Below are 57,671 nucleotides of genomic sequence, written 5' to 3'. Positions count from 1 at the left end.
CTGGATTCATTTCCCCAAGACCTTTATATCTTTGAATTAAAGCACCTTGCCCAATTTTCATTTTAACGTCATCTAATTCATCATCTGAATAAGCATATTCAAACACTTCCTTATTTTTAACCTTTTTATACACCTTATATAAAGGAGGTTGTGCTAAATAAAGATGTCCATTTGCAATAAGTGGTCTCATATATCTATAAATATATGTCATCCATAATGTTCTTATATGATATCCATCTACATCAGCATCACTCATAATAATTATTTTGTTATATCTTAAATCATCTTCTTCATAATTATCTAAAGTACCTGTACCAAGTGCAGCATTAAATATTTTAAGTTCTTCTGATGCAAGTACATTCTCAAGCTTTTGCTTTTCAGTATTCATTATTTTACCCTTTGATGGCATAATACTTTGAAATCTTCTATCTCTTGCTTGTTTTACAGATCCTCCTGCTGAATCTCCCTCTACAACAATAAATTCATTATATATTTTCTCTTTTCCTGTACATACAGCTACTTTTCCTGCAAGTGGTGCTGTTCCTTTACCAATCTTTTTCTTTTCAGCTTCATTTATTTTCTTAATTTTTTCTCTTCTTTGCGCTGCTGCAAGTGCATTATTTATAATTTTTGTTCCAAGTTCCTTATTATCTTCAATCCACTCACAAAGCTTTGTATATGCAAGTTCATTCATCATAGTATAAGCTTCATTATTTCCAAGCTTTGTTTTTGTTTGTCCTTCAAATACTGGATTAGAAATTTTAATTCTAACTACAGCAGTCATTCCTTCTCTTAAGTCATCCCCTTCAAATTCCTTATCCTTTTCTTTTACAAGTCCAAGTTTTCTTGCCCATTCTTTAAATGCTCTTGTCATTCCTGTTTTAAACCCTGTTTCATGAGTTCCTGCTTCTGTAGTTGGAATATTATTTACATAACTTGCTATATTATCTGTTGAGGAATCTGTAAATTGCATACAAACTTCTCCCTCCATAGCTATTCCTCCAATTTCTCTACTACCTTCAAAAAGTATTGGATCTTTGTGAAGAGGTGTTTTACTTTCATTTAAATATTCTATAAAATCTAAAAGTCCTCTTTCTGAATAATATTCCTTCTTAACTACTTCTGATTTTCTATTATCTATAAGCTCAAGTCTCATCCCCTTATTTTGGAATGCAAGTTCTTGAAGTCTTTCGTCTATTATGTCAAACTTAAAATCATTTACTTGAAAAACATCCTTATCAGGAAGAAATGTAATTTTAGTTCCTGTATCTTTACATTTCCCAACAACCTCAAGTTTTGTTACTGGTGTTCCTGGCATATCTTTTTTTAATTCTTTATCATATGCATATTCAAATCTCTGTTTGTAAATTTTTCCATTTTGATGTACTTCAACTTCAACCCATTTTGATAAGGCGTTTACAACTGCTGCTCCTACTCCATGTAATCCTCCTGAAGTTTTATAGTTCTTATTATCAAATTTCCCCCCTGTATGTAATTCTGTATACACCATCTCTACACCACTCTTATTTTTTATAGGATGTATTCCTGTAGGTATTCCACGTCCATTATCCATAACCGTTACACTTTTATCTTTATTTAATATAACAGTAGCCTTATCTCCATATCCATTAGATACTTCATCTATTGCATTATCCAATATCTCCCAAACACAATGATGTAAACCCTTAGTCCCAGTAGACCCAATATACATCCCTGGTCTAACTCTTACTGGTTCTAATTTTTCTAATGATGTTAAAGATGTTACATCATATGAGTTCTTATTATTCATCCTTTTCTCTCCTTTACTTACTTTCTTCTACATCCTCTTCTATAACTTCTTCTTTCGGATTATATATAGGCTCTAATTTCTTATAAATTTCTATAAGTTTTTCTAATGTTTTATCTCTATCACTATTTTCTATTGATTCTATAAATGTTTTTTCTTTAAAACCATTTAAGTACATTGGATCATAATAATTCTCCATAAGATTTATACACGCCTCTTTATAATTTCCTGATTTTATCATATCTTTATATGCTTCAACTTTTTTCACACTTAAATATTTTTTTATTTTATCCATTGCTTCTAAAAGTTCATTTACACTATTTTTATCTTGAATATACTCTTTAGTTAATAAATCACATCTGTTTTCTATAGAATCCTCTATCCATACTTTATTACTATTCATAATTTTTCCCCAAATATTATCTGGTATTATTATTCGTCCTATTCTTTTACTTTCACCTTCTGTAAAAACCAAATTAGATTTTCTTTTTTGAAGTGCATGGAAAACTTCTGCTTCAAAAGTTTTCTGCGTATTACATTCTCCTATAGATACAGACCCTAAAAGAGAACCTCTATGATTAGCTGCACCTTCTAAATCTAAAATATCTATTCCTCTTCTATCTAACTCTTTTAAATATTCAGTTTTTCCAACTCCAGTTTTTCCATATAAGACTATAAAGTTTACATCTTTTATTACTTCATTAAAATGATCATTTATATATCTTCTATATCCTTTATAGCCACCTTTTAATTTATAAACTTTTAATCCTAAAGAATATAAAAGAGAATGTATACTACTACTTCTCATTCCACCTCTTGCACAAAATATAACAACTCTTTTTCTTTCAACTGAATATAAATTTTGAAATTTTTCAAAAATCTCCGGCAGTCTTTTACTTATAAATTCAATTCCTTTAGTTCTTGCTTCCTCTACACTATTTCTCACATATAGAGTTCCAACTTCTTCTCTTTCACTATCTAATAATACCGGAATATTTATTGCACCTTTTATTGTTGCCTCTTCAAATTCTTTTGGACTTCTAACATCCACAAAAATTAAATTTTCATCATTCATTATTTCTTCGTAATCTACTATATTAAACAATTTAAACCACTTCCTAATTATAATATTAATATATTATCATATATTGCACTTTTAAAAAACATATAAAAATATTTAAGGTCCGCCCTTTAGGCAGACCTTAAATATCATTACAAGTCACAAATTTCAACATTTCGTACGTGTTTAGTATGACTCCATTCTTTTTTATTCTTATCAAGGATACCTTGAATTGTAATCGGAATCCAAGATATTGTATATAGTCCATATAATATAAATCTATAAAATAACTTGAAATCCTTCTTTCCTAAAATCAATAATGTTCCTAGTAAGAAAATTACATTGTATACTATTCCTGCAATTATCCAACCATGTACTGAAGGAATAAATTTTGCAGCTATCGGAACTAGAAAAACATTTAGAGAATATAAGAATATCACTATAAAAAATCCATTTGATACTTTTTTCTCTAATCTCATTACTAATGGAGTAAGTATAAATTGCGCTATTATGAACACTTTCCAACCTACATCACTAAACATACTTGCTATTGTAAAAACTCCTGATGTATGTAACATTCCTTGGATAACAGTTAATACTGCTGATATACCTAATAATAATGTAACAAAAGGTTGCATTACATATAAGGCACAGTCAAATATATACCACTTTCTTTCCTTTATAGCCTTTTTTGTTAGCTTAAAGAAATATCTTGAAGCTACATCTGAAAAACCTTGCATCCATCTTTTTCTTTGAGCCCAAGATTGTTTTAATGTTAGTGGTTTTTCATCAAATATTTTAGCATCATGTGCCCATCCAACTTTTTCACCATTTGATACAAGCTTACATGTAAATTCTAAATCTTCAGTTAAGCAAGTAGCACCCCATCCAAGCTCTTTTAAGATACTCGTGTCTATAGCAAATCCTGTTCCTCCAAGTTGATTTGAAAAACCAACGTTTCTTCTTGCTAATTGGAACATTCTGTTTTGTGACCAAAATGCTATTGAATATGCTGCACTTATCCATGAATCGTTTGGATTTTTACTATCAATATATCCTTGTACAACTTTATAACCCTCTGACATCTTTGAGTTCATTTCTTTTAAGAAGTCTTCATGTACCAAGTTATCTGCATCAAAAATACAAATAGAATCATATTGTTCTTCCATTTCAAAAAGCTTTGCAAACATCCACTCTAAAGCATATCCTTTTCCTCTTTTGTCCTTGTTAACTCTTTCATATACCTTTGCACCATGTTCTCTAGCAATTTCAGCTGTCTTATCTGTACAATTATCTGCAATTACAAATACTTCATACATATCTTTAGGATAATTAAGCTTCTTCATACTATCAACAATACCTGATATTACAACATCTTCGTTATGAGCTGCAACTATCATCGCAAACTTTCTTCTTGGTGTATAGTCTTTTACATCTTTCTTTCTAGCTAAACCTATAATACCTAATATTAAATAATACATAGTTATAAGAAATACTAGTACTTGAAATATAGCTGTTACACCATAAATAACGTTTCCCATTAAATTCACTCCTAAATGACAAATGGAAATTATTTCCCCATTCATTTCTCTATTTTATTTATAAATGTACGTCCTTTTAAATATAATTCAATATAGGTTAAAAATCAAGTATCTAATTCTTATTTTTATCTTATTTTTATCTAAAACTACCTCTTTTTCTCACTCACTCTAAATTCTTCCCTACCAATCTCAAATTTCTAAAATTTTATGTTAATTTATTTAATATAAAGCGTTCTCTCAATTTTTATTATATCATAGAAGAGTCTAGCAAAAATATAATTCCTACTAGACTCCATCTTCTATACTATTCCTTGCGCCATCATAGCTTCAGCAACTTTCATAAATCCTGCAATATTTGCTCCTGCCACGATATTTCCTTCTACTCCATAAGCTTTAGCCGCTTCACTTGAATTTTTATAAATATTAATCATTATATCTTGTAACTTTTCATCAACTTCTTCAAAAGTCCATGAAAGTCTCATACTATTTTGTGACATTTCTAAAGCTGAACATGCAACTCCTCCTGCATTTGCAGCTTTTGCTGGTCCAAACATCACTTTATTATCTAAAAATACACTAATAGCATCTAAAGTAGATGGCATATTTGCTCCTTCTGAAACACAAATTGTTCCATTTTTAATTAATTTCTCTGCATCATCTTTATTTATTTCACCTTGTGTTGCACATGGAAGAGCTATATCACATTTCACATCCCAGATATTTCTGTATCCTTCTACATACGTAGCTGTTGGTACTTTCTCTAAATATTCCTTAATTCTTCCTCTTTTAACTTCTTTAATCTCTTTAACAACTTCTAAGTTTATTCCATTTTCATCATAAATATATCCATTAGAGTCACTTAATGCAACAACTTTAGCTCCAAGTTCCGTTGCTTTTTTTGTTGCATAAATTGCAACATTTCCAGAACCTGATATTACAACTGTTTTTCCTAAGAAGCTTGTTCCATTATCTTTAAGCATTTCTTCTGTAAAATATACTAATCCATATCCTGTAGCTTCTGTTCTAACTAAGCTTCCACCGTAAGTCAATCCTTTTCCTGTTAAAACTCCTGGTGTATTCAAATTTCTTAGTTTTTTATAATATCCATACATATATCCAATCTCTCTACCACCAACACCAATATCGCCTGCCGGTACGTCTAAATCATTTCCTATATGCTTACATAACTCTGCCATAAAGCTTTGACAAAATCTCATAACTTCATTATCTGATTTCCCTTTAGGATTAAAGTCAGATCCACCTTTTCCCCCACCTATTGGAAGTCCTGTTAATGAGTTTTTAAATATTTGCTCAAAGCCTAAAAACTTAACAATACTTGCATTTACTGTAGGATGGAATCTTAGTCCGCCTTTATATGGTCCTATAGCACTGTTAAACTGTATTCTAAATCCTCTATTTACAATTACCTTTCCACTATCATCAACCCAAGGTACTCTAAACATTATTTGTCTTTCAGGCTCTACTATTCTCTCTAAAAGTCCCGCTTCAACAAACTTAGGATTCTTATCAAATACAGGAGCCAATGAGTTTACAACTTCAGTTACTGCATCAATAAACTCTACTTCTCCTCTATTTCTTTCCTTTACTTTTTCTAATACGCTTTGTACATACTCTTTACCGTTCATGGCAATTCCCCCTTTTTATTTCTTTGTCTTTGATTTATTTATATAATACACCTTTTTTAAATTTTTTTCCATAAAAATAATTTGTTCATATAAATTTTATCACTTCAATATTTTTCAGAGTATTTTATTAAATTAATATTATTTTTATTAATTCAATACTATTTTGAATTATATCCTTATTACTTTGGAATAATATACTCTATATATTTTTATTGAACTTAGGAGGATTTTTATGAACTTTGGATATGCTTGTATTCCACTTGGAACTAAATATAAAACTACTAGAAAGTTTCTTCTTAAAAATTATTCAGAAGATATTCTTAAAACTTGTATTGAAAATAATTTATCTGATTTATTAAATATTTTGAAATATAACGTAAATAATGATATTCATATGTTTAGAGTAAGCTCTGATATTATTCCCTTTGCAAGCCACACAATTAATACTTTCCCATGGATGGATATATTTAAAGAAAAACTTTTATCTATAGGAAACTTTGCTAAAGAAAATAATATAAGACTTTCTATGCATCCAGGACAATATACAGTATTAAATACACCCGATAAAACTATTTTAGAAAAATCTATTTCTGATTTAACTTATCATTGTAACTTTTTAGATTCTTTAGGCATTGATAAAAAAAATAAACTTATTTTACATATTGGTGGTGTTTATGGTGAGAAAGATTTTGCCATAGAGCGATTTATTTCTGCTTGTAAAAATTTAGATACAAAAATTATTGATAGATTAATCATTGAAAATGATGAGAAAAATTATTCTTTATATGATGTTATAAATATTTCTCATAAAACGAATCTCCCAGTGGTATTAGATAATTTACACTTTTTTTGTAAAGAACAAACAGAACCTTCACTTAATGATTTTAAATTAGCCTTCAACACCTGGGATTCTTCCCATGGCATTCCTAAGGTCCATTATAGTCAGCAAGCTTTAAATAAAAAAATAGGTTCCCATTCTAACACTATAAGTATTCCTATTTTAAATGATTACCTTAACCTAACCTCTTCTTATAATTTTGATATTATGCTGGAAGTTAAGGATAAAGATTTTTCGGCTTTTAAATCTACTAACTTACTTTTAAATAATAGAGATTTAGATAATTTAAACAAAGAATTTAATCGCTATAAATATTTTTTATTAGAATATTCAAAGGAAGCTTTTGAAAAAGGACATGATATTCTTTTTAACAAATCTTTTTTAGATTTTTATAACTTCTTAGATATCTTAAAAACTACTCATAAAAATAATTCAATGAATTCTTATAAATTATTCATTGAAGAATATCTAAATTTATCTTCTTCTGAAGAAAACTACCTAAAAAAATTATTTCTAAATGAAGATATAGCTAAAATAAAAGCATATCTTCTAAAACTTTCTCTTCGCTCGTCATCTAAGAATATATTGCAAAATTATTTTCTCTTTTTTTAATTAAAAAAGGATGCAAATTCTGCATCCTTAAACATTCTGTACAAATTCTTCAATTAATTTTATTTTTTTCCCCTTTGAATATAATACTATTGGAATTAATACAACCACTCCGCCAAGTGTTCCTAAAATTATATCCCACATAGTATCATCTAGACCATTTTGTGCTGTCAAATTAAATAATGAATCTGTTGTAAACTCCCATACTTCCCAAAGTCCTGCAACTGCTACTAAAAACATTATTGTAAATATTATTAACTTAGTACAATTAATATCTTTCTTTTCTTTTATATCAAACATATACATATAAAAAGCTAATGCTATAAATCCAAGTATTATACCTGATGTTAAATGTAAAAACTTATCATAATGATTTATACCATAAAAGTTCCATACATTTGCTAAATACATTGATAAAAATATAAATCCTAAAGTTATCTTATAAATTATACTTGATTTCTTTAAGAAACTTTTTGGATATATAATACTAATTAAAAATAGTGTTACTCCTATTAATAAAAGCCTTCCTATTTTTTCTCCTCCTCTAGCATATAAATCATATACTGCTGTAAGTACTAAAAGAATATAAAATCCATATGTAAGTTTCTTATTTAATTTATTCATTAATACTCCCCCTCTCTTATTAGCTATTCTTATTATATAACTTCTCTTATCTTTTTCCATCTTAAAATTTTCTTATTTTTTAGTAATTGATATATAAAACAAGCTTAATAAAGAAAATCTCCCTATTAAGCTTATTGTTTACTTTTAATTCTATATTTCTTTTTCTAACATATCTAATAATTCATTAAATCTCTCAATTGTTTTTTCTATTGGTTTTGGTGTAGTCATATCAACACCTGATTTTTTTAATATCTCAATTGGATAATCAGATCCGCCACTTTTTAAGAAATTTTTATATTTTAAGACTGCATCTTTTTCTTTATTTAATATTGAACTTGAAAATGCCGATGCTGCAGCATATCCTGTTGCATATTGATATACATAAAAATCTGAATAGAAATGAGGAATTCTTGCCCACTCTATATCAATCTCTTCATCAACTATCATATCTTCCCCAAAATAATTAACATTTAACTCATGCCATTTTTTAGAGTACTCTTCTGTTGTAAGAGGATTCCCTTCATCTATCATTTTATGTGTATAATATTCAAACTCTGCAAACATAAGTTGTCTAAATACAGTTGTTCTTATTTGTTCAAGTTCTTGGTTTATAAGATATAATCTCTTATTTTTGTCTTTTTCATTATTTATTAAATAATTTATTAGAAGTGATTCATTTGTTGTTGATGCAATTTCTGCACAGAAAATAGTATATCCTGCATAAGTATATGGTTGATTTTTATTTGAATAATATGAATGAATTGAGTGTCCCATTTCATGTGCTAATGTTGATACATCATTTAAATCATAATTATAATTTAATAACACATATGGCATAGTATCATATGACCCCCATGAATAAGCTCCACCACGTTTTCCTTTGTTCTCATATTTATCTATCCAACCATTATTTATTCCTTCTTTAAATATATTTATATATTCTTCTCCTAATACATCTAAAGCTTTTAGAATTGTATCTACTCCATCATTAAACTCTATATGCTCTTTTTCTATTTCTATTACAGGCACATATAAGTCATACATATGCATCTCTTCTAATCCTAAAAGTCTCTTTTTAAGTCTTACATATCTATGAAGTGATGAAAGATTTTTATTTATCGTTTCAATAGCTTCCTCATATACTTTAACTGGAATATTATTAGGCTTTAATGCAGCTTCTATTGAGCTTTTATAATTTCTTTTTCTAGCTACAAAATTATAATTTTTAAGTGCTGATGTAAGAGTTGTACCTAATGTATTTTGAAGTGCCTTATATTCTTTAAATAAAGCTTTAAATGCATTTTTTCTAACTTCTCTATCTTTTGATTTTATAAAGGCTGAATAATTTCCTTCAGTTAATCTAACTTCTTCACCTTTTTCATTCTTTATAACATCAAAAGTCATATCAGCATTAGTTAGTATTCCATGAATATTATCAGGTGCATTTAAACAATCTGAAACACCTGCTAACATTTCTTCAAGTTCTTTAGATAAAGTATGCTCTTTTCCTTTTAAAATATCTTTAAACATAAATTCATATACTTTTAAATCTTCATTTCTTTCTATCATTTTAAAAATAGCCTCTTCACCTATCTCTAAAATTTCTGGTACAAAAAATGCTCCATAGCTTGAAAGCTCTGCCATATAACTATCTATCTTATTTTTTATTCCTTGATTTTTATTATTTGAAGTATCTTCATCACTTTTCATATGAGCATAAACGTATAATTTTTCAGCTTTTCTTGAAATTTCTTCATCAAGCTTTAAATATTCTAAAAGTTTACTCTCATTATTTAACTTTCCTTCAAACGATTTTAAATCTCCTGCCTTTTTTTGAACTTCATCAAATTCCTTTGTAAACTCTTCTAAGTTTTTATAAACCTTATCTAATTTCCATTTATCACATTCTAAAATTTCTTCTCTTTTTTTTAGTTCCATCTTTATCGCTCCTTTATCTTTAAATACTATTATAATTAAAAAAGCTGTAAAACAGCTTTTTTAAGTTCTTATTCTTCAGTATATTCTCTTTCTTTATCTCTTATATCTTCAAACACTTTTACCATAGCATCATTTATTAATTCTATAACTTCACTTACCTTTTCATTCATTACTGAATATTCTTCATCATATGGAAAAGTTATTATAAAGGTTGGATTAAACTCTTCTAAATCTTCCTCAATTTCAAATCCTTTATTCTTAAAACTATCTACATCAAATAAATCGTAAATTGCTGAGAACTCCCATTCTTCTACATCTTTATTTGTATCAAACTTTAAAAAAACTTTATTATCATCAACATAAAATCTTTTAACAAAAAGTGCTCCATCATTTACACTAAAACTTCCTAGCTCTTTTGTTATAAATCCTGTTTCTTTATCTTTTTCCATTAAAACTAAACTTGAAAAATCCATATATATTATTTCTCCTTTTCCTTATCTAATATATTTATTATCTTCATTATAATGGTAAACCTATAAAAATATCAACTCTACCTATTATTTTACTCTATTTTATATTAAATATTCTTTACTTATTGGTAAAATATGGTAATATTATTGTATATTTTACTTTAAGGGAGGAATACTTTTATTATGGTATATGATTTAAATGTAATTTCAAAAAAAAGCTCTATTACTAGAAAGGAAAAATTGCTTAACCAAAAATATAAAAGAAGACGTATTGCCTTTATATTTTTAACTTTATTTTTAATCTCTTTAGTATTTATATGCTTTAAATTTATAAATACTAAAGAAAAACTCTCTTCATCAAATACAGCTGTAGAGCATTATTTATTAAGTGGATTTAAACCTGAATTTTCTAGAATAGATAATTTAGAATTAATTTTTTCTCATACTGACAAATCTATTTATAAAGTTTCTGGAGTAGATTCAAATAATAAATTTAACTATCTAGAAATTTGTCTAAAAAAAAATAAGAACACGTGGAACGTTGAATACTTAAAAAATTTAAAATAAATTTTTATTTCTTGCAAATAATTCGCATTTATGTTTATAATGGTTTGGAAATGTTTTTTAGGAGTTGATTTTTTGATTAATATAAATAATCTTTCATTTTCATATACAGGAAAAGAACCTTTTATCATAAATAATGTTTCTTTATCTATAGAAAAAGGTTCTTATGTTTCTATTATTGGTGAAAATGGAAGTTGTAAAAGTACTTTATTAAAATTAATGCTTTCGCTTCTTCATCCGATTAAAGGAAGTATAAGTATAAATACAAATAAAATTGGATATGTCCCTCAAAAGCTTGATAACTTTAATTCTGAGTTTCCTATCTCAGTTTCTGAAATTTTGAAAAACCATTGTAAGATTCTTAAAATTAAAGATTTTTCTATAATTAACAAAGTTCTTCGTATAGTTGATTTACTTAAATTTAAAGATACTTTAATTGGTAGTCTATCTGGTGGACAACAACAACGTGTTTTTATAGCTAGATCTTTAATTGGAAATCCAGACCTTATAGTTTTAGATGAACCTTCAACTGGAGTTGATAGCAAAAATGTAGAAATTATTTACTCTATATTAAGAGATTTAAATAAAAAGGATTCTAAAACTATTTTATCAGTTGAACATAATATAGATATAGCATTAAAAAATTCAACACATATAGTGCAGGTTATAGAAGGTATTCCAACTCTTTATTCTAAAGAGGATTTTATTTTAAAACTAAACAATGACATCAACCCATTAGAAAGAGAGGCCTAATATTATGTTTGAATTAGAATTTATGAAAAATGCCTTTATTGCAGGATCTATCATTTCTATTTTATGTCCATTTATAGGTTTATTTTTAGTGCTAAGACGTCATTCTATGATTGGTGATACCTTATCTCATTCTTCTTTTGCTGGCGTTGCAATTGGGCTTGTTATTGGTGTCAATCCACTAATAACCACATTTTTATTCACTACACTTTGTGCTATTATTATAGAATTTTTGAGAGGTTATTATAAAAAATATGCTGAGCTTGTTATGTCTATTGTCCTAACTTTAAGTTTAGGTATTGCAATAATTTTAATTAGCAGTGGAAAAGCATCTACAAGTGTAAATTCATTCTTATTTGGTAGTATCTTAACTGTTACTAAAAATGATATCTTACTTATTTTAGGAACTGGAATTATTTCTTTAATTATAATGTTCTTCATTTTCAATAAACTTCTTTATATAACTTTTGATGAAGAGGGTGCTAAAGTTTCTAAGATAAATGTAAAGCTTATAAATTATCTTTTTACTATTGTTATAAGTGCTACAATTTCTATGTCAATTAGAATTATGGGGATACTTGTTATATCTTCAATTATTGTTGTTCCTGTTGCAACTGCAATACAACTTAGACAGAACTTTAAAAAGACTCTTATATTCTCTATAATCTTTGGATTTATTGATATAATGGTTGGTCTTATTACCTCATATTATATAGATAGTGCTCCTGGTGGTTCTATTGCCTTAGTTTCAGTTATAACACTTATTATAGTTTTAATTTTGAAAAAATTTCTAAAAAAATAGGAATGGAAAAAATCCATTCCTATTTTTTGCAGTTATCACAAACTCCTTTCATTTTCAAACTATGTTCTGTTAATGTAAACCCAGTTTTCTCTTTTACTATTTCTTCTATTTGTTTTAGTGGACATGGAACTTCTACCTCTTTATGACAAACATCACACTCTAATATATGTTTATGTGTTTTTCTATGTAATTTATAAACCCACACTCCTGTCTCTAAAATAAATCTATCTAATATATTTTTTTCTAAAAATATATCTAATGTTCTATATACCGTACTTAGATTTACATTTTGACCTCTTCCTTTTAAAATATTGAAAATCTCTTCTGCACTAATACTTTTTTCTTTATCTAAAGAAAAAATTTCTAATATTTCACTTCTTCCTTTAGTTATCTTTAAGTTATTAACTTTCAAAATATTATTAATATCCATAAGCTTCTCCACTTCTTCACTCTACTTTACTTAATTAAAATATTACCACTTTTCTGTAATTTTTTAAATAGCTTCTTTAATTAATACAATAAAATATAATTATTTTTTTATTTACTTAATATTTAATAAGATACACTCTTTATTTTATTTTTTACATTTTTTTCTCTTTTACTCTTTTCATTCCATTAATAATAGTGTATATTATTAAATAGAGTACATCATATATCAAATAGAGTACTTTATATTATTAATTATGTTCACTAAAGGAGATTATTATGTCAAATTGTATTATCGCTCAATCTGGAGGTCCAACTTCAGTTATAAATTCAAGTGTTGTAGGTTTAATAAAAGCAAATGAGGAACTTAAGCTTTTCAATAACGTTTATGGTGGCTTAAATGGTATTGAAGGAATTTTAAATAAGAATATTGTAAATCTTTCAGATCTTTCAGATGAAGATTTAAAATTATTTCAATATACACCATCATCGGGGCTTGGTTCTTGTAGATATAAATTAAAAAATATAGAAGATTGTTCTAATGAATATGAAAAATTAATCTTAATTTTAAGAGAATTAGATATAACAACATTTTTCTATGTAGGTGGAAATGATTCAATGGATACTGTATCTAAACTATCTAAGTATAGTATGGAACATAACCTTAATATCAATTTTATTGGAATCCCTAAAACTATAGACAATGATTTAATGCATACAGATCATACACCTGGTTTTGGGAGTGCAGCTAAATTTATATGTACAACAGCTTTAGAATGCTATTTAGACTCTTCTGTATATACTAATAATGGTATATTTATACTTGAAACTATGGGGCGCGATACAGGATGGCTTGCAGCATCAGCTACACTTGCTAGAATAGACAACAAGCCTATTGCTGACTTTATATATGTACCAGAAGTTACTTTCGATAAATTAAATTTCCTTCAAGATGTTAGACGTAAATTTAAGGAAAATAATAAAGTATTTATTGTTGTTTCTGAAGGAATTAAGGATTCTACTGGAAGATTTATATCTGAATTAAATGTTTCCTCTGACGATTCTTTTGGACATGCTCAACTTGGCGGTGCATCTGAAATTTTAAGACATATAATTTTAGACTCTGGTATTACAAAAAGAGTAAAGGCTTTACAACTTGGTATACTTCAACGTTGTGCTATGCACTCTGCTGCAAAAATTGATATAGAAGAAGCTTATTTAGCTGGTTATGAAGCTTTAAAATATGCTAAAGATAATCTTAATGGAGTTATGGTTTCAATAGAAAGAACCTCTAATATTCCTTATAAGACAAAATTCTCTCCAGTTAATGCGTCAAAAATCGCCAATAACGTTAAATATCTTCCAAGTTCGTGGGTAACTTCTGATGGAAATAATTTAACTGAAGAAGCTTATCATTACTTTAAGCCTCTAATAGGAAATTCACCAGATTTAATCTTTGAAAATCATCTGCCTAAATTCAAGGCATTTACAGTATAAAAAAAGCGAAGTATTTTCTTCGCTTTTATTTTTTCTTAGATATCTCTTCTAATCCTTCTAGTAAAATATCTACTTCTTCTTTTGTGTTATATGGTCCTAAACTTATTCTAAGCATTCCAGGCATTTTTTCATTCTCATCATATAAAAACTTACAAACCTCTTCTTCACTTAAACTCATAAGTCTCCTACAATAAGGATGTGCACAAAACCATCCATGTCTTGCTGCTATTGCTCTTGTACTCGATAAAAACTTTGCAAGGTCCATATGATATATACCATCTAAATTAAAAACACATATTCCAAGTTTATCTCTTGTATTTATAGTATCACCATATATTTTTATATTTTTAAAATTACTTAAAGAGTGATTTAAATATTTAAATAATTCTTTTTCATGACTTAAAAGCCTATCATATCCAATTCTATCAATTTCCTTTAATGCTGCTACTAAAGAAACTACACCAAAATAATTAGGTGTTCCTGCTTCATTTCTTTCTGGTGTATCTAAATATTTAATCTCCCAATCCTTAACAAGCTCTACTATTCCACCACCTTGTTTATCAGGACAACTTCTATTAAAATCATCTTTTGGTCCTATAACTACTCCACTTCCAAAAGGTGCATAAATTTTATGCCCTGAAAAAACTAAATAATCTATATAATCATCTTCTTCAAAACCCTTCATATCTATTTTCATATGAGGAACTAACTGTGCCCCATCTACTACTATTTTTCCGCCAGCCCTATGAACAAGCTTTGCAATCTTATGAATATCATTTACATATCCAGTCACATTTGATGCACCTGTTACAGTTAAAAATTTAAATTTCCCATTATATTTTTCTAATTTTTTATTTAAAGAATTATAATCCAGTCTTCCTAAGTTATCTACCTCTATATAATCTACTAATGCATTTTTTCTCCATGGTAAATCATTAGAGTGATGTTCCATTCTTGTACTTAAAACTATCCCGCTCTCACATAATAGTGTATTTGCTATTCTATTTATTCCATCTGTAGTATTATTCACAAAAATAGCTGTATAATCATTTTTATTTGGTACATTAAAGAATGTTAATATATAGTCCCTGCATTTCTCATAGTTCTCCGTTGAAATAGCTTGTTTTTGTCCTGTTCCTCTTCCTATGGAACCATAACTTTCTATTAATTCTGTAACTACATTCATTACATTTTTTAAAGGAGGTGTTGTCGCAGCATTATCAAAATTTATAGCAGTCTTATATTCTAAATTTGGTAAAAGTATTTTACTTTCTATTCCTAGAAATTCTTCTCTTAATGTATTTCCCTTTTTATCCATCTGTATCCCCTCCACTAATATAATATTCACCCATATACTTTTTGTTCTAAAAACTCCATTTTTAGAATATTATAAAAGTAACAATAGTATACTCTTTTCATATATCTATACTATAGTATGTTTTGGAGGTAAATTATGTATCCAGATTTAAAATTTATGAATTCATCTAATGATAATATAGTATTTTTTCCTTTAGAAAATATTAGTATTAATAATGGTTTCTTTACTCCTGAAGAATTTATTGAAGAATTTAGAACTTCAGCAACTTCTGTTAATCCATTAAAATTTGATTTTAGAGAAACTTTAATAAATTCTAATATAGACAATAAAGAAGAAGAACTTAAAGAATTAATTAGCTATTATGAGTCCGACTCTAATGTTTTACGATCTAATCTTAAGTCATATAACGACAATTCTAATCACAGTTTTGAAAGTTCTACTAATATACCTTTATCTAGTGATATTTTACGTGAATTAGATTTAAATATTGATGAAGAAATCTTAGAACTTGATAAAGAATTTGAAGAAAACTATACTTTAGAATCACGATATCCAAACAAATGTAACCCTAATATAATATTTAATAATATTATCCAATATAAGCCTAGAATTATGAGTATATTTAATGCTTATAAAGTTCCTATGCCTGTTGCTAAACAGCTTATGATGCAAATTATAAATAGTACGATAAAGCAATGTAATACTAATCAATCTAATACTATTTTCCCAAAACCAGGACAAAATATTCCAATATTTTATAAGCCAAAAGAAATGAGTGATTTGAATGATGTTTGATAGATTAAACACACTACCTAAGCTTAATACATTAATCCGTATTCTACATGCTTCTCCTGATATGGGAGAAATCAATATTTTTGCAAATGGTAAGCTTCTAATTAGTCATCTTAAATTTAGTATGGCAACTAATTACTTAACACTTCAACCTGGATCTTATAATATAGAAATTTTTAAAGTTTCCAATAATAATAAACCAATTTTTTCATATAAACTTGAAGCCATTCCAACTATGATGAAAACTCTTTGTATAACTTCTCAAAATGGCTCAATTCATTTAGCAGATTTAAAGGATAATTTTAAATCCATTAGTTCTGATACAAGCAACTTAAGATTTATAAATTTATCCCCTAATTCTCACTTACTTAATTTAAGCCTTTGGCAAAATAAAACTCTCTTTAAAAATGTAGAGTTTTTAGAAAACACATCTTATTCCCCTTTAACGCCAAAGACTTATACTTTCTTTTTATCTAGTACATCTTTTAATGGACTAAAAAAAAGAATTCCTAAAATTTCTCTTTATAAAAATGAGAGTTATACACTTTATATTATTGGACTATTAAACGGAAAACCAAGTCTTGGATATATTCTTCTTAAAGATAGATAGCTTTTTAAATTTAGAATTTAAAATTAAAAATTTCGAACTTCAAAAAATAGTAGCTTCAATTATCTTGAATGCTACTATTTTTTAAATTTATATTTAATATATCTATAGTCCTCTTCTATAAGCTTAATCGTCATGCCTAACAATTCCTCTTATACTCTTAAAAAGTATGGGTTTTATTTCATCTATATCACATGGTTTTTTTAAAATTATTGCATTATAAGCTACACTTCCTACAAGTTCTACAATCATATAAATTATAAGTTTACCTTCCTCTTCTGTGTATCCTCTAGTCTTCAGCTTCTCTATAAATATCTCTAAAATTTTCCTTATTCCATCTTCTTCCTCACCATCTTCTACTTCTTTGTATAATCCATCTCCAAAATTCTTTTTTATAACTTTTAGCATTATTTGATTTTCTTTAAAATATTCTATTACATAGTTTGTGAAAAAAAGAATAGCTTCCTCAAATTTTTCTATCTTTTGTTCTCTTGTTTTTTCTAAGGCTTCTTTTGCAAGTCCATGACTTTTCTTTAAAACAATTTTATTTAATAAATCATATTTATCTTTAAAATAAAGATAAAAAGTTCCTTTTGCAACTCCTGCTTTTTTTGCTATTTGGTCAACTGTTGTATTTTCAAATCCAATTTCTATAAAGAGCTCATAAGCTGCATTATGAATATTTTTTTCTTTTTCTCTTTTATTTTTACTAACTAAACTTCCCATAAACTCTCCTCTTCTTTTCTATCATTACCTTTTATTTTAACATTACTTTTTTAAATTTCAAAGATTAATTATGTAAAATTGATATAGCTTAGCTTACATAGTATAATATATATATTATTGTATAAAGGAAGGTAGCTATACATGATAGTTTTAAGTTGTAAAAATATAAAAAAAAGTTATGGAATAGATGAAGTTTTAAAAGATGTTAACTTTAGCATTAATGAAGGAGATAAAGTTGGACTTATAGGACCTAATGGTGAAGGTAAGTCAACTCTTTTTAAAATCTTAGCTAAAGAACTTTCTTATGATGATGGTGAAATATTTTTAGATAAGAAAAAGACACTTGGTTATCTTTCACAGCATTTAGATTTAAGCTCTGCTACTACTGTCTATAAAGAAGCTGAATCAGTGTTTAGTGAACTTTTAAATATAGAAGCACGTCTTAAAGATTTAGAAACTAAAATGAACGAACCTTATGATGCTAGTCAAAAAGCATATCATGATGATTTAATAAAAAAGTATACAACTCTTCAAGATTTATATTCTCATAAAGGTGGATATACTTATAAAGGTGAAATCCATCGTATCTTAAAAGGTCTTGGATTTTTAGATGGAGATTTTGATACTCCCGCTTCCTCTTTAAGTGGTGGTCAGAAGACACGTCTTTCTTTATGTAAGCTTTTATTACAATCTCCTGATGTAATTCTTTTAGATGAACCTACTAACCATTTAGATTTAGAAGCTATTGAATGGCTTGAAGAATTTTTAAAATCTTATAAAGGAACACTCCTTGTAATTTCACATGATAGATTCTTCTTAGATACTGTCACTAATAGAACATTTCAAGTTATAAATGGGCATGTTAATTGCTATAATGCACCATATACTAAATCATTAGAATTACAGAAAAAAGATTATGAAAATAAGCTAAAAGCTTTTAATCTTCAACAAGCTGAAATCAAAAGACAAGAAGCAATAATTGAAAAGTTTAGATCTTTTAATAGAGAAAAAAGTGTTAGAAAAGCTGAAAGTCGTGAAAAAGCTCTTGAGAAAATACAGCGTTTAGATGCCCCTGATAAAGATAGAGGTCCATCTAAAATAAATTTTGAATCATCTACAAGTAGTGGTTATGATGTACTTCATATTGAAAATCTTTCAAAATCCTTTGATGATTTAAAATTATTTCAAAATGTATCTTTTGATTTAAAACGTGGAGAAAAACTTGCTTTAATTGGAGCTAATGGTCGTGGAAAAACCACTCTTTTAAAAATGATTATGGGACAGATTAAGCAAGATAAAGGTCTTATAAAACTTGGTGCTAATGTTGAAATTGGATACTATGACCAAGAGCAATCAGATTTAGATCTTAATAAAACTATTTTAGATGAAATTTGGGATTCATTTCCTCATTTAACAACAACTAAAATAAGAACTCTTCTTGGTTCATTTCTTTTTACTGGAGATGATGTTTTTAAGGAAATAAAAACTTTAAGTGGTGGTGAGCGTTGTAGAATTAATCTTCTAAAACTTATGCTATCTAAAGCTAACTTCTTGCTTTTAGATGAGCCTACTAACCATTTAGATATTATTTCTCGTGAAGCTTTAGAAAATGCTATTTTAGAGTATGATGGAAGTATGCTTATAATCTCCCATGATAGATATTTCTTAAATAAGATAATAACTAAGATTATTGAACTTGAAGAAGATGGAGTAAAAGAATATTTAGGTGATTACAGCTACTATATTCAAAAGAAGGAAAAACCAACAAGATTCCAAACTGTAGAAACTCCTGAAAATGAAACTACTAAAACAAAAGCAAAGGCTGAAGAAAAGAAAGTAAAGCTTGCTCAAAAAGAAATTAGAGTAAAAAAACTTCGTTTTAGAGAAATTGAAGGAGAAATTTCAGATACAGAAAAGCTTTTAGAAAAGCTTAATAATGACCTTTGTTTAGAAGAAGTTTATTCAAACCCTGAAAAAGCTCTTAAAGTGAATGAAGATATAAAAACTACCTCACAAAAAATTGAATCTCTTTATGAAGAATGGGAAGAATTAAGTGAACTTTTAAGTGAACTTTAAAAAAATGCAAAGCCTAAAATAAAAGGCTTTGCATTTTTTTATTTACTTCCTGTTGAACCAAATCCACCTCTATCTTCATTTCCAAAGCTTTCTACTTCTTCAAATTGAATTGTTGGCATTACTTCCATTATTCTAAACTGTGCTACTTTATCACCCTTATTTATTTTTGTTATCTTTTCTCCCGCTTCTAACTCTTTTCCTTGAAGAAGATATACTGGCATATGCCACTGGTCATTATCTCCTATATATGTATCATCTACTATACCAATACCATTTGTTTGAATTATTCCCCATGTTTTAAAAGTCGAACTTCTTGGTGCTAAATGTCCTTCCCAGTTCTTAGGTAATTCTAATGCAAATCCTAGGGGAATCATATATCTTTCGCCCTCTTTTAAAATCATATCTTTATTAGCATATACATCAATCCAATTTCCTTTTGATATTTTCTCTAATTTTTTTGCATTTTCAAAATATTTAATTCTTAATTTCATATAATCATCCTTCTTTCTTTAAATAAATCTACCATTTTATAGTATTATAAAATGGTAGATTTCATTTATAAATATCTTTTAAAACTTTGTATATTTATTTTTTTCTATTTATTATGCTAATAGTACTCTCTTTATTATAATTTGAAATATTCACTTCATTCCATGGTTTATATACAGGTTTTTCATAGACTTCTTTATTTACTATTTCAATAACTCTATAATTTCCTTGCGCTAAGTTATCAAAAACAACTTTTCCATCAGGCCCTGTTATCTTTGACACTTCAAGTTGTGGTGATACTCCATTTATCCTATATAAATTTACTTTTGTATTCCCCATTCTTTCTATATTATTTGTTTCTAAAAATACATCTACTATTATTTTACCTAAATTATTTTTTAATGTCCATGTTTCATTATTCACAAATTCCCCTCCTAAGTCAACCTCTTACTCATAGGATATGTCTTACTCCTGATTTTTGGGAATATTTTAAAATAAAATTGATAAAATATTTCCTAACGTATTTATATAGCTATAATCTTTAAAATCAAATTCTTTTTTCTTTATTGGTACCGATAAATACAAACATCCTGTAACTTTTTCTTTATTAACTAATGGAACAATACATATAGAATTCAATTTAACTATAGAATTTAGTTCTTTCCTTGCTTCTTCTAAATCTATATCATATATTCCCTTCTCTAGCTTAACTACTTCTTCTATGAGCTTTTTATTGAATGGGAGTTTAACTTTCCATCCTTCTTTTTCCTCTGTGATACCCATTTCATACTTTATAATTCCTTTATCTACTTTAAATACTAAACAATTCCTACTATTTGTATTTTTTAGTATCCTTCTTAATATTTTATATAATTTAAACTCTTTTCTCATATCACTTTTAATTACATCTATCATTTCTACTAAAGATGAAATTCTCTCATAATCAATTGATGAAGTTCCTGTAATTATTCCGGCAAGCTTATCAGTACTTTCTGTTCTACCATCAAATTTTTCACTCCAAATTTTCACTACATTTTTTGTTTCTCTTTTTGCAGCATACAATGCTTGATCTGCTTTTTGTATTAATTCTTCCTTTTTTTTAGAATGTTTTGGATAAGTAGACACTCCAAGACTTACTGTTACATCACGTCTACCTCTTAATATATTTTCTTCTTGAATTTTTTTTCTAATATTTTCGGCTTTTCTAAAACTAGCATCTTCATCATCGCTTGGACAAATTATTACAAATTCTTCTCCACCATATCTTGAAAAAATATCTTTTTTCTCAATAGTATCTTTAACTATCTCTGCTATTTTTTCAAGAACTATATCTCCAGTTTGATGACCAAACTTATCATTTATTCCTTTAAAGTTATCAATATCAAAAATAATAAGAGAAAATATTTTTTCTTCATAGTTAAAATCTCTTATAATATTATCCATTGTTTTTTCAAAATATCCTCTATTAAAAGCACCTGTTAATTTATCTCTTGTAGATGTTATAGTAATTTTATATTGATCTAATAAAAATAATAAGGTTGTTTCAAACTCTTTTATACTTTCATAAGCTTCTTCATTTATATTATTTATAAGCTTATCTGACATAAGTATAAGTTCTCCTTCAATATTTTTATAGAAAGCTCCTTCTCCATATTTTCTTTTTAATTTTTTATAGAGACATGATTTTATATTATTTGGTATAATTTCATCATAAATTTCATTACTACTTATATCTTCATTACTTATTATAAAAAATTCAACATTAATCTTTCTATCTAATATTCTTTTACTCGCATCTTTTTTATCTATTCTATAAGTATATATAACTTCTCTTTTATCATCATTTTTTAATGTCAATATAGCTGATGTTGCAATAGTTGTCCTTATTATATATTTCATCATACTTTCTATATTATGAATTACATCTTCTTTAAAATTTTTCAATACTATCTCTATATTTTCAAAATTATTTAAATATATTTTTTCATATTTTCCCATAATAACTTTTTTAAACTTCTTATTCTTTATCATCTTACTTACTTTCATTTGCTCTAAAAAGTTTTCTATTTCTAAATCTGTTTTTATAAATGTATTTATTTCTAATCCCATTTTAAGTTTTTCATTTGCACAATATAAAAAATGTTCTAAGAACATATAAAAGCTATTACTTCCTAAAATTTTTCTTCTATCTTCAAGTCTTTCTTTTTTTATATAATTTGAAAGAAGTATTAATCCTTCATAATAATTTTCAAACGCCAAATTATATACTCTATTTTTCTCGTAGTTTTCAGCTATTAAATAATATATATCTATTTTTTCCATACCTTCTTTTGTATTCGTTAATAGTCTTATACTTCTACTTATTAAATAATTTGTAGAGTTTCCTTTAAATCTATTTATTAATTTTAAATAGATTTTCTCTTCAATAGTTGCAAGATTTATTTCCTTCTCTAATTTACTAAATATTTCCTCAGAAAGGTTTTTATATCCCAATTTATCTAATATAATTACAACTTCAAACATTTTATTATTATAATTTTTCTCATTTGAATTTTTTAAAAATCTTTCAATAGTATTTACTTGTTCTATTACCTCTTTTTTAGTTTTTAATGCACTTAATAATAATATATTTAATTCAAAACTAAAATGAATACTATTTCTCAATATAATGTACTCTTTAAAATCTATCTTATTTATTTGTTCTTTAAAATTCTCATAATCACCTAGTGCATAATAATATAATGCATAAATTATAGTATTATCCCTCTTTTTATTTAAATCTATCAGTATATTTTTATATTTAATTATCTCACTTATATCTCTTTCTATTACAGATATATATATTAAATATTCATATAAAATCTCTCGATATCTTTTTAAATTTTTATTCCCTTTTATTAACTCAATTCCATTTAATAAATATTTTTTTGCCTTTTCTCTTTTATTAATATATAAATTTAAATTAGAAAGTTCCACTAATGTATAATATTTTACTGTGTCCATCTTATTTTTTATACTATCTTTTAATATTTTTCTTAATATCCTATCTCCAATTTCTAAATTCTTATCTCTCTCTATTAAAAGTTTCGCCCTATTTACTAATGTCTCATAATACTTTTTCCCATCAATACTTTTTTTAAAAACTTTCTCGCAATATGAAACATACTTTTCTGCCATCTCATAATTTCTATCATCAATAGCATAATTAAATAACAATAAATATATATCACCTATAGTCCCTATATAATTATATTTTTTACAAATTATATATGCTTTATTAGAAAACTCTATTGCCTCTTCCTTATTTCCAATATATTTTAAATAAATAGCTTTTATTAAGAAGTATTTTACATATCCAAGTTTATAGTCTATATTCAATAAATTAAGTTTTGCTATATTCATGTGTTTAAAGGCTTCTTCATAGTTCTCTTGCTCTATATTTATTTTAGCTATATTTAAAGAACTTTCTATTATATATGAATAATTACTTAGTTTTACTGATTTTTCTTTTGCCATTTTATAAAACTTAATGGCTTCTATATATACCTCCATCCTCTCATATATATTTCCAACTTCATATGCTATATATAACTTTTCTCCCTCACTTAAATACTCAAAAATTCTTTTATAAAGATTTATTGCTTCTTCAAACCTACCCTCTTCAACTAATTTTTGACTATATTTTTTAGAATAACTTATCATTTTATCATATTCTTCAGCCATTTCTAAATGATAAATTAACTCCCCATAATTCTCATTTAGAATTTTATGATTCTTTTCTAATAACTGAATAAATTTTAAATGTCCTGCTATTTTTTGTTTTTTATTCACTCTTTTATAAATAATTTTTTTATAAAAATATTCTTTAAAATCAATATTTATTCCCTTATCATCATAACTTTCTGCTATAACATTTTGACTTTTTAAATTATTATAAGCTTCTTTCTCTTTTTCTGTTATAATTATATTTTCTAAAAATACCGCTTCTTTGATAGAGTAATTATATATTGCTAGCTTTTTTAAAACTGAACTTTCAAAAAAATCTAATCCTTCAATTTTTTCTATATATTTCTCTTCTAAATATGAAATTGAATTAAAATGTAAATCTATCTTTCTATATTTCCATCTTCCATTTTTAGCTATGCTTAAACTCCTATATTTATACATATCAAAAATCTTCTTCATTATTAATTCTGGATTACCTATTGTATCTTTATAAACCACTTCTACTATTTCATTTATTTCATTTTTTGCTTTTAATATTTTTTCAACCATTTTTCTTGTATAATATTTATTTAACATACTTATTTTATATTCTGTTACACTTTTATTGAATATTATATTATTATAGTATTCTTTAAATTCATCAGTTTCAATACTTCTATCTACTGTAATTAAAATCATAATATTCGATACATCCTTGCTACATTCTAAAAATTGCTTTAAAAATAATTTTGTTATATAATTTCTTTTTTCTAAATCATCTATTATCAAGACCAATGGTCTTATCCTAGTATGTTCTTCAAATAATTTAATACCTGTATTTATTATTTTATAGCATTCTTTAAAATCATCCATTGATGATTGATTGTATCCCTTACTTAATCTTTTAGAAAATTCATCCATAAATTTTATAAATTCTTTTCTAAAACTTCTAGTATAATTAAATTCTTTAGCACATCTATTTGATTCAATTATTACCTCTTTATCTTTTTTAGAAATTGAAAATATTGATGTATTATACTTATACTCCAATCTTTTTTTTATCTCTTCTAATATCTTCGTTTTACCAACACCTACACTACCATCAAAAACTATAACTTTATAATTTGTATTTCCAATAATAATATTTTTGTATTGATCTAGTACATTAGAAATCTCAAGTTCCCTTCCTACTATATCAATTTTAGACTCTATCCTATCAACTGACTCTTTTATAAATTTTTTATATCTAGCAAAAAATTTATTATTAAAACAATCAATTAACTCCCCAATATCTGATTTACTATTTTTAATTTCTTTTTGTAAATCTACTAATATTCTTAATTTAAAATCTTTCCTTATATTAAATATTTCCTTTAATACTTTATAAAGTTCTTCTATATTTGTTTCTTTACTAGAGTCAATTTCTCTATTACTAATTTCTGTAGTCATATTATACTTATTAAATCCATTTTCTAGCTTTCCAATCTTATCTAAAATAATACTAGGCAATTTCACTCTATAGTCTCCATCAGTAAAGCAAACATTTATTTTATCTAAGCTTAAATCTGAATAAATAAATCCATTTAAATTTAATGTATTTAATTTACACATTAAATCAAATAAAATTTCAAATACATTTTCTTCACTAACCTCTAAAATATACTCTAATAATTTTTTTTCAACCTTATAGCTTTCACTTATAAATCCATATTGCATCTTTTCTAAATTTATACCATCTATCTCTTTTACTGTAAGTAAACTCTCTAAATTATATATTCCTTCAAAATTAAAGTTCTTTAGACTTTGAAAATTATTACATAAATATGTCTTTATCTCTTCTGTTATGGTATCATTATTAAAAATTAAAACTCTACATTTTTTCTTGAATATCATATCAAAAACTTCATATTCTAAAATACCATTATAAGTTTTTAACTTTTTACATACCTCATATCGTTTATTTATAACCCTCATATTCTCACCTTGCATACTTTTAAATTAATATCTTTCCCTCTTTTTCTCTTTTAATCACTTCTACAACTTCATTAAATTCTAGTGGCTTTGAAAAATAATATCCTTGAATTATATCACATCTATTATTTTTTAGAAATTCGAATTGTTTTCTTTCTTCTACCCCTTCTGCAACAACTAAAAAATTAAACCTATGGGATAATTCAATTATAGTTTCTATAATGTATTCACTCTTTTTATCTTTATCTATATAATCAATAAAACTCTTATCTATTTTTAATATATCAATTGGAAGAACTCTTAAATAATTTAAAGATGAATATCCTGTCCCAAAATCATCTAATGCTATTGTTACACCAATATTTTTTAATTGCTTTAAAATACTTATATTTCTTTCAGTACTCTCCATAATAATACTTTCTGTAATTTCAATTTCAATATTTTTAGAATTCACTTTTCTTTTTTCTATCTCTCTCTTTATAAAGTTTACTATTTCTGGATCTTTTAATTGAACTTCTGATAAATTTATTGCTACTTTAAAATCTCTATCCATATGATTTGTAAGCTCTTCACACATTTTTATAGCATCCTTTATTATATATTTACCAATTTGAATTATCTGACCTGTACTTTCAGCCACTCTTATAAATTCCATTGGTGATACAAACCCTAAATGTTCACTTTTCCATCTTACTAAATATTCAAATCCTATTATCTTCTCTTCTTCTGATAAATATTTTGGCTGAAGAACACCATATAATTCTCCATTTATCATAGCTTTTCTTAAACCTTCTTTTATATCTAATTCCCTATTTATCTTCTTTAAAATTTCATCATTAAAAAACTCATATCTATTTTTTCCACATTCTTTAGCTGTATACATCGCTAAATCTGCACTTTTCATTAAACTCTCTAAATCAACTCCATCTTTTCCAAATATAGAAACGCCAATACTAACACTACAATAAATATCTCTTTCATCTATCCTAAAACTTGTATTACATTTTCTTATAATAGATTTTAAAGTATCCTCTAAACTTTCAAATGATTCTATATTATCAACTACTATTACAAATTCATCTCCACCAAATCTTGCAATAAAGCAATCATCTGTTATAAATCCTTCTAATTTTCTACTAATATTCTCCAGTAATTTATCTCCAATTTCATGCCCATAAGTATCATTTATATACTTAAAATTATCTAAATCTATAAATATAATTGCTAAATTTCTATAATGTATCTTAACATCTTCTATAATTTTCTCTACCTTTTCCTTAAACATTCTTTTATTAGGAATTCCTGTTATTTCATCATAATAATTTATAAAATTTATTCTCTTTAAAATTTCTTCTTTATTATATAAATTATTTTCTTCTTTACCTTTTTCTAATGTAACTGCCTCTAATATTTCTATAATCATATCTTGTTTTTCTTTTTCTAAATTTTTATTTGTTAGATTTTCTTTTCCCATTAAATTTAGTAAAATTACTATACTCACTACTAATATTAATAAACAATATATTATATAATTATCAAAAAATCTACCACTTAAGCCTGTTACTACACATCCTCCAATTAACCCTATAATATTTCCATTTTTCATATTTTCCCTCATTCCCCATATTTTGTACCTTCCCACTTTAATTTTACCATAATTATCCTTAAGTAAAAATAGAATTATCCTTTTCTTAAATTTACTTTTATACATATTTTTATATTTTTTGCCTAAACTAAATTTAAATATTACTTATTGGAGGTTTGCTTATGAAAAATATATTTAAATTCTCTTTTCTTGCTTTCCTTTTTACTTTTTGCATCTTAAACTTTTTTACTAAAATAAGTTATAGTGATGAAGAAAAAATTATTTATCTAACCTTTGATGATGGTCCCTCTTCAGGTCCTTGTACTGAAACTTTAGATATTTTAAAATCTGAAAATGTTAAAGGAACTTTTTTTGTTTTAGGAAGTGAAATTAAAGGAAATGAAGAAATTTTAAAAAGAATCTCTAACGAAGGACATTCTATTGGTCTTCATAGTATGACTCATGATAGAAATAAATTATATTCTAATGATGAAAATTTTTTAAAAGAAATGCTTACACTTCAAACTTTAATAAAAGAGGTTACTGGTATTGAGTCAACTGTTTTAAGATTTCCCTTTGGTGCTAATAACAATACATATTCTCTAAAAAAATCTTTAGTTACCCTTCTTCATAAAAATAATCTTAAAATATATGATTGGACTCTTGATTCAAAAGATGGTGAATTCTTTAACTCTCCACCAAGTATATTTATAAAAGCTTCAAAATCTAAAGATAACAATATAACTTTACTCATGCATTGTGGATCAGTAAATAAGAATTCTCCAAAGGCACTTTCTGAAATTATTAAATATTATAAAGAAAATGGATATACCTTTAAAGTTATAGACCAAACTACTCCAGAGATCTATCATTTTAAGTAAAAGAAAAACCTTAGAAAGCCAATTACTTTCTAAGGTTTTTTATGTTTTAAGAATCTAACTTTTAGTTTTCTTCTTCGTTAACTTCTTCTTTTCTTTTTTTATCAGTTACAAGGCTTGCTACAAGTGCTGCACCTGCTGCTACAAGTACGCTAAGTCTTAGTGCTTTTTTAAGCTTCATATTTCTCTTCCTCCTTTTTCTCTTTAAATATATTATACCTTATCTTTATTTGTTTTTCTAAATTTTTAGATTTATCTAAAGGTATTTTTATCTTCTAAGTAATGGAATCCACCACTTTTAAGTTTTTCTATTAATTCATTTCTGTTTATATCCATATCTTCTACTAAATTATCCAAGGTACTATAATTATCCCTTAATTTTAAATTTATGATGCTATACAGGATGTTTACATCCATATTTTTTATATCCATAAAATTGTATCTCCTTTTTATTATTACCCTATCTACCTTTATTATATCATCTTTTTTAAATTTCTTCTTTCATTTAAAATAAAGTAAAAAGAAATTAATAAAGTTATAACTTCTACAATAGGAGTAGTTAACCAAACTCCATTTAAGTTAAATAATCTTGATAAAATTTCTAAAAATATAACTATTAAAATTATTCCTCTTAGTAAAGAAACCATCGTTGCTTTTCTTGATTTTTCTATGGATTGAAGTAATCCTACATTTAGAATATTAAGTCCCATAGGAATTAATGCTATAAAATAAATTTGTATTCCTGTTATTGCCATTTTTAATAATTCTTCATTTCCTGATGAAAATATTTCTACTATTACTTTAGGTGCAAACTCCCCAAATAAAAAGAAAATCCCCCCAACTATTAACGATATTCTTAATCCTTCTTTATAGGCTTTTATCACTCTACCATGCTCATTCCCCCCATAATTCATACTAACTATTGGTTGTATTCCTTGAGCTATTCCATTAAATATAGCAACTATTATTAATGTAAAGTTTGCTATTATACTATAAGCTGAAATTGCTATATCTCCACCTATAACTTTTAACTTTAAATTAAATAAAATTATGACAAGCCCTGCTGAAAGCTCTAATATAAAGCTAGACATTCCATTATTTAAAATTCTTTTTGTATATCTAAACTTTAAATATTCAAATGAAAATTTAATTTTATTTTTCTTAAATATAAAATGAGTTAAAAGTATACTAATTCCAACAAATTGTGCAAATGTTGTTGCAATAGCAGCACCTCTCATTCCCAGTCCAAGTGGAAAAATTAAAAGATAATCTAAAATAATATTAGTTAAATTTGAACCAATAATAGCCCACATTGAAATTTTAGGATTGCCATCATTTCTTATAAATACATTTAGTGTTGTTGACATTATAAATAGGATTCCACCAAATAAAATAATTTCTAAATACTCTTTAACATATACCTTTATTATTCCTGTTGCTCCAAGTATATCTATTATTCCGTTTAAAAATACTAATGTAACTACACTAAAAATAATACTAAAAATTACTGTAAGTACTATAGATAAAGTAAATACTTCATTTACTTTATTATAATCTTTCTTCCCAAGGCTTATAGAAACTAAAGTCGCACCTCCAATACCTGTTAATAAAGAAAAGCCTGTAAATATACTTAAAAAAGGTATTGCAATATTTAATGCTGCAAGTCCATTTTCTCCTATTCCTCTTCCTATAAACATAGTATCTAAAAAAATACAACAAGATAGCCCAAGCATTCCAAGAACACTTGGAACCATATATCTAATAATTAGCTTATGTATATTCTCTACTAATAAATCATTAGTCTTCAAAAAACCCCCTCCTTCCTTTTTAATTTACACATTTCTCTTTAAATGATATAATTACCATATTATGTTTAAAGAGGTGTTTTATGAGATTAATTGCAATTGATTTAGATGGTACTTTATTAAATTCTAATCACAAAATAAGTGATTTAGATATACAAGCTATACAAAAAGCTCAAGAACTTGGAGTAGAGGTAGTTATTTCTACTGGTAGAACTTTTTCTTCAGCTATAGAAATTTTAAAAAGTCACAATCTAACTGTTTCTTATGTAATAACCTGTAATGGTTCTATCATAAATGATTTTAATGGAAATATATTAAATTCTTTTCCAGTTTGTAAAAAATCTTTAGAAAAAGCTATAAGTTTCCTTTATTATAACAATTATTATTTTAGCTTAGCTACAAAAACTTCTAGATTATCATTAAAAAATTCAAAAAATCTTTTAATGTCAGATTTTTATGTTTCAAAAGGGAAAGGTACTCATATACCTGAAGAAACTTTAGATCGATTAATAGAACTTTTTTATGATGAAGCTGGACCTGGATTTACTATTTTAAATTCACTTCAAGATATTTTAGATTATACTGAAGATATCTTTGGAGTTTGTGCCGTATCATTTAATAATGATAAATTAGAATTTGGTTTAAATGCTCTTTGTGAAGTAGAAAATCTTTCACTTTTTAAATCTGCACCAAATAACTTTGAGCTAATAAACAATAACTGTTCTAAGGGACATGCTGTTGCTCTTTTAGCAAAAAAATTAGATATTTCAATGGAAGAAACTATGGCTATTGGTGATAATGAAAATGATTTAACCATGCTTAAAACTGTTTTCTTTGGTGTTGCTATGGGAAATGCTAAAGATAAAATTAAAGAATCAGCAAAATTTATTACTTTAGATAATAACTCCTCTGGAGTTTCTCATGCTATTTCTGAAGGACTAGCTTTGAAAATAAATTAAGGTTAAATAAAAGGACTGCTAAAAATAGTAGTCCTTTTAAGCTTACTTAGAATTTTCTTCTATAGTTAATGTTTTCTCTCCATCGTAGAACTCTTGGAATATATGCTTTTCATTTGATTTTTCAAAACCTAATATAGCATCTAAGCTTACATTTTCAGCTGCCTTAAATATAGATTTATCTACACCATCAAACTTTTCTTTAAGTTCTTTAATTAAATCTTTTATTTCATATCTTTTATTACCAATCTTCTCAGCTGCAACCATACATGCACAGTTAAGTGGCCATATTCCACTGTAATTTATAAACCTTTTAATATGCTCTTCTTCTATAAAGTACATTGGTCTTATAAGTTCCATGTTTTCAAAGTTATTTGCTCTAAGCTTTGGCATCATAGTCTTAAAGTTACCTGCATATAAAACATTTAGAAGAGTTGTTTCTATAACATCATTATAATGATGTCCTAATGCAATTTTATTACACCCAAGCTCTTGAGCCTTTGCATAAAGAGAACCTCTTCTCATTCTTGCACAAAGATAACATGGATATTCTCTAGACTTCTCATCAATTACATTAAATATTCCTGATTCATATATGTACACTGGTATATCTAAGTGTTTACAGTTTTCCTCTAAAAGCTTTCTTATATGTGGGTGATACCCTGGGTCCATTGCTATAAATTCTAATTCAAACTTTACTTGACCATGCTTTTGTAATTCTTGCATAAGCTTTGCAAGTAATAAGGAATCTTTTCCACCTGATATAGCAACTCCAATCTTATCCCCTTCATTAACTAAATTATATTGTTTAACAGCCTTAACAAACTTTGACCAAATTTGCTTTCTGTATCTTTTTACTATACTTCTTTCAATTTCCTCTATGCTTTTCTTTTCTTCTTCAGGAATAATTCTCTCGCACCCTTTTCCTGCTATACTGCTCATAATTTTTTGCACCTCTTCTTTAAAATTTTCTTTTTATATTATACCATATTTTTAACTTTAACATAATAAGAGTTATACAATTCAAATTTTAAATATCTTATAATAAAGTATTCTAAAACTCTTTACTTGTATACTTTTTTCATTTATAATAATCACGTGGAAATTATTTACATTTATAAAGGAGGTATTCTATTATGAGCGCAGGTTTAACACTTTCAACTAAAAGTATTTACTCACACAATGGTAAAAAATATAATATAGTAAAAACTTTATCAACTCCAGACCTTGATTTTATACTTGTTAAATGTATTGAAGACGGTGAAGAATTAAAAGTAACAGCAGGACAGTTTAGAGACACTTTTAAATTAGAACAATATATACGTGGAAAGACATTTTTCTTATAACTAAAATAAGGGATGCATTTAAAAATGCATCCCTTATTTTAGTATTCATAGGTTTTGGTATTACTACAAATGTTTATATTTATTTTTTTATCTCCTAAAACCTTCTTATAAGAACATAAGAACTCATTTAGTTCATTATCTGTTAAGTCTATTTCTTTCTCACTTACTAATGTTACATTTTCTTTTTCTAAGCTTATAGAAACTTCATTTATATCATTTTTAATTTTATATTCTTCTATCATTTTCTTTTCTATTTTTTTATTATATTTTTCTTCAAAGCTTAATTTTTTTCTTGTATCTTCATATGTTTCACTTAAGTCTTTCTTTTCAAATCCCATCATATTCATTGAGTTTTCAAGTCCACTTAAATCAAAACCATATCTTCCCATCATTTTTTTTTGAATTTCAAATAATTTAGCTTCTGAGATATTATTTTCAGCCATATATTTATTTATTTCTTGTGCATATTCAGCCATATTCATTGAACCTGACTGTGTTTTATAAAATAAATCAAACATATATCCTTCAAATTTATCTACATCATCTTCTCTTACTTTATTTTTTATTTCTCCAAAATCTATTACTTTTCCATCATCCATATCTAAGACCTCCTTAAAGCTTTTTTCTATACCTTTATTATATATTAATCTAGTTATAAAAAAAAGGCTACATAGTATTTTCTATTATGTAGTCTTTGTAAAATTTACTTTTTCTTCTTTCTACTTGATGTTACTTTTGTTTCTATTTTTCTTCCTACATTTAAATCTAATTTATTTATTTTTCTTGCAAGATTAAATTGACCATACATTCCAAGTAATAAAGCTGGTATTGCTAACCCTCCAATACTTGGTATTAATATACATAATACTGATACAGATCCTGCTGCAATAAATATAAAGTTAATAGAATATTTATCACATACTTTATAGTACATATACATTGTATATCCCACGTAAATAAGTGCTGATACTATTCCTAAAATTTGTGAAAATCCATTTATAGGTCTAGCAAAAAGCATAACTCCAAGTAATGCTATTAAAAAGAATTGACTCCCTTTACCAAGTCTTATAAGCTGATAAAAATTCCCTACAGGAATCCATCCAAGCCATGCTTTGTCTAATCCTTCTTTCTTAGAAACTCTAAATATTGCAAGTCCTGTAAATACATAATTTATAACTCCAAATAATATTGAAACCCCTAAAATAGTTAATATCATTCTTTGAATTTCTGGTGTTAATTCTGGCATATTATAAAAATCCCCTCTCCTTTTACTATATGTATATGTTACCATAAACTAACTCTTTTGTCTTTAACTTTTTGAACTTTTGTAGAATAATGTAAACATTTCATACACAAATTAAGTTTAGTAAAATATTTTACAATTCTTTTAGGAGGTAATTTTTATGAAAAAGAAATCTTATTGTAATTGTCACTGCACAGAATCTATTATTAAAAGCGATAATATGATTCACCCTGTTCCTTTATCAGATTTAAAATCTTGTAATTGTAAAAACAATAATCTAAAAAAGGATAAAGATGGTTCTTTTATAGATTATAATAATACAACATTTTCTAATAAAGGACCTGTAGCTTATGGCGAAGAGGCTGACTCTGACGATTTATAAATTTAATTAGCCATTTGAATAATAAAAAAATTCCTTTAAAGACTTCTTTAAAGGAATTTTCTTAACTTTTCTATTATGAAATTTTTAAACTCTTCATCCATAAGAAGTCCTGTATTTACATCTATAACTTCTATACCTTCATCTAAAAACCTCTTTTTAAAACTATCTCCATTTACTGCATAAATATCTTTCTTAAAATGATATCCACTTGTAAGAAGAAGAGGCTTAAATTTAACTTTAATTATATTTTCATTTTTTAAATTTTTTATTATATCTATTGCTTCATCTTTTTTATTTAAACTTAAAAATCTAAAATTTTTATAACTTTCATTAAGAACAGCTTTAAAATCCTCACTTATATAATCAAAAATATCATCTTCTCTTCCATGAGATATTAAAATTGTAGTTTCATCACTTTTTAAACAATTATCTATAAAGTCATTCTTATATTCTAAAATAGGATTAGTTTTTATTATTTCTTTAAAATCTAACTTATATTTATCTATAATTAAATCTATTTTCTTATTTTCTTTTCCATCTGATAATATAAGTTTTACTAATACTATTTTTTCATATCCCTTATTCTTTATTTCTTTTATTCTGTCTTCTACACTTTTTATTCTTGAATCCTTTAGCTTCTTTATTATTCTTTCAGATGTAAATCCTATAAAAACATCTACCTTAAACTCTTCTTCAAGATTTTTTATGAAGGGATAAAAAATCCCCTCATATCCTTCTATTGTAGAAGTTCCAAAAGCAGAAATTAAAATACATTGTTTCATTATGCATTTTCCTTTATACAGAATTCTTCATATGCTTTTAAGAATTTTTCTATGTGCTCTTCATTATGAAGTGTTGATAAGAATAAAGCTTCAAATTGTGATGGTGGAATATTAAATCCATTTTCTATCATATGAATAAAATATCTTTTAAATCTATCTATATCACATTTTTTAACTTTTCCATAAGTATCTACTACTTCTTCATCTGTAAAGAATATTGTCATCATAGCACCAACTCTATTAGCCGCTACATTTATATTATATTTTTTAGATATTTCTAAAACTCCATTTATAAGCATTTCTCCAACTTTGTCCATATGCTCATAATATACTTCTTTGTTTTCTTTTAATTTATTTAATGTAGCAAGACCAGCTTGAACTACAATAGGATTTCCTGACATTGTTCCTGCTTGGTATACTCCACCAAGAGGTGCTAAGTTTTTCATAATATCAGCTCTTCCTCCATAAACACCACAAGGAAGACCTCCACCTATTATTTTTGCATAAGTTACTAAGTCTGGCTTTTCTTTAAAGTACTTAGATGCTCCTAAATAGCTTGCTCTAAACCCACTCATAACCTCATCAAATATAAGAAGTGAACCATTCTTTGTACATTCTTCTCTTAAAGTTTTCATAAAGCTATCCTTAGCTTTTATTACTCCCATATTTCCTGCAACTGGCTCTATAATAACACAAGCTATTTCATTTCCATATTTCTTAAATATCTCTTTTATATTTTCTTCATCATTATATTTTGCAATAATAGTGTCATGTACTATATTTTCAGGTACCCCAAGAGAACCTGCTATCCCATCTGTAAGTACTCCTGAACCAGCTTCAATTAAAAATCCATCAAAATGTCCATGATAGCAGCCTGCAAATTTTACTATTCTATCTCTCTTTGTAAATCCTCTAGCAAGCTTTACAGCACTCATAGTAGCTTCTGTTCCTGAGTTTACCATTCTTATCATTTCTAAAGCATCTATTTCTGTACATAAAAATTCAGCCATATCTAGTTCACCTTTTGTTGGTGCTCCAAAGGCTATCATATCTTTTGCTGTATCTCCTATTGCTTTTACTACATCCTTATCAGAATGACCAAGTATCATAGGTCCCCATGCTAAAACAAAATCTATATATTCTTTATTATTTTCATCTTTTATAATAACTCCTGAACCTGACTTTATAACTTTTGGAGTAATTCCAACTCCATTAAAAGATCTTACAGGACTATTTACTCCACCTGGCATAACTTTTTTAGACTTTTCAAATATCTCTTTGTTCATAAATCACCATTCTCCTTGTCTATTTATTTAAAATTCTACTAGCTTCTAATGCATGATACGTTATTATTATATCAGCGCCTGCTCTTTTCATAGATGTTAAAGTTTCAATAATTACTCTTTCTTCATCTATTAATCCCATACTACCTGCTGATTTTATCATTGCATATTCTCCACTAACATTATAAGCTGCAACAGGAAGATCTACTCTATCACGTACTTCTCTTATTATATCTAAATATGAAAGAGCTGGTTTAACCATTACAATATCTGCTCCCTCTTCTATATCTTCTTTTACTTCTCTAATAGCTTCTAATCTATTTGCTGGATCCATTTGATAAGTTTTTCTATCTCCAAAGCTTGGCGCTGAATTTGCAGCTTCTCTAAATGGGCCATAATATGCTGAACAATATTTAGCTGAATAGCTCATAATAGGAATATTAATAAATCCATTATTATCTAATATTTCTCTTATAGCTCTAACTCTTCCATCCATCATATCAGATGGTGCTATTATATCAGCTCCAGCTTTTGCATGAGATAATGCTATCTTTTCTAAATACTCTAATGTTTTATCATTATCTACATATTCTCCATCTAAAATTCCACAATGTCCATGACTTGTATATTCACACATACAAACGTCTGTAACTACTAAAATATCTTTATTTAATTCTTTTATTTTACGTACTGCCTTTTGAACTATTCCATCTTCATTAAAAGCTTCACTACCGCAACAATCTTTATGTTCTGGAATTCCAAATACCATTATTCCTTTAACACCTAAGCTAGCTACTTCTTCTATAACTTCATTTAATCTATCTACTGAATAATGATATATTCCCCTTAAAGATGATATTTCTGATTTTATATTTTCTCCTTCAACTACAAATATAGGAAAAATAAAGTCTGATGGTGAAAGAGTTGTTTCTCTAACTAAACTTCTCATGCTTTCATTTATTCTTAATCTTCTTCCTCTTTTTAACATTCAAAACACGTCCTTTTTATATTAAATTTACTATTTCTTTTAAGAATCCTTCTTCAGAATGAGTTCTACACATAACATTTTCTATGTTATTCATATCTAAGGCTTCTTTTGTCTTTGGTCCTATAGCTATAGCTTTCTTTTCTTTTAATTTTTCAAGACCTATAAGTTCTATCATATTAAATACTGTAGTAGGACTTGTATATAATACATAATCAACCTCTTCAAAGGCCCTATCATCAAAAAGATTTCCACGTACAGTATCATAAATATTTACTCTATCTACTACTGCTCCAAGGTCTCTAACTTTTTCTTCTAAAAAGTTTCTTGCTTTTAATGATGTAGGAATTAAAACTCTATCATCTTTTGATATTAACTCTTTAATTTCCTCATAAAGACCTTCTGCTATAAACGTTCTAGCAGTTTTCTTTGGAACTATTCCTCTTTTTAATAAAGCTTTTTTAGTTGCCTTTCCTACTGCATGAAAGTCTCCTCTTATATTTCTTATATCATATTGTTTTTTTATTAAATATTCAAAAAACTCATTTACTCCATTAACTGATGTGAAAAGTATATGATTATATCCTTCTAATATATCTAAATATTGATCTAAGTTTTCACTCATACTTTTAACTTTTATAGAGTTTATCTCTGTTACATATGCACCTAAATCTTTTAAATTAGCTTTTAAGTTAGAAGATTGCTCCTTACTTCTTGTTATACATATATTTTTAGAGAACAATGGCTTTTTAATAAACCAATCTAATTTATTACTTAAAGAAACAACTTCTCCAATTGCTATAATACATGGAGACTCTAAATTATTTTCTTTAGCTAACGCTCCTATATTTTCTAATCTTCCTATAACTTTCTTTTGTTTTGCTGATGTACCTTTCATAACTACTGCACTTTTAGTATTTTTATCTTTTCCATACTTTATAAGTTCATTAGTTATAATATCTATATTTTCAAGTCCCATCATAAACACTAATGTTCCATTTTCCTTTGCTAAAGCTTCAAAGTTTACATTTAAGCTTTTAGCGGACATTCCTGTTACTATATGAAAGCTTTGTGCTAAACCTCTATGTGTTATTGGAATACCTGCATAGTTTAAAACAGATACCGGTGATGTAACTCCTGGTACTACTTCAAACTCTAATCCTTCTTCTAAAAGAGCTAATGCTTCTTCTCCACCACGCCCAAACACGTAAGGGTCTCCCCCTTTTATTCTTCCTACTATATGACCTTCTTTAACAAGTTTTACTAAAAGTTCATTTATTTCTTCTTGTTTCATTGAATGGGCATTTGGTTTTTTTCCACAATAATACGTTTCGCAAGTCTCATTTAAAAAATTTAAAACATTTGTTGAAACTAATCTATCATAAACTACTGCTGTACATTTTTCTAAAACTCTTTTTCCTTTTAAAGTTAAAAGTTCTTCATCTAAAGGTCCTGCTCCAATTAAATATGCTTTTCCTACCATTTTTTTCACCTATCCTTTTAAAATTTCTTCTGCTAAAATTTTTCCTAAGTCAATATTTTCTTCCTTCTTACCTTTTATATCTTTTATAATAAGATTTCCATTTACTTTAAATGTTCCTTTTAAATAAAGTTCATCTCCTATTACTTCTGAGTATATTCCAATTAAACTATGACAATCTCCTTGAAGTCTTCTCATAAAGCTTCTTTCAGCTTCTACTCTAAGTCTAACTTCTTTATTATCTAGCTTTCTTAAAGTTTCTATTTCTTCAAAATCTTTAAGACATTCTATTCCAAGTGCACCTTGACCTACTGCTGGTAAAAATTCTTTAGGATCAAAATATTCTGTTATAATATGCTCCATATTAAGCCTTTTAAGACCTGCTGCAGCTAAAATTATTCCATCTAATCCTTGCTCTTCCATTTTTTTAAGTCTTGTTTGTACATTTCCTCTTATAGGGATAGCTTCTAAATCTGGTCTCATTCTCTTAAGCATTTCTATTCTTCTTATACTTGATGTTCCTATCTTTCCTCCACTCTTTATATCTTTTAGAAGAGTTCCATTGGATACTAATACATCTCTTATGTCTTCTCTATCTGGCATTGCTACAAGAGTAAAATCATCTTCTAACTTATAAGGTACATCTTTCATACTATGAACTGCTAAATGTGTTCTCTTATCTAAAAGTGCATATTCAATTTCCTTTATAAATAACCCTTTTCCACCTATCTTATTTAATGCTACATCAAGTCTTCTATCTCCTTCTGTAACCATTAAAAACTTTTCACCTTCTATATTAAGTTTTTCTTTTAATAACTTAATAACATAATCTGCTTGAACTTGTGCTAAAATTGATTTTCTTGTTCCTACTATATACTTCATATTTTCACCTATCTTAAATTATATTTTCAAAAAACATTTTTAAAATATAATCCCCTTTTCCTTTATCAAACATATATTTAAAATCATTACTATGAATAAAATCTAATATTTCTTTTTTATCTTCTCTAACCTTTATCCTATTTCTAATATTACTTGTATATTCTATAAAAAGGTCTAATCCTTCTACTTCATCTCTTAATGTTTCTCGTAAATAAACTGAGCCCTTTGGATTTTTATTTTTAGTATTAAGTCCTATATTTATATTCTTTGTACTTATTGTTGTTTGAATTATAAAATCTCCATTTAATCCTTCTGTTCCATTTAAATACAATTTATCTAACGCTTCACAATCTTCCATTATAGTTTTTAAAACTTCCTTATTATCTATACAAATAATAACTAATTTATATCCTTTTAAATAATCTTTATTATATCTATCCTTTATTTTAGTTACTTCCTTTATCTCTTCTATTTCCTTAATAAAATTTTCACTAAGAACTGTAACATTTGCCTTTGTTTTAACAAGATTTTTAAGCTTTATAAAACTACCTCTGCCACCACCTATAACTAAAACTTTTACTCTTTTGCTTAAAACTCCTATATTTAAATATTCTAAAGAAAAATCTTCTCTAGTATTTTTAAGCATTCCTTTTCCCTACCTTTCAAAGTCTCTTCTTTTAAAACTTCTATGGCACGACTTGCATAAGTATTCCCCATACTTTCTATCATTTTTTTAACTATCTTTTCTTCTTTATTAGTTTTCCTTATATATGTACCATATCTTTTATCTACTTCATATTTTTCTTTTTTTCTTATCTCTTTTATAACTGGTCCAATTGCCTTTATTTTAAGCCATTCTTTATATTCGTTTATATATTTATCTATTATAAACTCATATTCTCCCATTCTCTCTTTTCTAAGTTCCTTATTTTTATCATCTATCTTACTTATATTATCAATGTTTAAAATAGAAAATCTTTTATTTTCATAAAGTTTTAAATCCACATCTCTTGGAAGTGCTAGGTCAAAAATCTGTATCTTTTTTCCTTCCATATTTAAATCATTATATTTAACAACTGGATGTGGTGCTGATGTACAGGATATTATGGCATCCATTTCATTTATAACTTTATTTTTTTCTTCAAAGTTCAATACAGTAATACGTCTATCTTCTACTTGAACTTTATTTTTATTCCTAACTATAATATAAACTTCTCTTATATTTTTATGTGATAAAAGATTTTTAACAACAAGGCTCCCTACATCACCGTATCCTAAAACCATTATTTTCTCTAATTCATCATCAATACATTTATTAACACTTATTGATGCAGATGAAACTGGTATTTCATAAAGTTTTGCCTCATACCTAAATCTCTTCCCACAAGTTATAGCCTCTGTAAAAAGTCTTAAAAGTTTATCCTTTATTAATTTTTTTTCTAAACTATAAGCGTATGCATTTTTTATTTGTCCTAAAATTTGATCTTCTCCCAATATTTTAGAATGAAAGCCACATATAACTCTAAATAAATGATTTATAACAACATCTCCTTTTGCTATAAATATATACTCCATATAGGCTTTATCAAAATCAAAAGCCTCAAAAATTTTTTTTAATATTTCTTTATCCTCTAAAAACTGATTAAAATAAATTTCTGTTCTATTACAAGTACTTAATACTATGATTTCATCTATTTCTTTTTTTAATATTTCTAAAGCTTTTTCACGTCTTTTATTATTTATAGAAAATTTTTCTCTTATCTCTAAAGGTGTTTCTTTTTTAATACCAATTAATCCTATCATAGTCATCTCTCTTCTTATCCATTTTACTTTTATATATATTTTACCATATTTTAAGAAAGTAATTTTATTCTTTATCTATATATCATATATAAGTTCTATCTATATTAAAACATATTTTTTTTAACTTTTTATTAATAAAAAAAAACTTCCTAAAGAGAATTTCTCTTTTCGGAAGTTTTTCTTTTAATAATTTTGTGTATTTGGATATTTTATTCCACTCCAGTATACATTATTTTTAACCATAGCCTTATCACTTAATGTAACTCCTTCAAGAGCCCATTTTTTCCACTCCATAAAACCTGTTCTATCTATAATATATCCTATATGTTCTTTTCCTTCTGGAGCATCTTTAGCTATAAACTCTTTAACAAATTTATATGTGTTTAAAATTATTTTTACAATACTTTCTTCATCAGCCCAAATTAAGAAGTCTTCTCCAAGTCTAGGGTTTTTCTTTCCTGTTCTTCCCATTATAGATAATCTATAATATCTTTCTTTACTTCTTGTCCAAGCTCTTGTAGGACATTCAACTACACATTGCCCACATCCTATACACTTCATAGGATCTCTTACAATTTTATAGTTTTCCATAGTTAAAGCCCCAGTTGCTTTCTTTTTACAAGCTTTAACACATGCATTACAGCTTATACATCTATCATACTCATATTGTGGTTCTGTCATTCCTATTATACCAAAATCATGCATTCTAGCTTTAATACAGTCATTTGGACATCCTGTTAATGCAATCTTGAAGTGTAAATCATTTGGAAAGATTTCTTTTTCAATTTTCTTTGCAAAGTCCGTAGTATTATAGTTACCAAAAGGACAAACTTTATTTCCAATACATGCAGATACATTTCTTGTTCCTGCCGCTGAATATCCTGTTCCTTCTTGAACTTGATTTATTTCTAATCCTTCAATTACTTCTTGAAGCATTTCATTTACTTTATCTACATTTTCCATTTTAATTCCTGGAATTTCAAATCCTTGTCTAGTTGTCATATGAAGGCTTCCGTCACCATACTTTTCTGAAATTTCAGCAACTCTCTTTAAATATTTTGCTTCAATACGCCCTCCAGGAACTCTTACTCTTGAAGCTGTAATTCCTCTTTCTTTTGTATATCTAAAAGCATTCTTTTTTAATTTTTTTAAATTTATATCCACAGTCTTTCCCTCCAAACAACTAATCTATTAGATTTTTACCTTTTGTGTAGTTAAATACTGGTCCATCTAAGCAAATATATGTATCATCCATTTTACAATGTCCACACTTACCTATTCCACAACACATTTTTCTTTCTTGAGAAATCCAGATATTTTCTTCCTTCACTCCTCTTTTTAAGAATTCTAAAACTGTAAACTTCATCATCATAGGAGGTCCTACAACTATAACCTCTACATTATCCATATCTTTTATTTCTAATTCTGGTATATATTTAGTTACAAGTCCTGTATGCCCTTTATATCCTTCTTCTGCTGAATCAACAGTTACTATTAAGTTGTCTAATTCTGTTTCCCATGCTTTTAAATCTTCCTTAAAAAGAGCATCTTTTGGAGATTTAAATCCAACTATTAAAGTTGCTTTCTCTATTTCATCTTTATTCTTAGCAAAATAATCCACAACTCCTCTTACTGGTGAAAGACCTGTTCCTCCTGCTACAACTATAAGATCTTTTCCTTTATAGTCCTCTAAATCAAAACCATTTCCGTATGGTCCTCTCATGAATAGTTTATCGCCAGTATAATTTTTAAATACTTCCTCTGTAACTTTCCCTACTTTTCTTATAGTTAAATCCACAAAATTCTCTCCAAGCCCACTTACTGATATTGGAGCTTCTCCATACTTTGGAATTGATACTTCAAAGAATTGCCCTGGTTTAACATTTCCACCTGTATACTCCATTCTAAATGTATATTCTATATCTGTGTGTTCTACCACTTCTAATATTTCTGATACATATGGTATATATTCATTTTTATTCATTTGAAGTCACCTCTTCCATAGCTTTTCTTAATTTATTTACCGAACCTGGCATACTAATATATTGTGGACATACATCATCACATCTTCCACATCCTGTACACATATGATATCCCCATCTTTTCTTGTAATCATATACTTTATGCATTACTTTAAATCTCATTTTTTCACCATTAAGTTTTCTAAACTCATGACCACCTGCCATGCTAGTAAATCCTGGAACTTGACATGAAGCCCAAACTCTTCTTCTCTCTCCAGCTTTTTTATTATCTTTATAGAAAATATCTTGCATTGAATAACAAGTACATGTAGGACATACAAAGTTACATCTTCCACAAGCTATGCATCTTTCATTATATTCATTCCACATTGTAGATTTAAAAATCCTTGTATCTATATTATCTGGAATATCTACACTTATTTTATTTGATGTAACAAACTCTTTTACAACTTCACATTCAGCATTTTCAAGACTTGCCACAACATTTTTTATATCTTCATCTTTAATATCTAAGTAAACAAAATCTTCATCTACTTTTATGTATGCATCATAGTTATCAGTTTTATTAGTTTCCATTGAAACACAGAAACAATTTTCAAAACTACTTGGACATCCCATAACTATAAATTTTGCTTTTTCTCTTATTCTTTTATAATATACATCTTCAAATCCATTATTTAAATATATGTCATCAAATCTTTTCACAGCATGCATATCACAACTTCTAAGTATTATAACTGGTATATGTGCATCACCCTTAGCCTCTTTAAACTCATCTTCAGTAAAGAAAAATAAAGTTTGAGTTACTGGTGTTATTATTTCTTTTGCTGAAAATTCTGATTTTTTATCAAAAACTATTTCTGATATATCATTAATTTCTCCATATCTTATAACGTCTACTTCTGAAAATCTTCCTTCACCTTCAAAAACCTTTGGTGCAAAAACTTTAATATTAGGTCCTAAACTTTTTATTAAGTTATTTACATCTTCTCTTCTTAATTGAATTCCCATAACAAAACTCCTTCCAAATTTAAACACATAAAACATCAATTATGCTTTCTATGAACTTATTATATTATTTTAACAATCTTTGTACTGTAATTTTCGTCACACTCCTTTGAAATATTCTGACAATTTAGCTCTATCAACTACTATAATTTCCTTGTTATCCTTTATAATTAGCCCACTTTTCACTAATGCATTAATTCCTCTTGAAACTGTTTCTCTTGGCATCCCAAACATTTCTGATAAATAAGTAACACTTATTTTGATATTTATTCTACAACCTCTTTCTTCCATAACTCCATAATCTTTAGATAATTTCCAAAGTTTAGCAGCTAGTCTTTTTTCTATTTTTAAAGGTGTAGAATTTTTTATTTGTCTATATGTACGTCTAAGTTTTTTGCTAAGTCCTGTTAACACTAATTTAGTTAAATCAAAATCACTTTCCATAATATCTAGAAAATCAAATTTATTTATACTTATAAGTTCACAGTTTTCAAAGACCTCACAACTAACTGATGCTGGTAAATCATCAATTAAAACCTCATTTAATATTTCATTTTCTCCTAGTATAAATATTATTTTTTTATAAGAGCTTTCTGAAAATTTATATAAGGCAACTTTTCCACTAACTAATATATAAATATTATTTGTTACTTCTTTATCTCTAAAAATATGGTCTCCCTTTTTCACCTTAATTATGTCTCCATAAAGACTTAATTTCATTAAAGTGCTTTTTTTCAAATTTTTAAAATCCTCTAACTTTTTAATAATTTCTATATTAACCACCCTAAATCCCTCCTATCTATTTATTTTCAATAAATTCTCTTCCTTATATATATTTAAAATTTATACCTACAATTATAACATTATCTATCCTACTTCACCTTTATTTCAAATATGAAAAAGGTGTTAACAATACTGTTAACACCAATCATTATCTATTTTACAACTTTTGTTTTTGAAATTAAATAATATGGATATCCTACAAATAACGCTCCACCTATAATATTTCCTATAGTTGCAAAAACTATATTCATCACAGCGCCATTTAGTGACATAAGACTACTATGCTCACCTAAAAGTCCCATAGTAAATAAAGACATATTTGCAACACTATGCTCAAAGCCACTAGTTATAAAAACAAGTATACAAAGAGTTATTACAAGTATCTTAGCCGTTTCATCCTTCATTTTTATATAGCACCATACTCCAAGACATACTAATATATTACAAAGAATACCACGAACTAGTATTTGCTCCATAGGAACATTTATTTTACTCATTGCACCTTCTACTATATATTCAGAAACTATTCCTTTATTTAATCCTGATAATTGAAATAACACTGCTATAATTATCGAACCTATTAAATTTCCTAAATAACAAAAACTCCATATTTTTAGAACATCTTTTTTAGTAACCTGTCCTTCAAAACATCCAACTGCCATAACAAAATTATTTCCTGTAAAAAGTTCTGACCCTGCAAACATAACTAAAACTAAAGCTGTTGAAAAAACTAATCCCATAATTAGCTTTGTTGCAGGTGAATGATGCTCATTAAATTTTGCCCCTACTGTATATGCAAGTATTATTGCCACTCCTACAAAAAGACCTGCAAGAGCTGCTGCCATTATGTACGCCTTTTTATTATCTTCTAAAAAATCCCTCTTCTTTTTCGATCCCTCTACGACCTTATACAAATCTCCACTATACATATTTAAAATTCCCCCTCAAAAAATCTCACCCTCTTAATATACACACTTTATTCATAATATTCAATATTTATATTTCTTTTTTAGGATAAAATTTCTCTTTTTGCTAATAATAATTCTATCTTAAAAATGAAAGGAGATTTTTTTATGAGATTACCAAACCATATCGGAATAATTCCTGATGGAAATAGACGTTTTGCAGAATCTTTAGGCTTAACAAAAGATCTAGGATATCTTCATGGAATTTTACCTGGGCTTACACTTTTTAAACAATGCCAAAATTTAAATATAAAAGAAATAACTTTCTATGGTTTTACCTTAGATAATACAAAGCGTCCTTCTAAACAAAAAGAAGCTTTCATAGATGCTTGTATCAAATCAGTACACCTTATCTCAAAAGAAAATGCTGAAATACTTGTATTAGGAAATACTAATTCTAAAAACTTTCCAAAAGAACTTTTACCTTTTACTAAACGTAAAGTTTGTGGAACTGGAGGTATTAAGGTTAATTTTTTAATTAATTATGGTTGGGAATGGGATTTATCAAAAAACTTAAAATCTATTTATTCCTCTGATATTTCAAGAATAGATTTAATTATACGTTGGGGTGGAAGACGTCGCCTTAGTGGTTTTTTACCTATCCAATCAGTTTATTCAGACTTCTATATAATAGATGACTTCTGGCCTAACTTCAAAGAAACTCATCTTTTTGAAGCTCTAAATTGGTATAATACGCAAGACGTTACATTAGGAGGATAAAATTTATGAAAACTGCTATTGTAATTGGTGCTGGAATTTCTGGTCTTTCTTCAGCACTTCGCCTCCAAAGTAAAGGTTATTCTGTCACTATACTTGAAAAAAATAATTTCATAGGTGGAAAAACATGTCTTATAAAAAATAACTTCTCTACATTTAACTTAACTGCAACTATCCCTATGTTATTTGAATGTTATGAAGAACTTTTTAAAGATATTGGTGAAAATATTTTTGACTACATAAATATTCTAAATTTTGATTCAACTTTTAAAGCATTTTTTACTGAAAGTAAATCAATTACTTTTCATACCTCATTAATAAATCTTTCTAGAGATTTTACTAATGATGATTTTGAAGAGTATTTAGATATAGTTATTGATGCTAAGAATAAGTACTCTAGGCTTCAAGATAATTTTCTTAAGGTACCTTCTCTTTCTTTAAGAAAACTTTCAAGCCTCTCTTTTCTTCATCCATTAAAAAGTTCATATTCTTACTTTAAAAATAATCTTTCAAATTCAAATCTAATAAATGCCTTAGCTTTTCAAAGTATGTTTATCGGGATGTCCCCTTTTGAAAGTTCTAGTATTTTCTCTATTTTACCTTTAATAAATATTACTAAAGGATTAGTTAATATTTATGGTGGTATTTCAAGTTTTGTTAAAGGACTTCATAAAGTTTTTTTAAAGCGCGGTGGCAATATAATTTTAAATTCTGAAGTTACTAAATTAACCTTCACTAAAAATACTTGTACTGGTGTATTATTAAAAGATTCTACAATTTTAAATAGTGATGTTACTTTTTTATGTTGTGATTTTCCTTATGCACTTAAAAATTTACTTCCTTATAAGCTTACTAAAAAAACTTTTCCCTTCTCACAATATGAGAAAGATGACTTAACTATTGGTACATTTATTTTATATTTATCTATAAAAAAAGATTTTAAAAATTTAAATACTCACAATATACTTATTAATAAGGATTTTTCAACTAATATTAAAGAACTTTTCAATGGTAAACTTTCTAAGAATCCATCATTATACATTTATAAGGATTCTATCAATAATGATATAACTAATTTAAATATTCTTATGAGAGTTCCAAATCTTTTTTATTTAAATGAAACCTTTTGGAATAATTCAAATATTACAAAATTAAATAATTTAATAATTACAACTTTAGAAGACTTCTTTAAAATGAGAGGATTATCTAGTCTTATTATATCCTCTAGAAACTTTACTCCATTGTCTTTAAGGAATAGTTTTAATTCATATGGTGGCGCTTCTTATGGTCTTATGCCTACACTTTCAAAGTTAGATTTTTTGAGACCTCAATCATCTATAAAAAATATAAACTCTTTATATTTTGCTGGTGATTCTATTCACCCTGGTGCTGGTATTTCTAATGTTTTAATCTCTTCTAAAATTGCAGTAAATACTTTTATGCACGATTTAGAAAAAAAATAGAGCTTTGAATTTTATCAAAGCTCTATTTTAAAGAATGCACCTTTCTCTTTATCAAGAAGTATTATACTCCCCTGATGATTTTCAATTATTTTTTTAGTTATTGAAAGACCAAGACCTGTTCCACCATCTGTTCTTCTACTTTCATCTCCACGAACAAATTCATCAAAGAGACTTTCTCTTATCTTTTCTGGAACTCCTACTCCATCATCTCCTATTATTATTTCTATTTCATTTTCTTTCTCTTTAAGACTTACATAAATATTCTTACCATTTTCATTATATTTAAGGGAATTTTCAATTAAATTACTTAAAGCTCTTTTAAATAGCTTTACATCAATTTTTCTCTTTATAACCTTTTCTGGAATATCTATATGAAGTTCTATATTATTCTCTTCAAATTCCTCATAGTAAAGAGCTACTACTGTTCTTAATAACTCACATATGTCTACGCTTAAAAAATTAAATTTAAAACTATTATTTTCAAGTTTTACAAATTCAAAAAGATCTTCTATAAGTTCACTTACCCTTTCACTTTTCTTATAGATAGTATCATAATACTGTTTTTTCTTTTCCTCACTTGTAAGCATTCCTTCACTAAGAGCTGCTGAATAACTTTTTATTGTTGTCATAGGTGTTTTTATATCATGTGATAAATCAAGAAGTAACTTATTTTTAGATTTTTCAAGCCTTCTATTTTCCTCTTCACTTTCATTTAACTTATCAATTAAATAATTTAAAGTATCACGAACACCCTCAAATTCCTCTTCGCCATTAAAATGTATCTTTTCACTATAGTTTCCATTGATAATACTAATAAGAGCATTATCAATTTCTATTAATGGTTTTTTTAGTTTTCTTGCAGTATAAAGACTATATAAAATTATACAAAGAATCGATGCTCCAGCTGCAATTAAAATTACTTTTGCATATTCTTTATAAAATGGTTTTCCTACACTAAAAGGAACTTTAAAAAGATTTAAACTAAATCTTATTTTATCCTTTGGTATTCTTAAAAGACAATAATATTCTTGATTATCTTTATCCTTTACCATATTCATAAGAATCTCATAGTTTCCTTCTTCTTTTCTTGTTGCAAGCTCTAAAAGTTGCTCTTTTGTATAATCTTTACTTTCATCTGGAATCTTTCCATACCTTCTAACTACTTGTCCTTGCATATTTATAATTTCCATCTCACCATTAAGTTCTTTTAATTCTTTTGTATTTATAGTCGTGTAGTCTACGTATTCACCTGAAATTATATTTACTAATGGCAAACTATTTTTTTCAATAACTTTTGGTAATTCTAATGCAATATAAAGATATGCTGCTGAACATATAATTCCAAGTATTATTACAAAATATATATATCTTTTAAATATAGATACAACAAGCTTTTCTCTTCTTTTTCTTTTAAATATTCTTTTCAAATCTATATCCTAGCCCTCTTATTGTTTTTAAGTATTTAGCTCCTTTTCCTTTATCTTCAATTTTATCTCTAAGTCTACTTATATGAACCATTATAGTATTATCTCCTCCTAAGAAACTTTCATTCCAAACTTCTTCAAAAATTTGATTTTTAGTCAATACTCTACCTGGATTTTCCATAAAGTACTTTAATATTCTATATTCAATAGACGTAAGTTCTAAGTCTTCCCCTCTAAACCTTACTTTCACATTATATTTATCTAATTCTAATTCCCCAATTTTTATAATTTCTCTTTCCTTAGACTCGCTATCTGTAAGTTTATATCCTCGTCTTATTTGTGCTTTTACTCTTGCAACTAATTCTAATGGGTTAAATGGTTTTCCTATATAATCATCTGCACCATAATCTAGTCCTTGAATTTTTTCATCATCTGAACTTTTTGCAGATAATAAGATTATAGGCATATTTGATTCTTTTCTTATTTCTTTTAATACTCTATATCCGTCAATTTTTGGCATCATAATATCTATAATTGCTAAATCTATTTTTTCTTTTTTAGCTATATTCAATGCTTCTACTCCATCTTTAGCTTTTATTGTTTTAAATCCTTCTTTATTTAAGTAAAGTTCTACTACATCTAAAATTTCTTTTTCATCATCGCATAACAATATATTATAATCCATCTATATTCATCCCCATAATCTTAATTATTAAAAAGAATCCATAATTTTTATGGATTCTTCTTTTTCTAAATTATATCATATTATTTATATAAATGTCTTTACGAAAACTATTACTATTAATATTGGCGTTATATATTTTAATATAAATAATAAGTTATTTACTAGCTTTTCATTTCCTAATGTTCCATTATTAGTAAGAGTTTTTACAACTGTTTTTTTAGCTACAAAATGTCCAACTAATATAGTTACTAATAATCCATTTATAGGTAATAGTAATGTAGATGTAACTTTATCAAATAGATCAAAAAAACTATATCCTAATATATTAACATGTCCTAAAACTCCTTCTGGACTAGCAGATAAAGCAGCTAGTGCTCCAAATACTACAATAATAATTACATTTATAGTTATTGCCTTTTTAAGTGATATCTTAAACTCCTCTGTAAATGTAGCTATAATAACTTGAACCATTGATATAGTTGCCATTGTAGCTGCCATTGCCGTTAAGAAAAAGAATAATATAGCTAAAATATTTCCTCCTGGCATTTTAGAAAAAACTAAAGGCACTGTATTAAATAAAAGTCCTGGACCTTGAGACGGTTCCATTCCAAATGAAAATACTGCTGGAAATATAGCAAGACCTGCTATAATTGAAACAAAAGTATCTGCAAATGCAACTTTAGCTCCTGTTTTAATTAAATTATTATCATCTGTAAAATAACTACTATATGTATACATAGAACCTGTACCAACAGATAATTTAAAGAAAGCAAGTCCAAGTGCTGCTAAAACCATTCCTATACTTACCTTTGAAAAATCTGGCTTTAATAAAAATGAAACCCCTTCCATTGCATTTTCTAAAGTCAAACTTCTAACTGCACAAACAAGAAGTAATACTACTAAAACTGGCATAAAAAACTTTGTTAGTTTTTCAATTCCACTTTTAACACCAAGTCCTAAAATAAGTCCTACTACAACTAAAACTATTAATTGCCAAAACATAGGCCCCATAGGTCCCTTACTCACATCATTAAACATAGTACTAGCACTTTCTGCTGTTATTCCCTTAAATCCTCCATTTAAAGCTTTAAAGAAATAAAGATATACCCATCCTGCAACTACTGTATAGAAAAATAACATTAAGTAAGATGAAATAATCCCAAGTATCCCTATAACTTTAAATCTCTTCTTTTCAGTTATATTAGATACTGCACCATAAATATTCTTCCTAGTAGTTCTTCCTACAACAAATTCACTTATAAGCGTTGGAATTCCAATAATAAGGATACATAAAATATAAACAATAATAAATGCTGCCCCACCATTTTCACCAACAACAAAAGGAAACATCCATATGTTCCCAAGCCCTACAGCAGAGCTAAGCGCAACTAGAAACGCTGCAATACCAGAGGAAAACTCCTCCCTCTTCTTCTCCATCACAATCCCCCCTTTAAATAATATACTTTTGATTATATAACCACATTAACATAAATTTCAACATTTATTTACTATTTAGTATTATTTTTAACCTATTTTTAATATGTGATTGCTTAGAACAAAAAAATACTACAACCTTGTTTAAGCAGTAGTACTTTTTCATATATTTCAAAAAAATTATTTTACTATAACTTTTTTCTCTCCACATAATACATCTTCATTCCAATCAAATTTTATAACATCGTTTAAGGCTTCTTTTGAGGAAATCACTTTCGAGTTTTTCTTTTCTCTAAGTTCTTTAAGGTTTAATTTCATTTTTCTCCCTCCTAAAACTATTTATATTTAATATTATTTCCATAATAACTTCTAACTATTCATTCTTTTTACTAATCTCTCTATTAGCTAACCACACTAATCCATACATCAAAATAATTACCCATAAATATCTCATTCCTTATCTCCTATTTAACACTTTTTTATCATCTATGAATTTTCCATTATATGCTTTAATAATTTTTTTGGCGATGGATTAGTAAAATTTTTAGAATTTAATAATTTGACTAATTCTTTGATAGGCTAAAATATGCACCCATACTACATGCAAACAAATTAATATTCTTCCATTGTTTTTTTACATAATTCATAACTAAGCTAAGTTCATTCACGCACTCTTGGACTTTACATAATTCTTTATCTTTTTTTCGTTCCCCATACTCTGGTAAGTCAAAACTAATCACTTTAACTAAAAAGTCCTTGCAATTCTCCTTAATTTTTCATTTTTAATTTTTAATTTCTCCAATATCAAATGGTGTATTTTGATAAACACAGTAATTCAGCCAATTACTAAATATCACATTAGCTGTTCCTCTCCATCTAACGGGAAGGATTTCATCTATTTTTTTATCTTTAAAATAGTTTTCTGGCATTTTTATATCTAAGCCTTTTTCTATATCTCTTATATATTCATTTCTTAATGTATCTTTTTCATATTCTAAATGCCCTGTTATAAAAATCTTTCTATAATCTAAATCACTTACTATAAAAATCCCTGCTTCTTTTGACTCTGAAAGAATTTTTAAATTTTTATTTTTTAAAATACTTTCTTTGCATACTTCTGTATGCCTTGAATGTGGTGCATAAAATACATCATCTAATCCTCTTAAAAGCATATTGTTTTTTTCTACTTCATAATGCTTAAATATTCCAAACCTTTTATCTTCCAATATTTTTTTCTCTATTCGATAATGATAATATAATCCAGCTTGGGCCCCCCAACATATATGCAGTGTTGATTGTACATTTTTACTACTCCACTCCATTATTTCTTTTAATTCTTCCCAATAGGCTACCTCTTCAAACTCCATTTGTTCAACTGGTGCTCCCGTTATTACTAATCCATCAAATTTTTCTTCCTTTATATCTTTAAAATAAGAGTAAAATTTATCTAAATGATCTTTTGATGTATTTTGTGATTTATAGCTTTCAGTTTGAATAAGTTTTATATCTACTTGAAGTGGTGTATTTGATAAATGCCTTAAAAGTTGATTTTCCGTATCTATTTTCATTGGCATTAAGTTTAAAACTCCTATTTTAAGTGGTCTTATATCCTGTGTTTCTGCTCTTTCTTTATTTATAACAAAAATATTTTCTTTAGTTAATACATTATAAGCTGGTAAATCCCTTGGTATTTTTAATGGCATATTATCTCCCCCTTTATATTATTTATTAAATCACATTTGTATAAAAAAGGAAAATTTATTTTTATGCCATTTTAAGGTATAATATAATTATAAATTAGACTTTTATTTAGGTAGAACTACCTATTTATATAAATTTTAGGAGGAATTTTTTTTTATGGATTCACACTTTTTAATTGGTACTTATACAAAAAAATATAGTAAAGGGCTCTATTTTCTAACTATAGATGAAAAGGGAGAAGGTTTTTTCACTAAAGCATTTCATCTTAATAATCCTACTTACCTTGATGTATGCAACAACCTTTTAGTAAGTTCTCATGGAGATAAACATTCTGGTGGTGTTGTACTTTTTAAGCTTGAAAATGAAACTTTAATACCTCTTGATAAATCTGATAATTTCTCTTGCTCTCCTTGTTTTGTAAGTCTTTATAAAGACTTCATCTTAGCCTCTAATTATCATGATGGCTTATTTATTCTCTATAAAATAAATCCTGATTTTTCTTTAGCTATTGTAAAAAAAATAAATATTCTAAATAGTCATCTTCACTATTCATCTGTTTATAATAATAAATTATTTTTAGTTGATATGAATAATTCTGATATATATATTTATGATTTTAACTCATTAGACTTAATAAAAACTCTTTCTTTAGATAAAAACTCTAAGCCTAGACATTTAGTTTTTAAAGATAACTTTATGTATGTTTTAACTGAAGGAAGTAATAATATTATTTTAATAGATATAAATACTTTTGAAATTTTAAAAGAGTATTCACCACTTGGTGATTCAGAAATTTTTGAAGCTTCAGCTATCCATATTCATAATGGAATTTTATACACTGCTGAAAGAAAAACAAATACTATCTCTATTTTCAAAATTTTAGAAGATGATACTTTATCTTTAATTCAAAACTTTAATCATCCTTCTATTAATGTTCCTAGAGACTTTGGAGTATCTAAAAATAATAGACTTATTTGTTGTAACAGTTTAAAAGATTCTCTTTCTGTTTTCATCTTGAATAAAGATGGTTCAATTAATAATTTTCTAAATGAAATTCCATTGCCTGAACCTGTTTGTATTAAAGAAATCTAGATTCTAAAAAGGGGAGGCTCTACGCTCCCCTATATTTTTTTATAGTTTTATATATTAAGTATACTCCACATATTCCTAATATAGCTTGTATTCCTTTAGCACCTGATGAAAGAACACCATAACTTACAAGAACCTCTAACCCTATTGATGGAATTTTCCCAATACATGTAGCTAAAGTATATCTAAAATCATCTATACTACTTAAGCTTGCAGCAAGAGTTACTATCCCTGATGGTACAAAAGGAATTATCCTTCCTTCTAATATAAGCAATGCACATTTATTTCCACTACTATTTTTTATTTTATCTAAAACCTTATATTTAGAAAACTTTTCTTCTATGCCTTTCTTTAATCCTTTTTTATAAACTCTAAAGCTAACATAATTTCCTACTGTTTCCCCAAGTAAAGAAATTAAAAAACCTAAAAATGGCCCAAAAAATACTATATTTGCACCAGTTACAAAAACTGATGGTACTATTCCCAATATAGCTATTATAACACTTATAAAAACACTTATAAAAATAGCAAATTCTTGATATGTATTCAATAACTTTAGTATCTCGTTCAATCATCTATACCCCTTTTTTTTATTTACCATTTCTATTATAACTGTTTACATAAAACTTTAAAAGAATCTATTTTATTTACTATTAAATATATCACTTCTCTTTACTATGCTCTTTTTATAAAGCATATCTAATATTAGACCTTCTACTTAAATTTAGAATAAAATCTGTCGAAACTAATCACTCCTCCTCTATATTTTCCATACTATATTCTATATAAATAATTTATTTAAATTTTTACGGAGGTTTATTTTATGGACGATAAATTAATTTTAAACATTTCAAAGGTTAATCCCAAAAGCTTAGATATTGAATTAAGTCACTTCTCTTCAGATATGACATTCATTATTTATAATAGTGATAAAACTTTTTCTGAAGAACTCCTAGTTACTTCCAACTCTATAAATTTAAATCCAAATATTAAAACTTTATGCATTAATATTGATGAAGAAAGTATTGAACTAGAAAATCATCTCTTAAAATCTAATATTGAATATCTATTAGAGATTTCTATAAATGATACTGTTATAGATTCTTCTAATGTATTATTTTCTAATTATCCAGCTCCAATTCAACCTATAGTAAAAACTTATGGAAATAGACTTATACAAATTCAGTTTGAATATCCAATAAAACACTTAATTGATAAAACAACTCAAACATCTGGTTTTGCCCCTGGTGGTGCTTTAGCCAATTTCTATATTAAATATTTCAATTCTGATGTCGATCAAGGAACTAAGCCTACACCTACATGGCCTGGTTATCTTATAGTTGATGTTGGTTTAGATATTGAACCATTTAATGCAACTATAAGCAATGATTTACGAAGTCTTTTAATTCAATCAAATATTAAGTCATTACCAATTGGAAATCATCGTCTACAAGTTGCTACTAGTAAAATTGCTGATCACAGTTTATCTGGAAATCATTTAACTGATTTTTTAAATAGAGATGTTCCTATATCTGAAATTGATTTTATGTTAACAGCATCTCAATATAGTGCAACAGTTGAAACATTAACAGTTATTGATCCTCAAACTGTTGAAGTTAAATTTAGTAGTCCAGTTCTTGATTCATTTGGTATAATTACTGTTGAGTCTGTAGCATCACCACAACGTGCTGCATCTCATGTTTCTTCCGAAGTTCAGAGAAAACGTGACACTTTAGATACTTTAATATTTAAAATGGATTCTAACACATTTATTTCAGCTGGCCCTAATTCAGTTATTGTATCAGATGTTGTAGATTGCTATGGATTAATCGTTAATTCTTTTAAGTATGAAGCTAATCTAGAATTACCTTCTCCTGAGTTATTATCTGTATTACAAGATAAAACATCTCTATCTGAAACAGAAACTAAATTAGATATTATTTTTTCTCACTCTATGAACCAAGCATCCCTTGAAATTAAAGGTAACTATTTCATTACTAAAAAAGATTCTACATTTTTAATTCCAGTTAAAAATATTATCTTTAATCCAAATTTTCCAACACAAGCAAGTATAATCTTAGAACCTCAACTTTCATCTGGAATTTATACTCTACGTGTTGAAAATCTAATTGATATTTATGGTTCAGATTTAATCAATAATATAAAAGATTTTAGTATTATTGATATTACAAAACCATCAGTAATTTCAATTTTAGGAACTGCTAAAGAATCACCTACTGACTTAAATGATAGTATTTTAATTAAGTTCTCTGAATATATGGCCACAGATAACGTCCATGGAATTAATAATGGAATTAATTTTAAACTTTCGCCTAATAGAGTAAATTTCACTTCACTTGAATCAGCAAAAGCAACATTATTCAAAAATAACTCTTGGGTTAGATTCAATTTAAATGAAAAAGTATTACTTTCTGCTACACCTACTGCAGAATCTCTTCTTAGAATTGGATATATTTCATTAGACAAAGTTTTCTATGTTACAGATGTATCTGGAAATATCGTAGAATTTTGTGATACTATGAAAGTTTCAAAACTTCTTCCTATCTTAAATCTTGATGGTGGAAGTGCATCAATTACTGAAAGTAATCAAATAACATTTACTCTTTCTAACTCATTAGATCCTGATGAAATGTTTGATGATAAAGCATTTGCAGAAGATTTCATTTTTACAGCTACTAACTTAACTGAACCTTTAATCCCTTCAATAGTTTCTGTTTCTGATGATTTAAAAAGTTTAATCTTCACATTTGTAGG

53 protein-coding genes and 1 pseudogene (1 of these 54 running past the window's edge) are annotated in these 57,671 nt (G+C 26.7%); 16 read left to right on the top strand and 38 right to left on the bottom strand.

What is annotated here, in order from left to right; genetic code table 11:
• The 4 genes from ACRDDY_RS11890 to gdhA all read right to left on the bottom strand — a co-directional run.
• On the bottom strand, window positions 1-1,789 hold the 5' portion of the coding sequence (locus ACRDDY_RS11890) for a DNA gyrase/topoisomerase IV subunit B (RefSeq protein ID WP_438565162.1). Its footprint begins 155 nt before the window's first position; the window shows 1,789 of its 1,944 coding nt (coding positions 1-1,789); it begins with the start codon at window positions 1,787-1,789; the stop codon falls past the left edge of the window.
• Window positions 1,790-1,802: 13 nt separating this feature from the next.
• Window positions 1,803-2,891 (bottom strand): tRNA 2-selenouridine(34) synthase MnmH, encoded by a 1,089-nt coding sequence (gene mnmH / locus ACRDDY_RS11885; RefSeq protein ID WP_438565161.1) that lies wholly within the window; start codon window positions 2,889-2,891, stop codon window positions 1,803-1,805.
• 107 nt (window positions 2,892-2,998) lie between these two features.
• On the bottom strand, window positions 2,999-4,387 hold the full coding sequence (locus tag ACRDDY_RS11880) for a glycosyltransferase family 2 protein (protein ID WP_438565160.1): 1,389 nt from the start codon (window positions 4,385-4,387) through the stop codon (window positions 2,999-3,001).
• Window positions 4,388-4,686: 299 nt separating this feature from the next.
• Complete coding sequence (gene gdhA / locus ACRDDY_RS11875) at window positions 4,687-6,033, bottom strand: NADP-specific glutamate dehydrogenase (protein WP_438565159.1); 1,347 nt, start codon at window positions 6,031-6,033, stop codon at window positions 4,687-4,689.
• A gap of 232 nt (window positions 6,034-6,265) precedes the next feature.
• Here gdhA and uvsE point away from each other — a divergent pair, with 232 nt between their 5' ends.
• Window positions 6,266-7,483: a UV DNA damage repair endonuclease UvsE gene (gene uvsE / locus ACRDDY_RS11870; RefSeq protein WP_438565158.1), complete on the top strand. Its 1,218-nt coding sequence runs from the start codon at window positions 6,266-6,268 to the stop codon at window positions 7,481-7,483.
• Window positions 7,484-7,510: 27 nt separating this feature from the next.
• Here the strand turns inward: uvsE and ACRDDY_RS11865 are convergent, their stop codons facing one another.
• The 3 genes from ACRDDY_RS11865 to ACRDDY_RS11855 all read right to left on the bottom strand — a co-directional run bounded on the left by ACRDDY_RS11865 (window position 7,511) and on the right by ACRDDY_RS11855 (window position 10,515).
• Complete coding sequence (locus ACRDDY_RS11865; protein WP_438565157.1) at window positions 7,511-8,104, bottom strand: hypothetical protein; 594 nt, start codon at window positions 8,102-8,104, stop codon at window positions 7,511-7,513.
• Between the two features lie 150 nt (window positions 8,105-8,254).
• A complete protein-coding gene (pepF, locus tag ACRDDY_RS11860) occupies window positions 8,255-10,042 on the bottom strand; it encodes an oligoendopeptidase F (protein WP_438565156.1) in 1,788 nt (595 codons plus the stop codon).
• 68 nt (window positions 10,043-10,110) lie between these two features.
• Window positions 10,111-10,515 carry a DUF6762 family protein gene (locus ACRDDY_RS11855; protein ID WP_438565155.1) on the bottom strand — a complete coding sequence of 135 codons (405 nt, stop codon included), beginning with the start codon at window positions 10,513-10,515 and terminating at the stop codon, window positions 10,111-10,113.
• A 180-nt stretch (window positions 10,516-10,695) separates the two neighbouring features.
• Here ACRDDY_RS11855 and ACRDDY_RS11850 point away from each other — a divergent pair, with 180 nt between their 5' ends.
• The 3 genes from ACRDDY_RS11850 to ACRDDY_RS11840 all read left to right on the top strand — a co-directional run bounded on the left by ACRDDY_RS11850 (window position 10,696) and on the right by ACRDDY_RS11840 (window position 12,628).
• Window positions 10,696-11,079 carry a hypothetical protein gene (locus ACRDDY_RS11850; protein ID WP_438565154.1) on the top strand — a complete coding sequence of 128 codons (384 nt, stop codon included), beginning with the start codon at window positions 10,696-10,698 and terminating at the stop codon, window positions 11,077-11,079.
• 72 nt (window positions 11,080-11,151) lie between these two features.
• Window positions 11,152-11,829 (top strand): metal ABC transporter ATP-binding protein, encoded by a 678-nt coding sequence (locus tag ACRDDY_RS11845; RefSeq protein WP_438565153.1) that lies wholly within the window; start codon window positions 11,152-11,154, stop codon window positions 11,827-11,829.
• A 4-nt stretch (window positions 11,830-11,833) separates the two neighbouring features.
• Window positions 11,834-12,628 (top strand): metal ABC transporter permease, encoded by a 795-nt coding sequence (locus ACRDDY_RS11840; RefSeq protein WP_438565152.1) that lies wholly within the window; start codon window positions 11,834-11,836, stop codon window positions 12,626-12,628.
• A 19-nt stretch (window positions 12,629-12,647) separates the two neighbouring features.
• Here ACRDDY_RS11840 and ACRDDY_RS11835 read toward each other — a convergent pair whose 3' ends face one another.
• A complete protein-coding gene (locus ACRDDY_RS11835; protein WP_438565151.1) occupies window positions 12,648-13,058 on the bottom strand; it encodes a Fur family transcriptional regulator in 411 nt (136 codons plus the stop codon).
• Window positions 13,059-13,333: 275 nt separating this feature from the next.
• Between ACRDDY_RS11835 and ACRDDY_RS11830 the strand changes: the two genes are divergently transcribed.
• On the top strand, window positions 13,334-14,551 hold the full coding sequence (locus ACRDDY_RS11830; protein ID WP_438565150.1) for a 6-phosphofructokinase: 1,218 nt from the start codon (window positions 13,334-13,336) through the stop codon (window positions 14,549-14,551).
• Between the two features lie 25 nt (window positions 14,552-14,576).
• Here ACRDDY_RS11830 and ACRDDY_RS11825 read toward each other — a convergent pair whose 3' ends face one another.
• The gene (locus ACRDDY_RS11825; protein ID WP_438565149.1) at window positions 14,577-15,869 is read right to left on the bottom strand and encodes an aminotransferase class V-fold PLP-dependent enzyme; all 1,293 of its coding nucleotides are present in this window, start codon (window positions 15,867-15,869) and stop codon (window positions 14,577-14,579) included.
• Window positions 15,870-16,004: 135 nt separating this feature from the next.
• On the opposite strand from ACRDDY_RS11825, the gene ACRDDY_RS11820 reads away from it, so the two are divergent.
• Together ACRDDY_RS11820 and ACRDDY_RS11815 are read left to right on the top strand one after the other, a co-directional pair.
• Complete coding sequence (locus ACRDDY_RS11820; protein WP_438565148.1) at window positions 16,005-16,664, top strand: hypothetical protein; 660 nt, start codon at window positions 16,005-16,007, stop codon at window positions 16,662-16,664.
• Window positions 16,654-17,271 carry a DUF4397 domain-containing protein gene (locus ACRDDY_RS11815; protein ID WP_438565147.1) on the top strand — a complete coding sequence of 206 codons (618 nt, stop codon included), beginning with the start codon at window positions 16,654-16,656 and terminating at the stop codon, window positions 17,269-17,271. Before ACRDDY_RS11820 ends, ACRDDY_RS11815 begins: the two co-directional genes overlap by 11 nt.
• 123 nt (window positions 17,272-17,394) lie before the next feature.
• On the opposite strand, the gene ACRDDY_RS11810 is transcribed toward ACRDDY_RS11815, so the two are convergent.
• Window positions 17,395-17,994, bottom strand: coding sequence for a TetR/AcrR family transcriptional regulator (locus ACRDDY_RS11810; RefSeq protein WP_438565146.1), 600 nt, complete (start codon window positions 17,992-17,994; stop codon window positions 17,395-17,397).
• 141 nt (window positions 17,995-18,135) lie between these two features.
• Between ACRDDY_RS11810 and abc-f the strand changes: the two genes are divergently transcribed.
• The gene (gene abc-f, locus ACRDDY_RS11805) at window positions 18,136-20,070 is read left to right on the top strand and encodes a ribosomal protection-like ABC-F family protein (RefSeq protein ID WP_438565145.1); all 1,935 of its coding nucleotides are present in this window, start codon (window positions 18,136-18,138) and stop codon (window positions 20,068-20,070) included.
• A 38-nt stretch (window positions 20,071-20,108) separates the two neighbouring features.
• Here the strand turns inward: abc-f and ACRDDY_RS11800 are convergent, their stop codons facing one another.
• The 4 genes from ACRDDY_RS11800 to ACRDDY_RS11785 form a co-directional block, all read right to left on the bottom strand.
• Complete coding sequence (locus tag ACRDDY_RS11800) at window positions 20,109-20,561, bottom strand: dUTP diphosphatase (RefSeq protein WP_438565144.1); 453 nt, start codon at window positions 20,559-20,561, stop codon at window positions 20,109-20,111.
• Between the two features lie 94 nt (window positions 20,562-20,655).
• The gene (locus tag ACRDDY_RS11795; RefSeq protein ID WP_438565143.1) at window positions 20,656-20,982 is read right to left on the bottom strand and encodes a SpaA isopeptide-forming pilin-related protein; all 327 of its coding nucleotides are present in this window, start codon (window positions 20,980-20,982) and stop codon (window positions 20,656-20,658) included.
• A 66-nt stretch (window positions 20,983-21,048) separates the two neighbouring features.
• Window positions 21,049-26,238, bottom strand: coding sequence for a diguanylate cyclase (locus ACRDDY_RS11790; protein ID WP_438565142.1), 5,190 nt, complete (start codon window positions 26,236-26,238; stop codon window positions 21,049-21,051).
• A 19-nt stretch (window positions 26,239-26,257) separates the two neighbouring features.
• A complete protein-coding gene (locus ACRDDY_RS11785) occupies window positions 26,258-27,841 on the bottom strand; it encodes a putative bifunctional diguanylate cyclase/phosphodiesterase (protein ID WP_438565141.1) in 1,584 nt (527 codons plus the stop codon).
• A 161-nt stretch (window positions 27,842-28,002) separates the two neighbouring features.
• Here ACRDDY_RS11785 and ACRDDY_RS11780 point away from each other — a divergent pair, with 161 nt between their 5' ends.
• Window positions 28,003-28,701 carry a polysaccharide deacetylase family protein gene (locus tag ACRDDY_RS11780; protein WP_438565140.1) on the top strand — a complete coding sequence of 233 codons (699 nt, stop codon included), beginning with the start codon at window positions 28,003-28,005 and terminating at the stop codon, window positions 28,699-28,701.
• 249 nt (window positions 28,702-28,950) lie between these two features.
• On the opposite strand, the gene ACRDDY_RS11775 is transcribed toward ACRDDY_RS11780, so the two are convergent.
• Both ACRDDY_RS11775 and ACRDDY_RS11770 read right to left on the bottom strand, forming a co-directional pair.
• Window positions 28,951-29,130, bottom strand: coding sequence for a DUF4250 domain-containing protein (locus ACRDDY_RS11775; RefSeq protein WP_438565139.1), 180 nt, complete (start codon window positions 29,128-29,130; stop codon window positions 28,951-28,953).
• A gap of 41 nt (window positions 29,131-29,171) precedes the next feature.
• Entirely contained in the window at window positions 29,172-30,506 is a 1,335-nt protein-coding gene (locus ACRDDY_RS11770) for an MATE family efflux transporter (protein ID WP_438565138.1), read from the bottom strand.
• An 80-nt stretch (window positions 30,507-30,586) separates the two neighbouring features.
• On the opposite strand from ACRDDY_RS11770, the gene ACRDDY_RS11765 reads away from it, so the two are divergent.
• Entirely contained in the window at window positions 30,587-31,462 is an 876-nt protein-coding gene (locus ACRDDY_RS11765; RefSeq protein ID WP_438565137.1) for a Cof-type HAD-IIB family hydrolase, read from the top strand.
• 42 nt (window positions 31,463-31,504) lie between these two features.
• Here ACRDDY_RS11765 and ACRDDY_RS11760 read toward each other — a convergent pair whose 3' ends face one another.
• On the bottom strand, window positions 31,505-32,401 hold the full coding sequence (locus tag ACRDDY_RS11760; RefSeq protein ID WP_438565136.1) for a tRNA 2-thiocytidine biosynthesis TtcA family protein: 897 nt from the start codon (window positions 32,399-32,401) through the stop codon (window positions 31,505-31,507).
• A gap of 194 nt (window positions 32,402-32,595) precedes the next feature.
• Between ACRDDY_RS11760 and ACRDDY_RS11755 the strand changes: the two genes are divergently transcribed.
• Window positions 32,596-32,805 carry a hypothetical protein gene (locus ACRDDY_RS11755; RefSeq protein ID WP_438565135.1) on the top strand — a complete coding sequence of 70 codons (210 nt, stop codon included), beginning with the start codon at window positions 32,596-32,598 and terminating at the stop codon, window positions 32,803-32,805.
• A 38-nt stretch (window positions 32,806-32,843) separates the two neighbouring features.
• On the opposite strand, the gene ACRDDY_RS11750 is transcribed toward ACRDDY_RS11755, so the two are convergent.
• On the bottom strand, window positions 32,844-33,404 hold the full coding sequence (locus ACRDDY_RS11750; RefSeq protein ID WP_438565134.1) for a DUF3867 family protein: 561 nt from the start codon (window positions 33,402-33,404) through the stop codon (window positions 32,844-32,846).
• A gap of 104 nt (window positions 33,405-33,508) precedes the next feature.
• Window positions 33,509-34,051 carry a hypothetical protein gene (locus ACRDDY_RS11745; RefSeq protein ID WP_438565133.1) on the bottom strand — a complete coding sequence of 181 codons (543 nt, stop codon included), beginning with the start codon at window positions 34,049-34,051 and terminating at the stop codon, window positions 33,509-33,511.
• A gap of 157 nt (window positions 34,052-34,208) precedes the next feature.
• Here ACRDDY_RS11745 and ACRDDY_RS11740 point away from each other — a divergent pair, with 157 nt between their 5' ends.
• Complete coding sequence (locus ACRDDY_RS11740) at window positions 34,209-34,430, top strand: hypothetical protein (RefSeq protein WP_438565132.1); 222 nt, start codon at window positions 34,209-34,211, stop codon at window positions 34,428-34,430.
• A 47-nt stretch (window positions 34,431-34,477) separates the two neighbouring features.
• Here the strand turns inward: ACRDDY_RS11740 and ACRDDY_RS11735 are convergent, their stop codons facing one another.
• The 12 genes from ACRDDY_RS11735 to ACRDDY_RS11680 all read right to left on the bottom strand — a co-directional run bounded on the left by ACRDDY_RS11735 (window position 34,478) and on the right by ACRDDY_RS11680 (window position 46,347).
• Window positions 34,478-35,212, bottom strand: coding sequence for a sirohydrochlorin cobaltochelatase (locus tag ACRDDY_RS11735; protein WP_438565131.1), 735 nt, complete (start codon window positions 35,210-35,212; stop codon window positions 34,478-34,480).
• Complete coding sequence (gene hemL / locus ACRDDY_RS11730) at window positions 35,212-36,498, bottom strand: glutamate-1-semialdehyde 2,1-aminomutase (protein WP_438565130.1); 1,287 nt, start codon at window positions 36,496-36,498, stop codon at window positions 35,212-35,214. Before hemL ends, ACRDDY_RS11735 begins: the two co-directional genes overlap by 1 nt.
• A gap of 19 nt (window positions 36,499-36,517) precedes the next feature.
• Window positions 36,518-37,483, bottom strand: a complete 966-nt coding sequence (hemB, locus tag ACRDDY_RS11725; RefSeq protein ID WP_438565129.1) for a porphobilinogen synthase — start codon at window positions 37,481-37,483, stop codon at window positions 36,518-36,520.
• A 16-nt stretch (window positions 37,484-37,499) separates the two neighbouring features.
• Window positions 37,500-38,963, bottom strand: a complete 1,464-nt coding sequence (cobA, locus tag ACRDDY_RS11720; protein ID WP_438565128.1) for a uroporphyrinogen-III C-methyltransferase — start codon at window positions 38,961-38,963, stop codon at window positions 37,500-37,502.
• A 9-nt stretch (window positions 38,964-38,972) separates the two neighbouring features.
• Entirely contained in the window at window positions 38,973-39,842 is an 870-nt protein-coding gene (gene hemC / locus ACRDDY_RS11715; protein WP_438565127.1) for a hydroxymethylbilane synthase, read from the bottom strand.
• Between the two features lie 13 nt (window positions 39,843-39,855).
• A complete protein-coding gene (locus ACRDDY_RS11710) occupies window positions 39,856-40,488 on the bottom strand; it encodes an NAD(P)-dependent oxidoreductase (protein ID WP_438565126.1) in 633 nt (210 codons plus the stop codon).
• Window positions 40,455-41,645 (bottom strand): glutamyl-tRNA reductase, encoded by a 1,191-nt coding sequence (hemA, locus tag ACRDDY_RS11705; RefSeq protein ID WP_438565125.1) that lies wholly within the window; start codon window positions 41,643-41,645, stop codon window positions 40,455-40,457. Before hemA ends, ACRDDY_RS11710 begins: the two co-directional genes overlap by 34 nt.
• A gap of 183 nt (window positions 41,646-41,828) precedes the next feature.
• Window positions 41,829-42,809 (bottom strand): sulfite reductase subunit C, encoded by a 981-nt coding sequence (gene asrC / locus ACRDDY_RS11700; RefSeq protein WP_438565124.1) that lies wholly within the window; start codon window positions 42,807-42,809, stop codon window positions 41,829-41,831.
• A 19-nt stretch (window positions 42,810-42,828) separates the two neighbouring features.
• On the bottom strand, window positions 42,829-43,629 hold the full coding sequence (gene asrB / locus ACRDDY_RS11695) for an anaerobic sulfite reductase subunit AsrB (RefSeq protein WP_438565123.1): 801 nt from the start codon (window positions 43,627-43,629) through the stop codon (window positions 42,829-42,831).
• Window positions 43,622-44,638 carry an anaerobic sulfite reductase subunit AsrA gene (gene asrA / locus ACRDDY_RS11690; RefSeq protein WP_438565122.1) on the bottom strand — a complete coding sequence of 339 codons (1,017 nt, stop codon included), beginning with the start codon at window positions 44,636-44,638 and terminating at the stop codon, window positions 43,622-43,624. The genes asrB and asrA overlap by 8 nt, the downstream gene beginning before the upstream one ends.
• 96 nt (window positions 44,639-44,734) lie before the next feature.
• Entirely contained in the window at window positions 44,735-45,418 is a 684-nt protein-coding gene (locus tag ACRDDY_RS11685; protein ID WP_438565121.1) for a Crp/Fnr family transcriptional regulator, read from the bottom strand.
• 152 nt (window positions 45,419-45,570) lie between these two features.
• The gene (locus ACRDDY_RS11680; protein ID WP_438565120.1) at window positions 45,571-46,347 is read right to left on the bottom strand and encodes a formate/nitrite transporter family protein; all 777 of its coding nucleotides are present in this window, start codon (window positions 46,345-46,347) and stop codon (window positions 45,571-45,573) included.
• A gap of 144 nt (window positions 46,348-46,491) precedes the next feature.
• On the opposite strand from ACRDDY_RS11680, the gene ACRDDY_RS11675 reads away from it, so the two are divergent.
• Together ACRDDY_RS11675 and ACRDDY_RS11670 are read left to right on the top strand one after the other, a co-directional pair.
• Window positions 46,492-47,103, top strand: coding sequence for an undecaprenyl diphosphate synthase family protein (locus ACRDDY_RS11675; protein WP_438565119.1), 612 nt, complete (start codon window positions 46,492-46,494; stop codon window positions 47,101-47,103).
• Between the two features lie 5 nt (window positions 47,104-47,108).
• A complete protein-coding gene (locus tag ACRDDY_RS11670; protein WP_438565118.1) occupies window positions 47,109-48,563 on the top strand; it encodes a phytoene desaturase family protein in 1,455 nt (484 codons plus the stop codon).
• Window positions 48,564-48,577: 14 nt separating this feature from the next.
• Here ACRDDY_RS11670 and ACRDDY_RS11665 read toward each other — a convergent pair whose 3' ends face one another.
• The 6 genes and pseudogenes from ACRDDY_RS11665 to metA form a co-directional block, all read right to left on the bottom strand.
• Complete coding sequence (locus tag ACRDDY_RS11665; protein WP_438565117.1) at window positions 48,578-49,990, bottom strand: ATP-binding protein; 1,413 nt, start codon at window positions 49,988-49,990, stop codon at window positions 48,578-48,580.
• Window positions 49,974-50,672, bottom strand: a complete 699-nt coding sequence (locus ACRDDY_RS11660) for a response regulator transcription factor (RefSeq protein ID WP_438565116.1) — start codon at window positions 50,670-50,672, stop codon at window positions 49,974-49,976. Before ACRDDY_RS11660 ends, ACRDDY_RS11665 begins: the two co-directional genes overlap by 17 nt.
• An 84-nt stretch (window positions 50,673-50,756) precedes the next feature.
• Window positions 50,757-52,109 (bottom strand): sodium-dependent transporter, encoded by a 1,353-nt coding sequence (locus ACRDDY_RS11655; protein ID WP_438565115.1) that lies wholly within the window; start codon window positions 52,107-52,109, stop codon window positions 50,757-50,759.
• A 177-nt stretch (window positions 52,110-52,286) separates the two neighbouring features.
• Complete coding sequence (locus ACRDDY_RS11650; protein ID WP_438543774.1) at window positions 52,287-52,424, bottom strand: hypothetical protein; 138 nt, start codon at window positions 52,422-52,424, stop codon at window positions 52,287-52,289.
• A gap of 257 nt (window positions 52,425-52,681) precedes the next feature.
• Window positions 52,682-52,879 (bottom strand): annotated as a pseudogene (locus tag ACRDDY_RS11645) (hypothetical protein); the annotation flags it as partial.
• A 9-nt stretch (window positions 52,880-52,888) separates the two neighbouring features.
• Window positions 52,889-53,809, bottom strand: coding sequence for a homoserine O-acetyltransferase MetA (metA, locus tag ACRDDY_RS11640; protein WP_438565114.1), 921 nt, complete (start codon window positions 53,807-53,809; stop codon window positions 52,889-52,891).
• A gap of 154 nt (window positions 53,810-53,963) precedes the next feature.
• On the opposite strand from metA, the gene ACRDDY_RS11635 reads away from it, so the two are divergent.
• Complete coding sequence (locus tag ACRDDY_RS11635) at window positions 53,964-54,899, top strand: lactonase family protein (protein WP_438565113.1); 936 nt, start codon at window positions 53,964-53,966, stop codon at window positions 54,897-54,899.
• Between the two features lie 19 nt (window positions 54,900-54,918).
• Here ACRDDY_RS11635 and ACRDDY_RS11630 read toward each other — a convergent pair whose 3' ends face one another.
• Window positions 54,919-55,467 carry a TVP38/TMEM64 family protein gene (locus ACRDDY_RS11630; protein ID WP_438565112.1) on the bottom strand — a complete coding sequence of 183 codons (549 nt, stop codon included), beginning with the start codon at window positions 55,465-55,467 and terminating at the stop codon, window positions 54,919-54,921.
• A 252-nt stretch (window positions 55,468-55,719) separates the two neighbouring features.
• Between ACRDDY_RS11630 and ACRDDY_RS11625 the strand changes: the two genes are divergently transcribed.
• Window positions 55,720-57,671 (top strand): hypothetical protein (locus tag ACRDDY_RS11625; RefSeq protein WP_438565111.1); only part of this gene is annotated, 1,952 nt, incomplete at its 3' end.

The organism is Clostridium sp., from assembly GCF_051656525.1.
In the GTDB taxonomy this organism is placed as follows: domain Bacteria; phylum Bacillota; class Clostridia; order Clostridiales; family Clostridiaceae; genus Clostridium.
Note: the sequence above shows the minus strand (reverse complement) of the source record. Positions and strands in the feature narration are given on the sequence as shown.

Excerpts from the sequence above, each read along its gene's own strand:
- ACRDDY_RS11760 (WP_438565136.1), bottom strand. The coding sequence starts at position 32,401 with ATGAGCAGTATAGCAGGAAAAGGGTGCGAGAGAATTATTCCTGAAGAA.
- ACRDDY_RS11675 (WP_438565119.1), top strand. The coding sequence starts at position 46,492 with ATGAGATTACCAAACCATATCGGAATAATTCCTGATGGAAATAGACGT.
- ACRDDY_RS11820 (WP_438565148.1), top strand. The coding sequence starts at position 16,005 with ATGTATCCAGATTTAAAATTTATGAATTCATCTAATGATAATATAGTA.
- ACRDDY_RS11745 (WP_438565133.1), bottom strand. The coding sequence starts at position 34,051 with ATGCCAGAATTAACACCAGAAATTCAAAGAATGATATTAACTATTTTA.
- cobA (WP_438565128.1), bottom strand. The coding sequence starts at position 38,963 with ATGGTAGGAAAAGCATATTTAATTGGAGCAGGACCTTTAGATGAAGAA.
- ACRDDY_RS11800 (WP_438565144.1), bottom strand. The coding sequence starts at position 20,561 with ATGAAATTAAGAATTAAATATTTTGAAAATGCAAAAAAATTAGAGAAA.
- ACRDDY_RS11825 (WP_438565149.1), bottom strand. The coding sequence starts at position 15,869 with ATGGATAAAAAGGGAAATACATTAAGAGAAGAATTTCTAGGAATAGAA.
- metA (WP_438565114.1), bottom strand. The coding sequence starts at position 53,809 with ATGCCATTAAAAATACCAAGGGATTTACCAGCTTATAATGTATTAACT.
- hemA (WP_438565125.1), bottom strand. The coding sequence starts at position 41,645 with ATGATAGGATTAATTGGTATTAAAAAAGAAACACCTTTAGAGATAAGA.
- ACRDDY_RS11655 (WP_438565115.1), bottom strand. The coding sequence starts at position 52,109 with ATGGAGAAGAAGAGGGAGGAGTTTTCCTCTGGTATTGCAGCGTTTCTA.
- ACRDDY_RS11815 (WP_438565147.1), top strand. The coding sequence starts at position 16,654 with ATGATGTTTGATAGATTAAACACACTACCTAAGCTTAATACATTAATC.
- ACRDDY_RS11880 (WP_438565160.1), bottom strand. The coding sequence starts at position 4,387 with ATGGGAAACGTTATTTATGGTGTAACAGCTATATTTCAAGTACTAGTA.
- hemB (WP_438565129.1), bottom strand. The coding sequence starts at position 37,483 with ATGTTAAAAAGAGGAAGAAGATTAAGAATAAATGAAAGCATGAGAAGT.
- ACRDDY_RS11775 (WP_438565139.1), bottom strand. The coding sequence starts at position 29,130 with ATGGATATAAAAAATATGGATGTAAACATCCTGTATAGCATCATAAAT.
- ACRDDY_RS11830 (WP_438565150.1), top strand. The coding sequence starts at position 13,334 with ATGTCAAATTGTATTATCGCTCAATCTGGAGGTCCAACTTCAGTTATA.
- gdhA (WP_438565159.1), bottom strand. The coding sequence starts at position 6,033 with ATGAACGGTAAAGAGTATGTACAAAGCGTATTAGAAAAAGTAAAGGAA.
- ACRDDY_RS11755 (WP_438565135.1), top strand. The coding sequence starts at position 32,596 with ATGAGCGCAGGTTTAACACTTTCAACTAAAAGTATTTACTCACACAAT.
- ACRDDY_RS11865 (WP_438565157.1), bottom strand. The coding sequence starts at position 8,104 with ATGAATAAATTAAATAAGAAACTTACATATGGATTTTATATTCTTTTA.
- uvsE (WP_438565158.1), top strand. The coding sequence starts at position 6,266 with ATGAACTTTGGATATGCTTGTATTCCACTTGGAACTAAATATAAAACT.
- ACRDDY_RS11765 (WP_438565137.1), top strand. The coding sequence starts at position 30,587 with ATGAGATTAATTGCAATTGATTTAGATGGTACTTTATTAAATTCTAAT.
- ACRDDY_RS11780 (WP_438565140.1), top strand. The coding sequence starts at position 28,003 with ATGAAAAATATATTTAAATTCTCTTTTCTTGCTTTCCTTTTTACTTTT.
- ACRDDY_RS11740 (WP_438565132.1), top strand. The coding sequence starts at position 34,209 with ATGAAAAAGAAATCTTATTGTAATTGTCACTGCACAGAATCTATTATT.
- ACRDDY_RS11650 (WP_438543774.1), bottom strand. The coding sequence starts at position 52,424 with ATGAAATTAAACCTTAAAGAACTTAGAGAAAAGAAAAACTCGAAAGTG.
- ACRDDY_RS11635 (WP_438565113.1), top strand. The coding sequence starts at position 53,964 with ATGGATTCACACTTTTTAATTGGTACTTATACAAAAAAATATAGTAAA.
- ACRDDY_RS11680 (WP_438565120.1), bottom strand. The coding sequence starts at position 46,347 with ATGTATAGTGGAGATTTGTATAAGGTCGTAGAGGGATCGAAAAAGAAG.
- ACRDDY_RS11810 (WP_438565146.1), bottom strand. The coding sequence starts at position 17,994 with ATGGGAAGTTTAGTTAGTAAAAATAAAAGAGAAAAAGAAAAAAATATT.
- ACRDDY_RS11735 (WP_438565131.1), bottom strand. The coding sequence starts at position 35,212 with ATGAAACAATGTATTTTAATTTCTGCTTTTGGAACTTCTACAATAGAA.
- ACRDDY_RS11660 (WP_438565116.1), bottom strand. The coding sequence starts at position 50,672 with ATGGATTATAATATATTGTTATGCGATGATGAAAAAGAAATTTTAGAT.
- pepF (WP_438565156.1), bottom strand. The coding sequence starts at position 10,042 with ATGGAACTAAAAAAAAGAGAAGAAATTTTAGAATGTGATAAATGGAAA.
- hemC (WP_438565127.1), bottom strand. The coding sequence starts at position 39,842 with ATGAAGTATATAGTAGGAACAAGAAAATCAATTTTAGCACAAGTTCAA.
- ACRDDY_RS11710 (WP_438565126.1), bottom strand. The coding sequence starts at position 40,488 with ATGCTTAAAAATACTAGAGAAGATTTTTCTTTAGAATATTTAAATATA.
- ACRDDY_RS11750 (WP_438565134.1), bottom strand. The coding sequence starts at position 33,404 with ATGGATGATGGAAAAGTAATAGATTTTGGAGAAATAAAAAATAAAGTA.
- ACRDDY_RS11840 (WP_438565152.1), top strand. The coding sequence starts at position 11,834 with ATGTTTGAATTAGAATTTATGAAAAATGCCTTTATTGCAGGATCTATC.
- ACRDDY_RS11835 (WP_438565151.1), bottom strand. The coding sequence starts at position 13,058 with ATGGATATTAATAATATTTTGAAAGTTAATAACTTAAAGATAACTAAA.
- asrB (WP_438565123.1), bottom strand. The coding sequence starts at position 43,629 with ATGAATAAAAATGAATATATACCATATGTATCAGAAATATTAGAAGTG.
- hemL (WP_438565130.1), bottom strand. The coding sequence starts at position 36,498 with ATGAACAAAGAGATATTTGAAAAGTCTAAAAAAGTTATGCCAGGTGGA.
- ACRDDY_RS11790 (WP_438565142.1), bottom strand. The coding sequence starts at position 26,238 with ATGAGGGTTATAAATAAACGATATGAGGTATGTAAAAAGTTAAAAACT.
- ACRDDY_RS11785 (WP_438565141.1), bottom strand. The coding sequence starts at position 27,841 with ATGAAAAATGGAAATATTATAGGGTTAATTGGAGGATGTGTAGTAACA.
- ACRDDY_RS11855 (WP_438565155.1), bottom strand. The coding sequence starts at position 10,515 with ATGGATTTTTCAAGTTTAGTTTTAATGGAAAAAGATAAAGAAACAGGA.
- ACRDDY_RS11670 (WP_438565118.1), top strand. The coding sequence starts at position 47,109 with ATGAAAACTGCTATTGTAATTGGTGCTGGAATTTCTGGTCTTTCTTCA.
- abc-f (WP_438565145.1), top strand. The coding sequence starts at position 18,136 with ATGATAGTTTTAAGTTGTAAAAATATAAAAAAAAGTTATGGAATAGAT.
- asrA (WP_438565122.1), bottom strand. The coding sequence starts at position 44,638 with ATGGGAATTCAATTAAGAAGAGAAGATGTAAATAACTTAATAAAAAGT.
- ACRDDY_RS11850 (WP_438565154.1), top strand. The coding sequence starts at position 10,696 with ATGGTATATGATTTAAATGTAATTTCAAAAAAAAGCTCTATTACTAGA.